This is a genomic window from Pseudomonas mandelii (assembly GCF_002251635.1).
GTDB classification, from domain to species: Bacteria; Pseudomonadota; Gammaproteobacteria; order Pseudomonadales; family Pseudomonadaceae; genus Aquipseudomonas; species Aquipseudomonas mandelii_B.
The window spans coordinates 1-57671 of the sequence record NZ_NMOJ01000047.1 but is presented as its reverse complement, the minus strand read 5'-3'; the positions used below and the strand labels follow the sequence as shown (position 1 = coordinate 57671).

30 protein-coding genes and 2 pseudogenes (1 of these 32 running past the window's edge) are annotated in these 57671 nt (G+C 61.9%); 17 read left to right on the top strand and 15 right to left on the bottom strand.

Annotated elements, in window-relative coordinates; translation table 11 throughout:
- On the bottom strand, positions 1-67 hold the 5' end (the start) of the coding sequence (locus B7L09_RS06820; protein ID WP_094468271.1) for a hypothetical protein. Its footprint begins 290 nt before the window's first position; 67 of the gene's 357 nt are visible here — the first part of the coding sequence; its start codon is at positions 65-67; its stop codon lies off the left edge, out of view.
- A gap of 345 nt (positions 68-412) precedes the next feature.
- Between B7L09_RS06820 and peaA the strand changes: the two genes are divergently transcribed.
- The 4 genes from peaA (at position 413) to peaD (ending at position 4974) form a co-directional block, all read left to right on the top strand.
- Positions 413-1993 (top strand): quinohemoprotein amine dehydrogenase subunit alpha, encoded by a 1581-nt coding sequence (gene peaA, locus B7L09_RS06815; protein ID WP_094468270.1) that lies wholly within the window; start codon positions 413-415, stop codon positions 1991-1993.
- An 82-nt stretch (positions 1994-2075) separates the two neighbouring features.
- Positions 2076-3506 carry a quinohemoprotein amine dehydrogenase maturation protein gene (gene peaB, locus B7L09_RS06810; protein WP_094468269.1) on the top strand — a complete coding sequence of 477 codons (1431 nt, stop codon included), beginning with the start codon at positions 2076-2078 and terminating at the stop codon, positions 3504-3506.
- 1 nt (position 3507) lies between these two features.
- On the top strand, positions 3508-3831 hold the full coding sequence (qhpC, locus tag B7L09_RS06805; protein ID WP_008027961.1) for a quinohemoprotein amine dehydrogenase subunit gamma: 324 nt from the start codon (positions 3508-3510) through the stop codon (positions 3829-3831).
- 24 nt (positions 3832-3855) lie between these two features.
- A complete protein-coding gene (gene peaD, locus B7L09_RS06800; RefSeq protein ID WP_094468268.1) occupies positions 3856-4974 on the top strand; it encodes a quinohemoprotein amine dehydrogenase subunit beta in 1119 nt (372 codons plus the stop codon).
- Between the two features lie 135 nt (positions 4975-5109).
- On the opposite strand, the gene B7L09_RS06795 is transcribed toward peaD, so the two are convergent.
- Positions 5110-5511 (bottom strand): lysozyme inhibitor LprI family protein, encoded by a 402-nt coding sequence (locus tag B7L09_RS06795; RefSeq protein WP_094468267.1) that lies wholly within the window; start codon positions 5509-5511, stop codon positions 5110-5112.
- Between the two features lie 273 nt (positions 5512-5784).
- Here B7L09_RS06795 and B7L09_RS06790 point away from each other — a divergent pair, with 273 nt between their 5' ends.
- Both B7L09_RS06790 and B7L09_RS06785 read left to right on the top strand, forming a co-directional pair.
- Complete coding sequence (locus B7L09_RS06790) at positions 5785-6273, top strand: SRPBCC family protein (RefSeq protein WP_094468266.1); 489 nt, start codon at positions 5785-5787, stop codon at positions 6271-6273.
- Positions 6274-6279: 6 nt separating this feature from the next.
- The gene (locus B7L09_RS06785; RefSeq protein ID WP_094468265.1) at positions 6280-7080 is read left to right on the top strand and encodes an aminoglycoside phosphotransferase family protein; all 801 of its coding nucleotides are present in this window, start codon (positions 6280-6282) and stop codon (positions 7078-7080) included.
- A 479-nt stretch (positions 7081-7559) separates the two neighbouring features.
- Here the strand turns inward: B7L09_RS06785 and inhA are convergent, their stop codons facing one another.
- On the bottom strand, positions 7560-8237 hold the full coding sequence (gene inhA / locus B7L09_RS06780) for an isonitrile hydratase (protein WP_094468264.1): 678 nt from the start codon (positions 8235-8237) through the stop codon (positions 7560-7562).
- Positions 8238-8327: 90 nt separating this feature from the next.
- Between inhA and B7L09_RS06775 the strand changes: the two genes are divergently transcribed.
- Positions 8328-9311: a GlxA family transcriptional regulator gene (locus B7L09_RS06775; RefSeq protein WP_094468263.1), complete on the top strand. Its 984-nt coding sequence runs from the start codon at positions 8328-8330 to the stop codon at positions 9309-9311.
- On the opposite strand, the gene B7L09_RS06770 is transcribed toward B7L09_RS06775, so the two are convergent.
- The 4 genes from B7L09_RS06770 to B7L09_RS06755 all read right to left on the bottom strand — a co-directional run bounded on the left by B7L09_RS06770 (position 9280) and on the right by B7L09_RS06755 (position 13584).
- Positions 9280-10182, bottom strand: coding sequence for an alpha/beta fold hydrolase (locus B7L09_RS06770; protein WP_094468262.1), 903 nt, complete (start codon positions 10180-10182; stop codon positions 9280-9282). The two genes, B7L09_RS06775 and B7L09_RS06770, sit on opposite strands and share 32 nt — an antisense overlap.
- Before the next feature lie 61 nt (positions 10183-10243).
- Positions 10244-10633, bottom strand: coding sequence for a hypothetical protein (locus tag B7L09_RS06765; RefSeq protein WP_094468261.1), 390 nt, complete (start codon positions 10631-10633; stop codon positions 10244-10246).
- 331 nt (positions 10634-10964) lie between these two features.
- Positions 10965-12791, bottom strand: a complete 1827-nt coding sequence (locus B7L09_RS06760; RefSeq protein WP_094468260.1) for a glycoside hydrolase family 15 protein — start codon at positions 12789-12791, stop codon at positions 10965-10967.
- Positions 12784-13584: a glucose 1-dehydrogenase gene (locus tag B7L09_RS06755; RefSeq protein ID WP_094468259.1), complete on the bottom strand. Its 801-nt coding sequence runs from the start codon at positions 13582-13584 to the stop codon at positions 12784-12786. Before B7L09_RS06755 ends, B7L09_RS06760 begins: the two co-directional genes overlap by 8 nt.
- A gap of 232 nt (positions 13585-13816) precedes the next feature.
- Here B7L09_RS06755 and B7L09_RS06750 point away from each other — a divergent pair, with 232 nt between their 5' ends.
- From B7L09_RS06750 to B7L09_RS06730, 7 genes and pseudogenes are all read left to right on the top strand, one after another.
- A complete protein-coding gene (locus B7L09_RS06750; RefSeq protein WP_094468258.1) occupies positions 13817-14989 on the top strand; it encodes an MFS transporter in 1173 nt (390 codons plus the stop codon).
- A 238-nt stretch (positions 14990-15227) separates the two neighbouring features.
- Positions 15228-15962: a thioesterase II family protein gene (locus tag B7L09_RS06745; RefSeq protein WP_094468257.1), complete on the top strand. Its 735-nt coding sequence runs from the start codon at positions 15228-15230 to the stop codon at positions 15960-15962.
- A 189-nt stretch (positions 15963-16151) separates the two neighbouring features.
- Positions 16152-25235: pseudogene (locus tag B7L09_RS06740) on the top strand (amino acid adenylation domain-containing protein); the annotation flags it as partial.
- 9 nt (positions 25236-25244) lie between these two features.
- A pseudogene (locus B7L09_RS32765) lies at positions 25245-26756 on the top strand (amino acid adenylation domain-containing protein); the annotation flags it as partial.
- Between the two features lie 33 nt (positions 26757-26789).
- Entirely contained in the window at positions 26790-27119 is a 330-nt protein-coding gene (locus tag B7L09_RS32760; RefSeq protein WP_438269298.1) for a phosphopantetheine-binding protein, read from the top strand.
- A complete protein-coding gene (locus B7L09_RS06735) occupies positions 27119-38884 on the top strand; it encodes a non-ribosomal peptide synthetase (protein WP_094468255.1) in 11766 nt (3921 codons plus the stop codon). Before B7L09_RS32760 ends, B7L09_RS06735 begins: the two co-directional genes overlap by 1 nt.
- A 127-nt stretch (positions 38885-39011) precedes the next feature.
- Positions 39012-39968 carry an alpha/beta hydrolase gene (locus tag B7L09_RS06730; RefSeq protein ID WP_094468254.1) on the top strand — a complete coding sequence of 319 codons (957 nt, stop codon included), beginning with the start codon at positions 39012-39014 and terminating at the stop codon, positions 39966-39968.
- Between the two features lie 245 nt (positions 39969-40213).
- Here the strand turns inward: B7L09_RS06730 and B7L09_RS06725 are convergent, their stop codons facing one another.
- From B7L09_RS06725 to pvdM, 5 genes are all read right to left on the bottom strand, one after another.
- Positions 40214-42679 carry a TonB-dependent siderophore receptor gene (locus B7L09_RS06725; protein WP_094468253.1) on the bottom strand — a complete coding sequence of 822 codons (2466 nt, stop codon included), beginning with the start codon at positions 42677-42679 and terminating at the stop codon, positions 40214-40216.
- Positions 42680-42930: 251 nt separating this feature from the next.
- Complete coding sequence (locus B7L09_RS06720) at positions 42931-44580, bottom strand: cyclic peptide export ABC transporter (protein WP_094468252.1); 1650 nt, start codon at positions 44578-44580, stop codon at positions 42931-42933.
- A gap of 232 nt (positions 44581-44812) precedes the next feature.
- Positions 44813-45691 carry a dihydropyoverdine dehydrogenase gene (gene pvdO / locus B7L09_RS06715; protein WP_094468251.1) on the bottom strand — a complete coding sequence of 293 codons (879 nt, stop codon included), beginning with the start codon at positions 45689-45691 and terminating at the stop codon, positions 44813-44815.
- A 145-nt stretch (positions 45692-45836) separates the two neighbouring features.
- Positions 45837-47117, bottom strand: coding sequence for a pyoverdine-tailoring periplasmic protein PvdN (gene pvdN / locus B7L09_RS06710; protein ID WP_094468250.1), 1281 nt, complete (start codon positions 47115-47117; stop codon positions 45837-45839).
- Positions 47118-47147: 30 nt separating this feature from the next.
- A complete protein-coding gene (gene pvdM, locus B7L09_RS06705) occupies positions 47148-48497 on the bottom strand; it encodes a pyoverdine-tailoring dipeptidase-like protein PvdM (protein ID WP_094468249.1) in 1350 nt (449 codons plus the stop codon).
- Positions 48498-48749: 252 nt separating this feature from the next.
- Here pvdM and pvdP point away from each other — a divergent pair, with 252 nt between their 5' ends.
- Positions 48750-50378, top strand: coding sequence for a pyoverdine maturation tyrosinase PvdP (pvdP, locus tag B7L09_RS06700; RefSeq protein WP_094468248.1), 1629 nt, complete (start codon positions 48750-48752; stop codon positions 50376-50378).
- Positions 50379-50483: 105 nt separating this feature from the next.
- On the opposite strand, the gene B7L09_RS06695 is transcribed toward pvdP, so the two are convergent.
- The 3 genes from B7L09_RS06695 to B7L09_RS06685 all read right to left on the bottom strand — a co-directional run bounded on the left by B7L09_RS06695 (position 50484) and on the right by B7L09_RS06685 (position 55032).
- Positions 50484-51878 carry an efflux transporter outer membrane subunit gene (locus B7L09_RS06695; protein ID WP_094468247.1) on the bottom strand — a complete coding sequence of 465 codons (1395 nt, stop codon included), beginning with the start codon at positions 51876-51878 and terminating at the stop codon, positions 50484-50486.
- A 7-nt stretch (positions 51879-51885) separates the two neighbouring features.
- The gene (locus tag B7L09_RS06690) at positions 51886-53859 is read right to left on the bottom strand and encodes a MacB family efflux pump subunit (protein ID WP_094468246.1); all 1974 of its coding nucleotides are present in this window, start codon (positions 53857-53859) and stop codon (positions 51886-51888) included.
- Positions 53860-55032 (bottom strand): efflux RND transporter periplasmic adaptor subunit, encoded by a 1173-nt coding sequence (locus tag B7L09_RS06685; protein ID WP_094468245.1) that lies wholly within the window; start codon positions 55030-55032, stop codon positions 53860-53862.
- A 321-nt stretch (positions 55033-55353) separates the two neighbouring features.
- Between B7L09_RS06685 and B7L09_RS06680 the strand changes: the two genes are divergently transcribed.
- Positions 55354-55836 carry a sigma-70 family RNA polymerase sigma factor gene (locus B7L09_RS06680; protein ID WP_094468244.1) on the top strand — a complete coding sequence of 161 codons (483 nt, stop codon included), beginning with the start codon at positions 55354-55356 and terminating at the stop codon, positions 55834-55836.
- Between the two features lie 122 nt (positions 55837-55958).
- The gene (locus B7L09_RS06675) at positions 55959-57296 is read left to right on the top strand and encodes a lysine N(6)-hydroxylase/L-ornithine N(5)-oxygenase family protein (RefSeq protein WP_094468243.1); all 1338 of its coding nucleotides are present in this window, start codon (positions 55959-55961) and stop codon (positions 57294-57296) included.
- The last annotated feature ends 375 nt before the right edge of the window (positions 57297-57671 follow it).

Genomic DNA, 57671 nt, shown 5'->3' with positions numbered 1-57671 from the left:
AAACGCCGTCTCTGTACTCTCCATCACCCTGCAGAAAGTCCCCCGCCAGGACAGTGATGCTTGCCATTTTGTCTTCCTCGGACTGGCAATCGGTGAACCACCATTTCGCGCCCGCCTGCAACGTCCGTCAATCGTCGGGCGATGAACTGTTCCGGCCGGGGCATCTATGCTTGTCTCAGGTTGCAACACCTGTCGCGATATTAGACGCAGGCGAACCCGCCCAGGCGCGATTCGCGGGCCTTGTCTTCGTGTAACTGCTTGATAAAAAAGGCTATCGGCAAGCTGGCACGCTCCGTGTATTGCTCATCGCAGACGTTTCTCTTGCCTCCGTCTGCGGTGCGCCGCCGACGGCAGAAACCATAAAAACGATAAGCCACAAAAATAAGAAAGCACCGTGCGAGGTTCGACGTTGATGAAGAGAAGACTCCGATCAGGCCTGAGCGCCAGTCTGCTGGCCGTGGCCGCTTGTGTGGCGCTGCATTCGCCCGACAGCCTGGCAGCCCGCGACGCCCAGACCATCCTCAAGGAAACCTGTCAGGGCTGTCACACCCCCGAAGCCGACAATGCCCTGAGCCGCATCAGCCACCAGCGCAAAACCCCGGAAGGCTGGCTGATGAGCATCGCCCGGATGCAGACCATGCATGGTTTGCAGATCAGCGATGACGACCGCCGCACCTTGGTCAAATACCTGGCCGACACCCAAGGCCTGGCCCCAAGCGAAACCGACGGCGTGCGTTATGCGCTGGAACGTCGACTCAATACCTTCGAGAAATTCGACGATCAGACCAGCCAGATGTGCGGCCGCTGCCACTCCGGTGCGCGAGTCGCCCTGCAACGGCGTCCGGCTCAGGAATGGGAACGCCTGGTCAACTTCCACCTCGGCCAATGGCCGTCTCTGGAATACCAGGCGCTGTCTCGTGACCGCGACTGGTTCGACCTGGCTCGAAAAGACATGGTGCCGCTGTTGACCAAGCGTTATCCGCTGGACAACCCGGCCTGGAAAAAATGGCTGAGTGCGGCTCCCAAAGCCGAAGCGCTGGTGGGTGACTGGAGCTTCAGCGGCCACTTGCCGGGCAAAGGTGAACTGGCCGGCGTGATGAGCGTTACGGCCGATGGCAGCGACTTGTTCAAGGTCAGCGTCAAAGGCCAATACGCCGATGGCAGCCCGTTCAACGGCGAAGGCAGCGCGATTCTCTACACCGGTTACGAATGGCGCGGCAACGTGAGCATCGACGGCGTGACCATGCGTCAGGTGTTCGCTGCCCAGGGCAATGTGATGCAGGGCCGGATGTTCGAGTCCGAGCACGATGAGCGCGGTCTGGACTTCGTTGCCGCCAAACAGGGCAGCAGTCGTTTGCTGGCGGTGCAGCCGGGGTATCTGAAGGCCGGTACCGAAACTGAAGTGACCCTGATCGGCAGCGGTCTGACCGGTAAACCGAGCTTTGGCAAAGGCGTGGACGTGGTTGAAGTCGTCGAGCAAAGCCCTGATCGCATCAAGGTCAAACTCAAGGCCGCCGCCAACGCCCAGCCGGGTCTGCGCAACGTCACCGTCGGTACGCTGAAAGGCCCGACCCTGTCGGTCTACAGCAAGATCAACGAAGTTAAAGTCGTGCCCGAGTTCTCGGTGGCGCGGATCGGCGAGGGCGGTGGTTCGACGCCGAAAGTCCAGGGCCGTTTCGATGCCGAAGCCTGGGGCAAGGGCGCTGATGGCAAGCCGTATCGCATCGGTGTGTTCCCGGCGCAGTGGTCGGTCGAAGCCTTCGACGATCGCGCCAAGGAAGACGAAGACGTCAAGTTTGCCGGCACCATGCAGGCCGACAGTGGCGTGTTCACACCCGGCGATGCCGGGCCGAACCCGCAACGCAAGATGTCCACGAACAATGCCGGCAACCTCAAGGTGATCGCCGCCGTCGACGACGCAGGGAAATCCCTGACCGGCGAGGGCCACATGATCGTCACCGTGCAACGCTGGAACAATCCACCCATTCCATGAGTTAGCTGATCTTTAACGGTTTCGGACATCTTTTTGGAATGACCGCAGGTCCCGTCAAACGGGGTTTGCACAGGAGGTTGCAATGGGCGCTATTTTAAATCTGGTCGAACGGAACCTGCACGAAGTGCACGTCGATGCCGACCGCATGCTGTTCCACATCCCCAGCAGTTCGCTGTTCGCCAGCGATGAGCTGACGGGCACCATCATCGATACCTTGCGCGGTCCCGGCTGTTCGTCGGAGGACCTGATTGAACGTCTGGCATCGCGTTTCAACGGCGAGGAAATCACTGAGACCCTGCGCGAGTTGATGTCCCTGGAACTGGTCAGCGACGGCTCGCCGCTGACCCCGGACATCGGCACCAAACGGGTCGAGCGCACGGCGATCAATACCGTGGTGCTCAACGTCAATACCGGCTGCAATCTGAGCTGCACCTACTGCTACAAGGAAGACCTCGACAAGCCGTCGGCCGGCAAGAAAATGGACGTCGAAACGGCCGTCGCGTCGGTGGAAATGCTGCTGCGCGAATCACCGGATGAAGAGCGTTTCACCGTGGTGTTTTTCGGTGGCGAGCCGCTGAGCAATCGCAAGCTGATCGAGTACATGGTCGATTATTGCGAGAAGCGCTTCCGCGAGGCGGGCAAGTTCGTCGAGTTCGTCATGACCACCAACGCGACGCTGCTCACCGAAGAGACCGTGGACTACCTCAATGCTCACCGCTTCGGGCTTTCGGTGAGTATCGACGGGCCAAAAACCGTGCACGACCGCAACCGCATCACCGTGGGCGGGCAGGGCACGTATGACGTGGTGCGGCGCAAGGCCGAGATGCTGCTGTCGCGCTACAACAGCCGTCCGGTCGGTGCCCGCGTGACCCTGACCACCGGCGTCACCGATGTGGAAACCATCTGGGATCACCTGTTCAACGAACTGGGTTTCGCCGAAGTCGGCTTTGCCCCGGTGACCTCCGGCGACATCAGCACCTTCAACTTGTCCAGCGACGAACTGATCGAAGTCTTTGCCAGCATGAAGAGGCTGGGTCGTCGTTATCTGGAAGCCGCGCTGGAGCACCGCAACATCGGTTTTTCCAATCTGCACCAGTTGATCACTGACATCCATGAAGGCCACAAAAAAGCCCTGCCTTGCGGCGCGGGCCTGAAGATGCTGGCGGTGGATCACAAGGGTGAACTGAACCTTTGCCACCGGTTTACCGGTTCATCACTGCCGACCTTCGGCAACGTTCACAGCGGTGTGAAACAGGTGGAGTTGAATGACTTCCTGTCCCAGCGCCTGGACCGCACCAACACCGGTTGCGAAGACTGCCAGATCCGCAATCTCTGCTCCGGCGGCTGCTACCACGAGAGCTACGCCCGTTACGGCGACCCGACCCACCCGACCTATCACTACTGCGAACTGATGCGTGACTGGGTCGACTTCGGCATCGAGGTCTACACCCGGATCATGGCCCACAACCCTGCGTTTATCAGCAGCTACATCACTCCGCGCAAGGCCCACTGATATGAAACATCTCAAGGCAATCAATAACAAAGCGTTGAAACTCGATGAGGCCGCGGCCGAAAACCGTATCGAAGAAGTGGTGGCGATGAGCTCCGTTGCAGGCTGCGCCTCGACCACTGACCCGGGTTGGGAAATCGATGCGTTTGGCGGGGTGTCGTCGTTGTGCCAGCCGATGGAAGCCGACCTGTATGGCTGCTCCGACCCTTGCTGGTGGCCGGCCCAGGTGCCCGACATGATGAGCACCTATCCGGACTGGAACAAGGATGCCCAGGCGTCCAATGACAACTGGCGCAACCTCGGCACTGTCTTCCCAAAAGACAAGTGATCGGACATGAAGAAGGATTCCAGCATGCATCGCATCAAAGCCTGCGGCCTGGCCGCGTTCGCCGTCCTGAGCGTCTGTTCAATCAACGTTCTGGCCGATGAAAACACTGCATTACAAGCCGGTCACGAGTACATGGTGACCACCAATTACCCGAACAACCTGCACGTGCTCGACCTGGCGACGGACACCTTGTTCAAGACCTGCAAGATGCCGGACGCCTTCGGTCCGGGCACCGTGCAATTGTCGCCGGACCGCAAGACCGCCTACGTGTTGAACAATCACTACGCGGATGTCTACGGCGTTGAACTCGACAGCTGTAAGCAGGTGTTCCACGCCAGCATCACCCAGAAACCGGGGGAGAAAGCCAAGTCGATGTTCGCCTTCACCCTCAGCCACGACGGCAAGGAGCTGTTTGCCATCGCCAATCCGACGTTGATGCTCAACGACCGCTATGAAGTGCAACAACCGCGGCTCGATGTGTACGCCACCGACGCAGGTATGGACGCCAAACCCCTGCGCAGCTTCCCGGCGCCACGGCAGTTGACCATCATGCAGAGCGGTGACGACGGTACGCTGTATGTGGCGGGGGCGGACGTCTACAAGGTCGATGTGAAGACCGGCAAGTTCGACGTACTGATCCCCAGTCGTCACTGGAAGCGCCCGAACTACAGCGCGCCAGACGTTCTTTACGTGTGGAACCAGCAGACCTATCGCCATGATTTCTCGCTGCTCTACACCGCGGCGAAATTCAAGGACAAGAAGCAGGATCCTGCCACCGCTGAGTACCTCTACGGGCTGTTCAGCATCGACCTGAAAACCGGCAAGACCGAAACCACCGACTTCGGCCCGCTGACGGAAATCTACTTCAGTGGCATGCGCTCGCCCAAGGATCCGAACCTGATGTTTGGCGTGCTCAACCGCTTGGCCAAGTACGACATCAAGGAGAAGAAAATGCTCCAGGCGGCGACGCTGGATCATTCTTACTACTGCATTTCCTTCAACAAGGACGGTAGCAAGATCTACTTGGCGGGGACGTTTAATGACGTGGCGATTTTTGATCCGGAGAGCATGAAACAGATTGGCAGCATCAAGTTGCCGGGTGGGGATATGGCGATCACGACGGCGCAGATATTTGTCCGGTAACTTGTGGCGTCTGAACTGACGCCTTCGCGGGCAAGCCTCGCTCCTACAGGTTCGAAGTGATCGCACTATTTGGTACGACGCGACCCTGTAGGAGCGAGGCTTGCCCGCGAAGAGGCCCTCAGCATCACCGAAGTACTACGCCCCAGGCACCGGGCAACCCATATCCCCTTCCTGACACTTCAAATAATTCTTGAAAGTCTCCACCCGCGCCTTGGTCAATTCAGTCACGCAGTTGCTGTAGATCAGCGGATACACACTCCCGCCTTCCACCCCGGCACTCGCGAACTTGCACTCGGCATCCCGAAACGCAATCCACGAACGCTGTGCCCCGAGCAGCAGCTTTTTGCTGTCCGGGTTGCTCTTCAAACGCTGGGTGATCTGCTGGTAAAGCGCATTCAACTCCTTGTCCGCCGCCTTGTTCTGCTGTGCCGCGCACTGATTCATCGTGGCCTGGTCAGTGGCGTTGTCGCAGTCCGCCGCGTGGGCAACGGTGGTGAGCAGCAAAGGCGTCAGGGCCAGGAGGAAGCGTGGTTTCATGAGGGAGGCTCGTCGAGACATGGAAAATTGAGATGCAGTGTAGCGAAGCGGTGTCAGCTTTCGACAGGTGCGCGTGANNTTCCTTGTCTGGTCAATGTCGTCGCTGCAAACGGTAGCAGTTCCAGAACGTTGGCTCTCGTTCTCAAACCAGAACTTGTGGTCAGAAATGCCGCCGAATATTTCAGACATGCTTGATAACAACTACCCATTGATACAACTTTAAGGTTGGTCTTGTGGTCTTACAGGCCTACTGTTCAGTACAGGAGGTGACTTATGAACCCAGCATCAGATCGCATCGAAAGGAAAATCCTGCTCAAAGTACCGCGCTCGCACGTGTGGCGCGTGCTGGCCAATGCCGAAGCCTTCGGGCAGTGGTTTGGCGTGGCGCTGGAGGGCAAGCGCTTTGTCGCCGGTGAATGGACGCAAGGGCAGATTACTTACCCGGGTTATGAGCACTTGCTGTGGAATGTGCTGGTGGAGCGGGTCGAGCCGGAGCGGGTGTTTTCGTTTCGCTGGCATCCGTATGCCGTGGAGCCTGAAGTCGATTACTCCCAGGAGCCCACCACGCTGGTCAAGTTCGAGCTCGAAGACATGGATGAAGGCACGTTGCTGAAGGTCACCGAGTCCGGTTTTGATCACATCCCGCAGACGCGCAGGCTCAAGGCTTTCCGCATGGACAGCCGTGGCTGGGATGAGCAGATGAGCAATATCGAAGAATTTCTGAAGACCGGCGCCAAGGCTCGGGAGCGTCAGGAAGAGTAAAGCTGCATGTTTGAAACCTGGTTGAAACACTGGGCCCTGGTGCCAGACGGTGAACCGATCTTCACGCCCGGCAGTCGTTTGCTGCCGGTACGGATGGGTGATTTGCCGGCCATGTTGAAGGTCGCTGTCGATGCCGAGGAAAAGTTCGGTAATCTGCTGATGACCTGGTGGGACGGCGAGGGTGCTGCGCGGGTTTACGCTCATCATGGCGATGCGTTGCTGCTGGAACGTGCCGAGGGCGAGCGATCACTGATGCACATGGCGCTCAACGGCCAGGATGACGAGGCCAGCCGGATCCTGTGTGCGGCGCTGGCTCGTTTACACGCAGCGCGTCCATCATCGCCGCCGCCGCTGATTCCCTTATCGTCATGGTTCTCTTCCTTGCGCATGGCCGCCGAACAGCAGGGCGGCACTTACGTGCTCAGTCTGAAAACTGCCGAAGCGTTGCTCGCCGAGCCGCAGGATGTGGTGGTTTTGCACGGCGATATGCATCACGACAATGTTCTGGATTTCGGCCCGCGAGGCTGGCTCGCTATCGATCCCAAGCGGGTGATCGGCGAACGCGGGTTCGATTACGCCAACCTGATCTGCAATCCCGAATTGCCGACGGCGACTGATCCGCAGCGCTTCAAAAAACAGATCGAGGTCGTGGCCCAGGCAGCGGGGCTGGAGCGTCAACGGCTGCTGCAATGGGTGTTGGCGTTTGCCGGGTTGTCGGCAGCATGGTTTCTCGAGGATAACGCTGACCTTGCGGCACGCGGTCAGCTGCAGGCCGCTGAACTTGCGGCTTTCATGCTGATTGGCTGAGGCGTCTAAGGGTTTTCGGAAGGGCGGGTATAGCGAATGTCTTACACGCGATGGTAGCTATGTCGTCTGTTGCACATTGGATCCGAAGCGTAATCTAGCCTTATCAACTGAAGCACAGGAAGTGCTCCAGGATCACGGATGATCGACCATTAGCAAGGATTCGCTTCCGACAGGGAGTCGAAATGGTCTTGGGAAAACCCGCTTCGGCGGGTTTTTTTTCGCCTGCTGAAAAGTGGGTCACAGTCCTTGTGGGAGTGAGCATTTTTGATCTTATGGTCAAAGGCTTACACCGGCTAGCGGGTATGTCGTCTTTTGTTGCTTCACCGATACGCCTATTCTGGATCCATCAACTGAAGCACAGGGAGTGCTCAGGATCAGGGATGATCGACCATTGGCCAGGATGGCTGCCGACAGGATGTCGAAAATGGTCTTGAGAAACCCGCCGAAGCGGGTTTTTTTTCGCCTGTCGAAAAGTACCGCTACAGCCTGGCCGCCGCCCGCTCAGTGATCTGCGCCCTTTGCTGCAGGGATGGCGCCGCACGCCGATGCGCTTCTGCCAATACGCTCGGCGGCGCTGTTTCGGGGCTGCCTGCCTGGAAAGGGGGGGCCGGGGCGTATTCCAGCTGCAATTGCACCAGCTCGGCCGTGTCCTTATCGAACAACTCGGCCGCCAGAGTCAGGGCAAAATCGATCCCTGCGGTAATCCCGCCGCCGGTCAACAGATTGCCGTCGCGCACGACGCGATCCTTCACCGGTATCGCCCCCAAAGGCGCCAACAATTCGTGATAAGCCCAGTGCGTGGTCGCGCGTTTGCCCTTCAGCAGACCAGCCGCGCCGAGCACCAGCGCGCCGGTGCACACCGACGTGACATAACGCGCATTCGCCGCTTGGGCCTTGATAAACGCCAATGTCTGCTCATCTTCCATCAACGGTCCGACACCGCTGCCCCCGGGAATGCAGATCACATCGAGTGGTGGGCAATCATCGAAGGTCGTGGTCGGCTTCAGCACCAGCCCGGTGCTCGAAGTAACCGGCACCAGGTCTTTCCAGATCAGATGCACCTTCACGTCCGGCAGCGAGGCCAGCACGTCGTAAGGGCCGGTGAGGTCCAGTTGTTGAACCTGTGGAAACAACAGAAAACCGATCTGCAACGTCATGGTGTTTTTCTCATGAAGTGGGTGGACGGCTTCACTCTAGGCTCGTAGGATCTGGCGTATACGCCAATCACCCCACGAATTACGCCAATCATGCCGAAGACCATTCATGTGCTCGCGTTCGCCAACGTGCAACTGCTCGACGTCACCGGGCCGTTGCAGGTGTTCGCCTCGGCCAACGACATCGCCCGTCAACAAGGCTTGCCGGCGCCCTACGCGCCGACGGTAATTGCCAGCGGTGGCGGAGTGGTGATGTCGTCGGCGGGGCTGGCGCTGTTGGCCGAGCCGTTGCCCGAGCAAGGCAGCGACACCTTGATCATCGCCGGCGGCTGGGGTGTTTACGCGGCGGCGGAAGATGAGTCGCTGGTGGCCTGGGTGCGTGAACATGCGACGGGGTGTCGGCGGGTGTCATCGGTGTGCACCGGGGCGTTTTTACTGGCGGCCAGTGGTTGGCTCGATGGTCGGCGGGTGGTGACTCACTGGACCCGTTGCGAACAATTGGCGCAGCAGCATCCCCTGTTGCGGGTCGAACCCAATCCGATCTTTATCAACGACGGCCCGGTCTGGACCTCGGCCGGTGTCACGGCTGGCATCGACCTTTCATTGGCGATGGTCGAGGAGGATCTCGGGCGCACGATGGCCCTGGAAGTCGCCCGGCAACTGGTGGTGTTCCTCAAGCGTCCGGGCGGTCAGTCGCAGTTCAGCGTGACCTTGTCCCTGCAAAAGGAAGACAGCCGGTTCGACGAACTTCACGCCTGGATCAGCGAAAATCTCACCATGGACCTTGGAATCCCGACACTCGCCTTGCAGGCCGGCATGAGCGAACGCAGCTTCGTTCGCCATTACCGCGCCGACACCGGCCAGACGCCGGCGCGGGCAATCGAACTGATCCGGGTCGAGACCGCGCGACGCTTGCTCAGTGATACCGGTCTGCCAATCAAACGGGTGGCGGTGCAGTGCGGGTTCGGCAGTGAAGAAACGCTTCGACGCAGTTTCCTGCGGGCCATGGGCGTAACGCCGCAAGCGTATCGCGAGCGGTTTTCTGTCAGCGCTGAAGCAGATCCAGTATTGCCTTGAGTGTCGCTTCGGGCGCTTCTTCGGGAATGTTGTGGCCAACGCCCGCCAGCACTCGTCGCTCATAAAACCCAGTGAAATGTTCGATGTCCTCATCGATCTCCTCGGCCGGTCCGACGCCATCGTCGGCACCACACAGGGAAATCGTCGGGACGCTGATCGGCGGCTGCTTGGTCAGCGCTTTTTCCATCCACTCCAGTGCCGGGTCCCCTGGCGTGTACATGAATCGGTGACGGTACGAGTGAATCACCACCTCGACGAAATCCGGGTTGTCGAAGGCCGGTGCGCTCAGCGGGTAGCGCTCAGGGCCTTTGGCCCAGGTCGGCGACCATAATTTCCAGAGCAATTCGCACAAGTCCCGGCGATTCTTCGTCAGGCCTTCGACCCCGCGCGGGGTGTGAAAGTAATACTGATACCAGAGGCGATGCTCGGTTTCCGGGGCCTGCGGCTGGGTGGAACCGGGGATATTCTGCAGGTTGTAGCCGTCACCGGTCACCAGACAGCGAACCCGCTCCGGCCAAAGCGCCGCCACGATGCACGCCGCCCGACCGCCCCAGTCGTAGCCGCAGAGCGTGGCCTTGGAGATGGCCAGCGCGTCCATCAGGTCCAACAGATCCTGGGCGAGCGCGGCTTGCTGGCCGGAGCGCAGGGTGTCGGGGCTGTTGAAACGGGTCGGGCCGTAGCCGCGCAGGTACGGAACGATAACGCGGTAGCCCCGAACGGCGAGGGCCGGGGCGATTTCGTCGTAGCCGCGTGGGGAGTAAGGGAAGCCGTGGAGGAGGATGATAGGGTCGCCGGTGGCAGGGCCGTGTTCTTCGTAGGCGACCATCAACACCGAGGTTTTGGTGTACTGGATCAACGCTTCATTGTTCATGGGACACTCCAGAAGTGTTTTTTTGAAACGAATGATGCAAATCGACCAGAGTGCCGCCGACTCAGACCTCGACTTCCGCCACCTGGTTGAAGTACTTCGACCGGTCCGGCGTAAACGTCACCACCATCCTGGTCCGCGAACACGTCAGAGGCCGCTCTTCACCCAGGTCAACATCCAGATCTTCCCCACGCAAACCCTGCCACTGGGCCAGGTATTTCAAGGATCCGTACTTTTCGAGTTTCTTCAGGCTGCGGCTGACGCCACCTTTCCAGCCCAGCACCGGCAACTCACCGACAAGGCAGCGTTGGGCGAGTTCGGGGAAACGGGCGGCGCGTTGGCGACCGATTTCCCAGCATTTGATCAGGCCCTTGTCGTGGGCTTCCCACAGTTCATCGCGGTTCAGGCCGGAACGGAGTGGGGAATCGATGGGGCGGTGGATACGCTGGCTCATTCTGCTTCCTTGAATTCGGGTTTTATCGGGCAGCTCCGCTGCACCCGTTGACTGTGGATGGTAGGGGGCGATGTAACGGCTGGCAACAAACGATTTCGGGCTGTTGGAATGGACGGTTTCGGGTGATTGAGCAGGTTTGTTTAATGGTTGTAGGTGCTTGCCCTGCATTCGCCACTGGTTTTGCGGGCAGGCAGTAAGTCCGGTGTATGGCTGACGGCCTCTTCGCGGGCAAGCCTCGCTCCCACAGGTTTCGTGTCCGTCCGCAAAAAGCATGTTCGACACAAGCCCCCTGTGGGAGCGTGGCTTGCCTGCGAAGGAGGCGACGTCGGTTTCAAGGCTGCCAGTAATTCTTCTCCCCACTCAATTTCCGATCCAGAAAACTCGCCGCACTGATCAGCGCCAGGTGCGTCAGCGCCTGCGGTGTGTTGCCCAGATGCCGCGCATGGCTGTCGAACTCTTCGGCGTACAACCCCAGCGGATTGGCGTACCTGAGCAACTGTTCAAACTCCAGGTGCGCCTTTTCCACCTGGCCCGCCCGGGCCAGGCATTCGACGTACCAGAACGAACACGCGGCGAACGCGCCTTCGGTGCCTTGCAAGCCGTCAATCTGGCTGTCGTCGTTGCGGTAGCGATAAACCATGCCGTCGCGCACCAGGCTTTTCTGGATCGCCTCCAGTGTCGACAGCCAGCGTGGGTCAGTGGCCGCGACGAAGCGCACCAGCGGCATCAGCAACATCGAGCCATCGAGGGCGGTGCTGCCGATATGTTGCACGAAGTGCCCGCGTTCTTCGTTCCAGAAGTTGTCCCAGATGTCGGCGTAAATCGCCTGGCGGGTCTGGTCCCAGCGGGCGAACGGCGCGGGCAGGGAGCGTTTGGAGGCCAGGCGAATGGCCCGGTCCAAGGCCACCCAGCACATCAGGCGTGAGTGCAGGAAGTGATGCTGCTCGCCGCGCATTTCCCAGATGCCGACGTCCTTCTGATTCCAGATTTCGCAAACCTGGTCNGCGACTTCCACCGTGTGTTTCCAGCCTTCGTGGGAGATGGCTTCACCGTATTTGTTAACCAGGTACACCGCGTCCATCAGCTCGCCGTAGATATCCAGCTGGATCTGGTCGAAAGCCTCATTGCCGACGCGCACNGGCGTCGCGCCGCCGTGGCCGGACAGATGCGAGAGCTCGGTTTCCGGCAGTTCCTGGCGACCGTCGATGGCATAGAGGATGTTGAGTTTCTTCGGTTTGCCCTGACAATCGCTGACCCGCCCGCGCAGCCAGCGCATGTAATCGTTGGCTTCCTGAACGAAGCCCAGACGCATGAACGCGTAGACGGTGAACGAGGCGTCGCGGATCCACGTGTAGCGGTAGTCCCAGTTGCGTTCGCCGCCGGGTGTTTCCGGCAGGCCGAAGGTGGCGGCGGCGATGATCGCCCCGTGTTTGCGCGAGGTCAGCAGCTTCAGGGCCAGGGCGGAACGGTTGACCATTTCCCGCCAGCGACCTCGGTAGTTGGACTGGCCCGTCCAGTCACGCCAGAACTTCAGCGTGCGCTCCAGGCACAACCCGGCGGCGCCTTCCTTGAAACGCGGGTCGTCGATGCCGCCGAGCAGGAATTCCGCGTTCTGGTCCTGTTTGAGGGTGAATTCGGCGACGGCCGCGTTGCCGTCGATACGCAAGGTCTGATCCGATGACAGGCGCAGTGAGGGCTGATCGTCGGCCTCGAAAGCCACGTCTTTTTCATCCATACGCGCGCGGGTCCTGGCGCGAGCGTAGTCATGCCGCACGGCGCAACGCATGTGAAAGGTCGCCTGGCCGCTGACCACCCGAACCCGGCGCATCAGCACCGGCAGATCATCTTCGCTGTCACCGATGGGCAGCAGGTCGGTGACTTCAACCACGGCGCGGTCGCTCAGCCACCGGGTTTGCAGCACGTTGGTGTCGGGCAGGTAGATTTGCTCGCGGCGGGCGTTGGGCAGGTCGGGAGTGAGCTGGAAAGCCCCGGCCTCAGGTGTGTCCAGCAGCGAGCAAAAGATCGACGGGCTGTCAAATTCCGGCCAGCAGAAAAAGTCGATACTGCCGGTGTCATTGACCAGCGCCGCGCTGCGCATGTCGCCGATGATGCCGTGAGCATCGATCGCACTTTGTCGCTCGGGATGATGATCAGCCATTGCCGCGAAACTCCGGATAGAGGCTCATGCCGCCGTCGATGAACAGGGTCGTCCCGACGATGTAGTCGGAGGCATCGGAAGCGAGGAAGACCACCGCATTGGCGATGTCCTCGACTTCGCCGACCCGGCCATAAGGAATGAGTTTGAGTAGATCCTGCAGGTGGTCGCCCGAGGTGGCATCGCGATTGATCGCCGTGTGAATTGCCCCCGGTGCGATGCCATTGATGCGGATGCGCTGGTGGCTGACTTCCTGGGCGAGGGTTTGCATCAGCATGTCCACGCCGCCCTTGGACGCGGCGTAATTGACGTGACCGGCCCAGGGAATCCGTTGGTGCACCGAGCTCATGTGGATGATTTTGCCGGCGGCCCGGGACACGCCTTTGCGGATGCCTTGCTTGTTGAAAATCCGCAGGGCGGCGCGGGCGCAAAGGAATTGGCCGGTGAGGTTGACGCCGATCACCTGGTTCCAGTCGGCGAGGGTCATGTCCACGGCTGACGCGTCTTTTTGCATACCCGAATTGGCCACCAGAATGTCCAGCGAACCGAACGCTTCGAGGGTTTGCGCGAACAGCCGTTCGACGTCTGCTTCGTTGGAGACATCGGCACCGAGGGCCAGGGCGCGACCGCCATCAGCGTTGATCTGCCGGGCCAGTGCTTCGGCGGGTTCAGCCTGGGAATGGTAGTTGATCACCACAGCAGCCCCAGCGGCAGCCAAAGCCTTGGCAGCGCCTGCGCCGATGCCGGAACTGGCACCGGTGACGAGGGCGACTTGTTGGTCGAGGGAAATCTGCATCAGCGTGAGCGCCTTGGGTTGAGGGCTTAACTAGCTGACTGACGGGGGCTGGCGAGAGTTCAGGGCAGACCATGAAAAGATCTTAATCTTCGTGCATTCAGCGCAAGCGTTTGATGATCAGGTTGGTCAGTCCATGAAGGCGGTCGGTTCTGCCTGCCAGGGTTTTCAATGCGTCATGTGCTTGCTCACCCAGTTGGTGCAACTTGCTCGCCCTGACTGAGAGTTAAGCAGGATGGCAAATCCCTATGCCGAGTTGTTCCAGGTCCCAGGTAGCAGGGCTTTTGTCTTGGCGGGCATGCTTGCGCGCATGCCGATATCGATGACGGGCATCGGCCTGATTACCATGCTTTCGCAAGTACACGGTGGCTATGGCCTGGCGGGCGCGGTGGCGGCGGTGTTCGCCTTGGCAACGGCGTTTTGCGCGCCGCAGGTGTCGCGGCTGGTCGACCGGCACAGCCAGGGCAAGGTGCTACCAATCGCCGCAATGATGGGGGGTGGGGCGTTGTTGCTGTTATTGCTGTGCACGCGCTTGCAGGCGCCGAGCTGGACCTTGTTCCTGTTCGCCGCCTTTGCCGGTTGTATGCCGAACATGTCGGCCATGGTGCGGGCACGTTGGACCGAGTTGTTGCGCGGTCAGCCCAGGTTGCAAACCGCGTTTGCCCTGGAGTCTGTGCTGGATGAGGTGTGTTTCATCATCGGCCCGCCGATCTCCGTAGGCCTGTGTGTCGTGCTCTTTCCCGAGGCAGGACCTTTGGTAGCGGCAGTGTTGCTGGCCGTGGGTGTCACGGCCTTCGTGCTGCAACGCGCGACAGAACCACCCGTGCATGAGCACACGGGGCATCACGGCGGTTGGCTGATCGCATCACCTTCGGTGCTGATCCTGATGATCCTGTTGCTGGCCATGGGCGTGATCGTCGGCGTCGTGGATGTGGTCAGCGTGGCCTTTGCCCAATATCAGGGCCAACCGGCGGCGGCAAGCATCGTGCTTTCGGTGTATGCCATCGGTTCGTGCCTGGCGGGTTTGGCATTTGGCATCCTTAAGCTCAAGGCGCCGTTGCCCCGCCAGTTTCTGTTCTGCGGCGTGGCAACGGCGTTTACCACTTTACCGTTACTGCTGGTGACCAATATCACCGGGTTGGCGGTGGCGATCTTTATTTCAGGTTTGTTCTTCGCCCCGACCTTGATCGTGTCAATGGCCCTGGTGGAGCAAGTCGTGCCGCCCAGCCGCCTGACCGAAGGCATGACCTGGCTGATCACCGGCCTGAGCATCGGCGTGGCCATTGGCGCTGCCAGCTCCGGTTGGCTGATCGATGCATTCGGGGCCCGTAGTGGATTCTGGCTGGCGATTGCTGCTGGCGCCGTGGTCCTGGGCTCTGCGGTTCAAAGCTATCGCCACCTGAGATAAGCGAAACACAGAACCTGTGGCGAGGGAGCTCGCTCCCGCTGGGTCGTGAAGCGGCCCCAAAACCATTCTCTAGTCAAGACTTTTGCCCTCTGCAAATTTCCGTTAGACCGTTTTTCTTGTCTTGTTAAAGCGCCCGCAGGTGTGCCGAACTAAGTGTTCTGTACAAGGTTTGCCCCCTGACTAATTCCCGCCGTACCTCATCCGTTCTCTTGATAGACAACTTTTCGAGGTAAGCCCGGTGACCCAGCTGACATTGCTGTGCCTGCCCTATTCAGGCGCGAGCGCCATGGTCTACAGCCGCTGGCGGCGCAAACTGCCGGAATGGCTCAAGCTGCAGCCGGTGGAACTGCCGGGGCGTGGCGCGCGGTATGGCGAGCCGTTGCACACCGACATGCGACGCTTGGCGCTGCAGCTCGCCCAGGAACAAAAAGCCACGCTTAAGGCGCCATACGCATTGTTCGGTCATAGTCTGGGCGCGTTGCTGGCCTGTGAAATGGCCCATGCGTTTCGCTCGCTGGGCTGCCCGGAACCAGTGGCGCTGTTCGCCTCGGGCACGGCTGCACCCACCCTGCGGGCCGACTACGATCGCGGTTTCGCCGAGCCCAGGACCGATGCCGAGTTGATCGATCAACTGCGCACCCTCAATGGCACCAGCGAAGAAGTGTTGGCCAATGAAGAGCTGATGAGCCTGACGCTGCCGGTCCTGCGTGCGGACTTCCTGCTGTGCGGGCGCTTCGAGCCGCAGCAGCGTCCCTTGCTCAAATGCCCGGTGCACGTGCTCGGCGGCAAAGATGATCGGGCCACCACCGAGCAGTTGATCGGCTGGAGCAAGGAAACCCACGGCAGTTTTTCCGTGGACATGCTGGCCGGCGGGCACTTCTTTATCCATGAGCACGAGGCCAAGGTGCTGCGGGTGATCAAGGATCAGCTCGACGTGCATCATCGCCGGCATGGCTTGATGGCCGTCAGCTAACAGATCTCAAGCTTCACCCAATACCTGTGGGGGCAAGCCCGCTCCCACAGTGATCGTCGGCGTGCTCACAGACTTCGCTTCACCCTCCTTCCTGATACTTGTTCTCATTCGCTAATTTTTCCGGCCTGCATTCGTTTTATAGGGACGACGTGCCTTTGTGCTTCCCGCCATTGCTCCGGACTCCAAGAAATGAATGCTGAAGACTCCTTGAAACTTGCTCGCCGGTTTATCGGGTTGCCCCTGGAAAAACGCCAGGTTTTCCTACAGGCCTTGCAAAAGGAAGGCGTGGANTTTTCCCGGTTCCCCATTCCTGCCGGCGTCGAAGCCGAGGATCGCCAGGCGCTGTCGTATGCCCAGCAACGCATGTGGTTTCTCTGGCAGCTGGACCCGCAAAGCGGCGCCTACAACCTGCCCGGCGCGGTGCGTCTGACCGGGCGTTTGAGCCTGCCGGCGCTGGAGCAAGCCTTTGCCAGCCTGGTGGCGCGTCACGAAACCCTGCGCACGGTGTTCCAGCGCCAGGCCGACGACACGTTGCTGCAAGTGCCGGCCAGCGCGCCGTTGGTCATCGATCATGTAGATTTCAGCGCGTTATCGGCCACGGAGCGCGAAGTGGCCGTCGCCCAAGTGGCGGAGCAGCAATCGGTGTTGCCATTTGATCTGTCGGTCGGCCCGCTGCTGCGCGTCANGTTGCTCAAGCTCGNCGCGCAGGAGCACGTGCTGCTGCTGACCCTGCACCACATCGTCTCCGACGGCTGGTCGATGAATGTGCTGATCGACGAATTCATCCGCTGCTACAACGCCTTTGAGGCGGGTGCGCAACCGCCACTCGCGCCATTGCCGATCCAGTACAGCGACTACGCCTTGTGGCAACGCCGCTGGCTGGAGGCGGGCGAGCAGGCGCGTCAACTCGACTACTGGCAGGCGCAACTGGGTGACGAGCATCCGGTGCTGGAACTGCCCACCGATCACCCGCGCCCGGCGATGCCGAGCTATCGCGGCACCCGTTACGAATTCGCGGTCGACGCACAACTGGCCGAGCAATTGCGGGCCACGGCGCAGAAACACAACATCACTCTGTTCATGCTGTTGCTCGGCGCCTTCAACGTGCTGTTGCATCGCTACACCGGNCAGGNNGANATCCGTGTCGGCGTGCCGATTGCCAACCGCAACCGCGCCGAGATCGAAGGCCTGATCGGCTTCTTCGTCAACACCCAGGTGTTGCGCACCCGACTCGACGGCCAGACCCGTGTCGACGAGTTGCTGCGCGCCATCAAGGAAACCGCCCTCGGTGCCCAGGCCCATCAAGACCTGCCATTCGAGCGCTTGGTGGAAGCNCTGAAACTGGAACGCAGCCTTAGCCACACGCCGCTGTTCCAAGTGATGTACAACCATCAGCCGGTGGTCGCGGACATCGCCTCGGTCAGCACCGCCTCCGGCCTGGAGCTGGCANTGATCGAGTGGGAAGGGCGCACCACGCAGTTCGACCTGACCCTCGATACGTATGAAAAGGGCGGCAAACTGCACGCGGCGCTGACCTACGCCAATGACCTGTTCGACGCCGCGACCATCGCGCGCATGGCGCAGCACTGGACGCATTTGCTGCAAGGCATGGTCAGCGATTCGCGGCAGCGCATCAGTGATTTGCCGCTGCTGGAAAGCGCCGAATACCAGCGCATCGTGCATGACTGGAATCGCGCTGACGAAAGCTTCCCGCAAGACCTGTGCATTCATCAGCTGATCAGCCAACAAGTCGCGGCCAGCCCGGACGCATTGGCGGTGACCTTCGCCACTAAGCAACTGACTTACGCCGAACTCGACGCTCAGGCCAATCGCCTGGCCCACAAGTTGATCGAGCTGGGCGTCGGCCCGGAAGTCCGGGTCGGCGTGGCCATGCAGCGTTCCGACAACGTGCTGGTCGCGCTGCTCGCGGTGCTCAAGGCCGGTGGCGCCTATGTGCCGCTGGACCCGGATTACCCGGCCGAACGCGTTGCCTACATGCTCGAAGACAGCCGCGCCCTGGTGCTGCTGACCGAGCAAACGGTCGCCGCGACGTTGACGGTGGCAGCCGAAACGCAAGTGCTGCTCATGGACGATATGACGTGGACTGCTTACCCGGCCAGCGCGCCGGTCACCCGCGTCACGCCAGACAACCTGGCCTACGTGATCTACACCTCCGGTTCCACCGGCAAACCCAAAGGCGTGGCCATTGCCCATCGCAACGTGCTGGCGCTGATCGACTGGTCGAAATCGGTCTACAGCCGCGAAGACATTCAAGGCGTGTTGGCCTCGACGTCGGTGTGCTTCGACCTGTCGGTGTGGGAACTGTTTGTGACCTTGGCCAACGGTGGCTCGGTGATCATCGCCCGCAACGCCCTGGAATTACCGCAACTGCCGGCCCGGGATCAGGTGCGCCTGATCAACACTGTGCCGTCCGCAATCAATGCCTTGCAGCGCGACGGACAGATCCCGCCGAGCGTGCGCATCATCAACCTCGCCGGCGAGCCGCTGAAGCAGAGCCTGGTGGAGGGGCTGTATCAGCAGCCATCCGTCGAGCACGTCTACGATCTGTACGGGCCGTCGGAGGACACCACCTATTCGACCTGGACCCGCCGTGAAGCGGGCGGTCGCGCGAACATCGGCCGTCCCCTCAAGCACACCGCCAGCTATTTGCTGGACGCCGACCTGCAACCGGTGCCCCAAGGCGTGTCCGCCGAGCTGTACCTGGCGGGCGCCGGCATCACCCGTGGTTACCTGGCGCGACCGGGCATGACCGCCGAGAAGTATGTGCCAAACCCGTTCGCCAGCAACGGCGAACGCCTGTACCGCACCGGCGACCTGACCCGTTATCAGGCCGACGGCTCGCTGCAATACGTCGGGCGTATCGACCATCAGGTCAAGGTCCGTGGTTTCCGCATCGAGCTGGGTGAAATCGAAGCGCGGCTGTTGCAGCAAGCGGCGGTGCGCGAGCTGGCGGTGTTGGCGCAGGACGGCACCAACGGTCAGCAACTGGTCGCCTACATCGTGCCGGCCGATCCGGCGATACTGGACGACGCGGATGCGCAAGCAACCCTGCGTGAATCCCTGAAAGCGGCGCTGCGTCAGCACCTGCCGGACTACATGGTCCCGGCGTTCCTGCTGTTCCTCGCGCAGCTGCCGCTGACCCCCAACGGCAAACTCGACCGCAAGGCCTTGCCGGCGATTGACGGCTCGCAGCAACAGCGCGAGCACGTCGCACCGCGCACAGCGATGGAAAAAGCCCTCGCCGCGATCTGGCAGGATGTGTTGGCCATCGACAACGTCGGCCTTGAAGACAACTTCTTCGAACTGGGCGGCGACTCCATCGTCTCGATGCAAGTGGTCAGCCGGGCGCGCCAGGCCGGGATCGTGTTGAGCCCCAAGGACCTGTTCCAGCACCAGACCGTCCGCAGCCTGGCCCAGGCTGCCCGCAGCGGCGAGCAGACGCTGATCGACCAAGGTCCGGCGAGTGGCGCGGTGGCGTTGGCGCCGGTGCAACAGGGGTTCTTCGAACAAGTAATCCCCGAGCGTCAGCACTGGAACCAGTCGCTGCTGCTGGTGCCGCGCGAGGCGTTGAACGTCGAAGCGCTGGACCGCGCACTTGGACAGTTGCTGACCCATCACGACAGCTTGCGCCTACGTTACGAGCAGACTGCCGACGGTTGGCAGCAAGCCTACGCGGCACCGACCACCGAGTCGGTGTTGTGGCAGCGTCAGGCGCAATCGGTCGAAGCGCTCAACGCGGTGTGCGATGAAGCCCAACGCAGCCTCGATCTGCAAAATGGCCCGTTGATCCGGGCGCTGCTGGTGGCAATGGCGGACGGTTCTCAGCGTTTGCTGCTGGTCATCCATCACCTCGCCGTGGATGGTGTTTCCTGGCGCGTGCTGCTGGAAGATCTGCAGCAGTTCTACAGCGGCAGCACCGTGAAGAGGGCGAAAACCAGCACTTATCAACGCTGGGTTGCCCGTCTGCAAGATCATTTGCCAGTGTTTGAAAACAGCCTCGGTCACTGGCAGGCCAAGCTGCGCGACGCACCGACCGATTTGCCGTGTGACCGCCCGAACGGCGCGCTGCAAAACCGCTTCGAACAAAAACTTGAGATCAAACTCGACGTCGAGCAAACCCGCAAACTGCTGCAACACGCCCCAGCGACATATCGCACCCAGGTCAACGACCTGCTGCTGACCGCGCTGGCACGGGCGGTTTGCCGCTGGAGCGGGCAAGGCAGCACGCTGATCCAGCTCGAAGGCCATGGCCGCGAAGACTTGTTCGACGGCATCGATTTGACCCGCACCGTCGGCTGGTTCACCAGCCTGTTCCCGGTCAACCTGATGCCGTCGAGTGACCTCGGCGCGTCGATCAAGACCATCAAGGAACAATTGCGCGCGGTGCCGGACAAAGGCCTCGGTTACGGCGCGCTGCGTTACCTCGGCACGCCGGCGATGCGCGCCGAACTGGCCGCGTTGCCGCAACCGCGCATCACCTTTAACTACTTGGGGCAGTTCGACCGTCAGTTCGATGACGCCGCGATGTTCGTGCCGTCCACCGAAGGCAACGGCGTGGCCCAGGACCCCTCGGCGCCACTGGGCAACTGGCTGACGGTGGAAGGCCAAGTCTACGGCGGTGAACTGGCGCTGAGCTGGGGCTTCAGCCGCGAGATGTTCGACACGGCGACCATCCAGCGTCTGGCGGACGATTACGCGCTGGAACTCAACGCGCTGATCGATCATTGCTGCGCCCTCGAGATCGCCCAGGCCACGCCGTCGGACTTCCCGCTGGCGCGCATCAGCCAGACGCAACTCGACGAATTGTCGGTCGCGACCCTTGAGGACCTTTATCCCCTGTCGCCAATGCAGCAGGGCATGCTATTCCACACCCTGTACGAACCCGAGGTCGGCGCCTACATCAGTCAGTTGCGTCTGGACATTCAAGGCCTCGACCCACAGCGTTTTGCCCAAGCATGGCAAACCGCGCTGGAACGTCACGACATCCTGCGCAGCAGCTTCCACTGGCAAGGCCTCGACATCGCGCATCAGGCGATTGTTCGCCAGGTCGCGCTGCCGCTTGAAGTGCTGGACGCCACCGACACCGATGCGCTGGCCGACGCCGAACGTGCCCAAGGTTTTGAATTGGGCAGCGCACCGCTGTTTCGCTTGAAGCTGGTACGCATGGGTGCCAATGACTGGCACCTGATCTATACCAGTCACCATATTTTGATGGACGGCTGGAGCAACGCGCAGTTGCTCGCCGAAGTGATCCAGCATTACGCCGCTGGCCAGTCGTTGCCGGCGCCGACCGGGCAATACCGCGATTACCTGGGCTGGTTGCAGCAGCAGTCCGCCGTTGCTGGCGAGCAGTTCTGGAAAGCCGCACTGGCACCGCTGGAAGCACCGACGTTGCTGGCCGAAGCGCTGCGTCCACCGGTTGACGCCGAAGGCAGCGAGGAACTTCGTGTCGCCCTCGACAGTCGCGCAACCCAGCGTCTGGCCGAGTTCGCCCGCCAACAGAAAGTCACCCTCAACACCTTGCTCCAAGCAGCGTGGAGTCTGTTGTTGCATCGCTACACCGGTCAGGATTGCGTGGTGTTCGGGGCGACGGTCGCCGGGCGTTCGGCGCCGCTGCCGGGGATCGAAGAGCAACTCGGGCTGTTCATCAACACGCTGCCGCTGGTGTGCGCGATGAAGCCGGATTGCACCGTCAGTCAATGGCTGGGCGAGCTGCAAGGGCTGAACCTGGCCATGCGCGAGTTCGAGCACGTGCCGCTTTACGACATTCAGGGCTGGGCGGGGCAGCAGGGTTCGGCGCTGTTCGACAGCCTGCTGGTGTTTGAAAACTTCCCGGTGGCCGAAGCGTTNAAACAGGGCGCACCGGCCGGGTTGTCGTTCGGCAACCTGCACAACCACGAACGCACCCACTATCCGTTGACCCTGGGCATCGAACTGGGCGAAGGCCTGAGCCTGGATTTCAGCTACGACGCGGCGCGGTTCAGTGCTGCTCAGGTCGCTGAGTTGTCGGCCAATTTGCAGCACCTGCTGACGCAACTGGTGGCGCAACCGGACGCGGCACTTGGCGCGCTGGAACTGCTCGACGTCGATGGCAAAAATGCGCTGCTCGCGATCAGCCAACCGCCGGCAATCGAGTTGTCCACAGCACTTTTGGCCCACGAGCAGATCGCCGCGCAGGCCGCCGCGACCCCGGACGCGCTAGCGTTGCAGGTTGACGGCCAGTGCCTGAGCTACGCGCAATTGAACACCCAGGCCAACCGTCTGGCCCATCGTCTGATGGCCAACGGTGCCGGTCCGGGCAAGCGTGTCGGCCTGGCGCTGCACCGTGGCCCGCAGCTGATTGTCAGCCTGCTGGCGGTGCTCAAAAGTGGCGCCGCCTACGTGCCGCTCGATCCGAAATACCCGAACGAACGTCTGGCCTACATGATCGGCGACAGCCGTCTCGACGTGCTGCTGTGCGAATCCGGTCAGCTGGAAGATGTGACGGGTGTGCTCCGTCTGAGCCTCGACGACAGTGCTGGCTACTCCGAGACCAATCCGCAAAACCACGCGGTTGCTGAAGACCTGGCCTACATCATCTATACCTCCGGCTCCACCGGCCAACCCAAAGGCGTGGCCATCGCCCATGCCGCGCTGCGCGAGTTCTGTCAGAGCGCCGCTGACTATTCGCTGCTGTCGGCGGCGGACCGCGTGTTGCAGTTCGCGACCTTCAGTTTCGACGGTTTCGTCGAACAGTGCTTCCCGGCGCTGTGCGTCGGCGCGGCGTTGATCATGCGCGGNGATGAGGTGTGGGATGCCGGTCGTCTCGCTGCTGAAATCGTTCAGCACGGCGTGACCGTGGCGGACTTGCCGGCCGCTTACTGGTATTTGCTGGCCCGCGAATGCGCGAGCGGCGTGGTTAGCAATCTCGGTGCTTTGCGCCAGGTTCACGTCGGCGGTGAAGCGATGTCGGTCGAAGGCCTGCGCTTGTGGCATCAGGCCGGTTTGAGCCACGTCCGTTTGCTCAACACTTATGGCCCGACCGAGGCGACCGTGGTGTCCAGCGTGCATGAATGCCGTCTCGACGATGCCAGCGATGCGTTTGGCATTCCGATTGGTCGCGCCATCGCCGGTCGTGCGCTGTATGTGCTGGATGCGGCGGGTCAGTTGCTGCCGTCCGGCGGTGTCGGCGAACTGTGCATCGGCGCCCCGGCCTGCCTCGCGCAAAGCTATTTTGACCGCCCGGCATTGACTGCTGAACGCTTCCTGCCGGACCCGTTTTCCAGTGAACCGGGCGCGCGTTTGTACCGCAGCGGCGATCTGGCGCGTTACAACGNCGAAGGACAGCTGGAATACGTCGGCCGCATCGACCATCAAGTGAAGATTCGCGGTTTCCGCATCGAAATGGGCGAGATCGAAGCCTGCCTGCAAGCCCGTGAAGACGTGCGCGACGCGGCGGTCATCGCCCAGGACAGCACGCAACTGGTGGCCTACATCGTGGCCAGCGATTCGCTGTCGTCCGAAGTTGATTATCTGGAAAGCCTAAAAGCCGCTCTGCGCCAGTCGCTGCCGGAATACATGGTGCCGAATCACCTGATCCTGCTGCCGAAACTGCCGCTCAACAACAACGGCAAACTGGATCGCCGAGCCTTGCCGCGTGCCGAGGCCAGCGATGGCCAACGTGATTTCGTCGCCCCGGCCCAAGGTCTGGAAACGCAACTGGGGCTGATCTGGCAGGACGTGTTGCAGGTCGGGCAAGTTGGCCGCGACGACAACTTCTTCGAGCTGGGCGGGCACTCGTTGCTGGTGCTGCAAGTGATCTCGCGGGTGCGCCAACAGTTGCAGCTCGAACTGTCGGTGAGCAGCCTGTTCTCTTCCGCGAATCTGGCGGAGTTTGCCGAGCGAGCAGCGCAAGCGAATGCCGGCGGCCAACCGCTGCTGCAACGTACGCCCGTCGATCAGCCACAGATTCTGTCGTACGCCCAACAGCGCCAATGGATTCTCTGGCAGCTGGACCCACAAAGTCCGGCCTACAACATTCCTGCCGCGCTGCGACTCAAAGGCCCGCTGAACCGTGACGCCTTGCGCGAAGCCTTCACCCAATTGCAGGCCCGTCACCAAACTTTGCGCACAACCTTCGAACAGGATGGCCAGCAGGCGCGTCCGGTATTGCACGACAACCTGGCGCTGCAACTGGAACAGCGTACGCTCGATCAATTGTCGGTCGACACCGCCGTCGCCGAAGAAATCGCCCGCCCGTTCGATCTGCGCAACGGTCCGCTGTGGCGCGTGTTGCTGCTGCAAGTGAACACCGACGAACACGTGCTGGTGCTGACCGTGCATCACATCGCTGCCGATGGCTGGTCGATGCAGGTCATGGTCGATGAGTTCAGCGCGTTGTATCAGGCGGCCGTAGAAGGTCGCGCTGACGATCTGAATAGCTTGCCGGTTAACTACAGCGACTACGCCCGCTGGCAGCGCGACTGGCTGGAAGCGGGCGAGGGTGCGCGCCAACTGACGTGGTGGCGCGAGCAACTGGCGGGCAGTCAGGCGCCGCTGGAATTGCCAAGCGAACTGACCCGTCCGGCCCGTCGCACAGAGCGCGGTGCCAGCCTGAGGCTCAATGTGGATCGCGACTTGCTCGCCGGCTTGCGTCAACGCGCCCAGGAACAGCAAGTGACGTTGTTCATGCTGTTGCTGGCGAGTTTCCAGACCTTGCTGCATCGCCAGAGCGGACAGTCGAGCATCAGCGTCGGCGTGCCGAGCGCCGGTCGTTCGCGCCTCGAAACCGAAGGCCTGATCGGCTTCTTCATCAACACCCAGGTGCTGCGTGCCGAGATCGACGGGCAGCAGCCGTTCAGCACCTTGCTGCAACAGGTCAAACAGGTTGCATTGGGCGCGCAGGTTAATCAGGACTTGCCGTTCGAGCAGTTGGTCGATGCCTTGCAACCAGACCGCAGCCTCAATCACAGCCCGTTGTTCCAGGTGCTCTACAACCACCAGCAGCAATTGGGTGCGAGCGTCGAGCGCACGGTTGCAGATTTGAACGTCGAGCGTCTGCACTGGCAGCAACACACCACGCAATTCGACCTGGTGCTCGACACTCAGGAACAGGGCGAAACACTCGATGCCAGCCTGACCTACGCCACCGATCTGTACGACGAAGCGTCGATGCAGCGCCTCGTCGAGCAGTGGCTGAACCTGCTGCGTGCGGTGGTCAGCGATCCGCAGCAACGCGTCGCCGAACTGCCACTCATTGACCGGTCGCAGCAAGAGGCCTTGGTGCAGCACTGGAACCCTGCGTTCCAGGCACAACCGACATCGCCGACCCTGCACCAGTTGTTCGAAGCGCAAGCTGCACAACGGCCGGACGCCATCGCACTGACTTACGAAGGCGAGCAACTGACCTACGCCGCGCTCAACGCCCAGGCCAACCGACTGGCGCGCAAACTGCGCGAGCAGGGCGTCGGCCCCGAAGTGCGGGTCGGCATCGCCACCGAACGAGCGATGCCACTGGTGATCGGTTTGCTGGCGATTCTCAAGGCCGGTGGCGCCTATGTGCCGCTCGACCCGCACTACCCGGCCGAGCGCCTGAGCTACATGATCGAAGACAGCGGCATCACGCTGCTGCTGACCCAGCAACACTTGATCGACGGTTTGCCGGCCCGGGACGGCCTGCAGGTGCTGAGCCTGGAATCGTTGCAACTGGACGCCTTCAGCGCCGACAACCTGCCAGCGCTGGCGACCCCGGACAACCTCGCCTACGTGATCTACACCTCCGGTTCCACCGGTCGGCCGAAGGGCGCATTGCTCAGCCACGGCAACGTTGGACGTCTGCTCACGGCCACCGCTGGCGAATTCAACTTCGGTCCGGACGATGTCTGGACGCTGTTCCATTCCTATGCCTTCGACTTTTCGGTGTGGGAGCTGTTCGGTTCGCTGTGCACCGGCGGGCGTCTGCTGATTGTGCCGTATTACATCAGCCGCGAGCCGCAAGAGTTCCACCGCTTGCTCTGTGATGAAGGCGTGACGGTGTTGAACCAGACCCCGACGGCGTTCCGCCAGTTGTTGCCGATTGCCTGCGCCAGCCCACGAAGCATGGCGTTGCGTCAGGTGATTTTCGGCGGCGAAGCCCTCGAAGTCGCGAGCCTGCGTCCATGGTTCGAACGCTTCGGCGATCAGCAGCCAACCCTGGTCAACATGTACGGCATCACCGAAACCACGGTGCACGTGACCTACCGCGCCATCCGCCTGGCCGACCTCGACGGCAAGGCCCAAAGCCCGATCGGCCTGCCGATCCGCGACCTGCGCTGGTACTTGCTCGACAGTCAGCTGCAACCGGTGCCGGTGGGTGTGGCGGGCGAGTTGTACATCGCCGGCGCCGGCCTGGCCCGCGGTTATCACGGTCGTTTCGGCCTGACCGCCGAGCGCTTTGTGCCGAGCCCGTTCGAGGCTTCGCAGCGTCTTTATCGCAGCGGCGACCTGGCGCGTCAGCGGGCCGACGGCAGCATCGATTACCTCGGCCGTATCGACCAGCAAGTAAAAATTCGCGGTTTCCGCATCGAATTGGGTGAAATCGAAGCCGCGCTGCTGGCCCAGCCGGGCGTGCGTCAAGCGGTGTTGAGCGTGCATACCGGCGAAGGCGGCCCGCAGCTGTGCGCCTACGTCGTGGCCGAGCAAACCCCGCATGACCCAATAGCCTGGCGCGACAACCTGCGCGCCGCGCTCAAGGTCGATCTGCCGGATTACATGGTGCCGAGCCACTGGTTGCTGCTCGATGCCTTGCCACTGACCGGCAACGGCAAACTCGACTGCAAGGCGCTGCCGGTGCCGGATGCCGAGGATTGGCAGCGGCCGTTCGAAACCCCTGTGGGTGATCTCGAACAGCAACTGGCCGCGATCTGGGCCGACGTGCTGGGCGTGGCGCAAATCGGCCGACGCGACAACTTCTTTGAATTGGGCGGGCATTCGCTGCTCGCTGCCCAGGCCAGTGCCCGTGTGGAACTGGAACTGGGTATCGAGCTGCCGCTGCGCGCGCTGTTCGAATCCGCCGACCTTCAGGCTTATGCCGCCATGGCCGGGCAACACGCCCCGGCTGACAACGATGCACGTCTTGATGCGCTTGAGTCGCTTCTCGACGAGATGGAGATCAACTGATGGAACACACCACTGCCCAGCGTATCGCCAGCCGCTTCGCCGGCCTGCCTGCCGACAAGCGCCGCGAGTTTCTGCAACGCATGCAAGAGCAGGGCGTGAGCTTTGGCCAGCTGCCGATTCCGCCGGCTGCCGAGCCTCAAGCAACGTTTGAACTGTCATACGCGCAGCAGCGCCAATGGTTTCTCTGGCAACTTGATCCACACAGTTCGGCGTACAACATTCCGGCCGCGCTACGTTTGCACGGGCCGCTGAACGTTGCTGCGTTGCAGCAGAGTTTCGATGGGCTGCTGGAGCGGCATCAGAGCTTGCGCAGCCGGTTCGTCGAGGATGACGGGCAAGTGGTGCAGACGCTGGCCGAGTTCACCTCGCTGCCCATCGAGCAGATCGACCTGCGCGGCGAACCTGAGGATCAGCGCTTCGATCAGGCGATGAACAGCGTCGAACAGGACATCGCCCGGCCGTTCGATCTGCAGCACGGTCCGCTGTTGCGGGTCAGCCTGTTGCAACTCGACGCCAAAGACCACGTGCTGTTGCTGACCCTGCATCACATCGTCACTGATGGCTGGTCGATGGGCGTGCTGGTGGAAGAGTTTTCCCGGCTCTACGCCGCGCATTGCCAAGGCCGGCATGCCGTGCTGGAAGCACTGCCGATCCAGTATTCCGACTACGCGATGTGGCAACGCCGCTGGATGGAGGCGGGCGAGCTGGACCGTCAACTCAACTGGTGGCGCGACCGCCTGGGCAGCGAACAACCGCTGCTGGAGTTGCCCACCGACCGTCCGCGCCCGGCGCAACCGAGCCAACGCGGTGCGCGTCTGGATTTCGCCCTCGATGCCACGTTGGCCAGCGGTCTGATGAGCCTGGCCAAACAGCGCGGTGTCACACCATTCATGCTGTTGCTGGCAAGCTTCCAGGCCTTGCTGCATCGCTACAGCGGCCAGTCCGANGTGCGCGTCGGGGTGCCGATNGCCAACCGCAATCGCNNTGAAACCGAGGGCCTGATCGGCTTCTTCGTCAACACCCAGGTGATGCGTGCCGAGCTCGATGGACGTCTGCCGTTCAGCCAATTGCTCGACCAGACCCGTACCGCGTCGCTGGATGCCCAGGATTATCAGGACTTGCCGTTCGAGCGACTGGTGCAGGCGCTGCAAGGTGAACGCAGCCTCAGTCACAGCCCGCTGTTCCAGGTGGTGTTCAACCACCAGCAAGCCAAACCGGCGGCGGTCAGCGGCTTGCTCGCCGGCCTGCGCGTCGAGGCATTGAACGCCACGGCGCACACCACCCAGTTCGATCTGCAACTGGACACCCAGGAGGAGGGCGACAAGCTATTCGCCAGCCTGACTTACGCCACCGATCTGTTCGACGCTGAACGCATCGAACACCTCGCGCGGCACTGGCGCAACCTGTTGGCCGGTGTACTCGCCAATCCGCAATGCCCACTCGCCGAGTTGCCGTTGCTGGACGCCGACGAGCGTCTGCGCATCCTCGACGAGCTCAACGACACCGCTCAGGCCTATCCGGGCGAAGTCTGCGTGCAGCGCCATTTCGAAGAACGCGTGATTGAAAACCCAGAGGCGACGGCGCTGGTGTTCCAGGGCCAGTCCCTGAGTTACGCCGAGCTGAACCGGCGCGCCAACCGTTTAGCCCACCACTTGCGTGCCCAGGGTGTCGGCCCGGAAGTGCTGGTGGGGATTGCCTGCGACCGTTCGTTTGAAATGGTCGTCGGCCTGCTGGCCATTCTCAAGGCCGGTGGCGCGTATGTGCCGCTGGACCCGGAATACCCGGTTGATCGCTTGAGCTACATGATCGAAGACAGCGGCATTTCTTTGTTGCTGACCCAGGAACATCTGCTGGCGCAACTGCCGACCCCGGACAACGTGCGCACTTTGTGCCTGCTCGCAGACGCCGATTGGCTGAGCGACTTACCGGGCACTGATCTGCCCAACCTTGCGGTCGCGGAAAACCTCGCTTATGTGATTTACACCTCCGGCTCTACCGGCAAACCCAAGGGTGCCGGTAACCGCCATGTGGCGCTGCATAACCGTCTGGAGTGGATGCAGCAAGCCTACAACTTGCAGCCGACCGACCGCGTGCTGCAGAAAACCCCGTTCAGTTTCGACGTGTCGGTGTGGGAGTTTTTCTGGCCGCTGATGAAGGGCTCCACCCTGGTGATCGCCGCGCCGGGCGAACACCGTGACCCGCAACGCCTGGCCGCGTTGATCGTCGAGCAGGCGATCACCACGCTGCACTTCGTGCCGTCGATGCTCTCGGCGTTCATCGGTGCCGACGAGGCGCTGGCCTGCACCTCGTTGCAGCGGATCATTTGCAGCGGTGAAGCGCTGCCGATGGAGCTGCAACGCCAGACTTTGCGCAGCCTGCCGCAAGCGAATTTGTACAACCTGTATGGCCCGACCGAAGCGGCCATCGACGTGACCCACTGGACCTGCGTCGAAGAAGGGCGTGACAGCGTGCCGATCGGCCGTCCGATCGCCAACCTGCGCACCTGCATCCTCGACAGCGAACTGCAACCGTTGCCGCTGGGTGCGGTGGGCGAGTTGTACCTGGGCGGAGTCGGCCTGGCGCGTGGTTATCACCGACGTGGTGCGCTGACCGCCGAGCGTTTCGTCGTTGATCCGTTCGGCAGNGGCGAGCGCCTGTACCGCACCGGTGACCTGGCGCGCTATCGCGCCGATGGNGTNATCGAGTACGNCGGGCGNATCGACCACCAGGTGAAGATNCGCGGTTTGCGTATCGAGCTGGGCGAAATCGAAGCACGCCTGCAAGAACATGCCGAGGTGCAGGAAGCCGTGGTCCTGGCCCTCGATGGCCCGAGCGGCAAGCAGTTGGTCGCGTACATCGTGCCGCAGGATCGGGCCTTGGTCAGCGCTGATGCCGAGCAGCAAGGCGCGTGGCGTGAAACCCTGAAAAGCCATCTGCTGGCGAGCCTGCCGGATTACATGGTGCCGGCGCAGACCGTGCTGATCGAGCAAATGCCCCTGAGTCCCAATGGCAAACTCGACCGCAAACGCCTGCCAGCGCCGATCGCGCAAGTCAGCCAACGGGCCTTCGAAGCGCCACGCACTGAACATGAACAGGTGCTGGCGCAGATCTGGCAGGACGTGTTGGGCGTGGAGCAGGTCGGGCGTCAGGACAATTTCTTTGAACTGGGCGGCGACTCGATCATTTCGATCCAGGTGGTCAGCCGTGCCCGTCGTGCCGGTTTGAGCCTGCAACCGCGCGACCTGTTCCAGCAGCAGACCTTGCAAGCCCTGGCCGCTGTGGTCAAACAACAGGCTGCACCGCTGGCACAACAAGGACCGGTGGACGGTGTGCAAACACTCACGCCGATCCAGCGCTGGTTCTTCGACGAGCCGATCCCGCAACGCGCGCACTGGAACCAGGCGGTGCTGCTTGTGCCGCGCGAAACCCTCGAATTGCCACGCCTGCAAGCGGCGCTGCAACGCCTGCTCAAGCAGCACGATGCGCTGCGTTTGCGCTTCAGTCAGGTCGACGGCCAATGGTCGGGGCGTTATGTCGGGGCCGACAGCTGTGATGTGATCGACATGCTCTGGACCGCTCGCGTGGCCAGCGATGCTTCGCTGGAGTCGGTGTGCGACGAGGCGCAGCGCAGCCTCAGTCTGCAAGACGGACCGTTGCTGCGCGTCGCGTTGATTGCTCAGGCCGATGGCTCGCAGCGGTTGCTGTTGGTGATCCACCACTTGGCGGTGGACGGGGTGTCGTGGCGGGTGTTGCTGGAAGATTTGCAAGCCGCTTACCAAGGGCAAGAGCTGCCACCGAAGACCAGCGCCTTCCAGGCCTGGGCCGACAAACTTGACGCCTATGCACGTTCCGAAGCCGCTGCCAGCGAACTGGACTGGTGGCAGGCGCAGCTGAGCATCGCCAATGATTCGCTGCCCGCCGCCAATGCCCAAGCCAGTCAGGCCGGGCATCTGCGTCAGGGCGTGAGTATCGGCCTGGATCGCGAGCAAACCCGCCAATTGCTGCAACAGGCGCCAGCGATTTACCGCACGCAGGTCAACGATTTGCTCCTGACCGCACTGGCCCGCACCCTCAGCCGCTGGACCGGCGACACCTCGGCGCTGATTCAGCTCGAAGGTCACGGCCGCGAAGAGCTGTTCGACGACATCGACCTGACCCGCACCGTCGGCTGGTTCTCCAGCCTGTTCCCGGTGCGCTTGACGCCGACCGCCGACCTGGCCGGCTCGATCAAGGCGATCAAGCAGCAACTGCGCGAAATCCCCGGCAAAGGCATGGGCTACGGCCTGCTGCGCTACATGGGCAATGCCTCGACCCAAGCGGCGTTGGCGGCGTTGCCGCAAGCGCGGGTCACCTTCAACTACCTCGGGCAGTTCGATCAGAGCTTCGCCGAGGATGCACTGTTCACTCCGGCTCGCGAATCCAGCGGCGCCGCGCAATCGGCGGACGCACCGTTGCCGAACTGGCTGTCGGTGGACGGTCAGGTGTATGGCGGCGAATTGAAACTCGACTGGACCTTCAGCCGCGAATGCTTTGACCAACGTGAAATCGAAGCGCTGGCCGCGGATTATCAACGCGAGTTGCTGGCGTTGATCGCCCATTGTCTGAGTGACGGCGCGGGTGGCGTGACCCCGGCGGACTTCCCGCTGGCGCGCCTGACCCAGGCGCAACTCGATGGCCTGCCGGTGCCGCCGGCGCAGATTGAAGACCTGTATCCTCTGTCGCCGATGCAAGCCGGTCTGTTGTTCCACAGCTTGTACGAGTCGGAGTCCGGCGCCTACGTCAATCAGCTCAGTGTCGAAGCCCGTGGCCTCGACGCCGAGCGTCTTGGCCGCGCATGGCAAGCGGTGCTCGACACCCATCCGATCCTGCGCAGCAGTTTCCATTTCCCGGAGGGCTTCGAGGCGCCGGTGCAATTGGTCCATCGTCATCTGCAACTGCCGATGACCTGCCTCGACTGGCGTGGCCGCAGCGATCAGACCGGCGCATTGATTGAGCTGATCGACAACGAGCGCCTGCAACTCGATTCGACGCGGGCGCCATTGATGCGCCTGACCCTGGTGCGGCTGGACGATGAGCGTCAGCAACTGATCTACACCCACCATCACTTGTTGCTCGATGGCTGGAGTAATTCGCTGCTGCTGAGCGAAGTCTTGCAGCGTTATGCCGGGCAAGAAGTGCAGGCGCCGATTGGGCGTTTTGCCGACTATATTGGCTGGTTGCAGCGTCAGGATGCGCAAGCCGACGAGCTGTTCTGGCGCGAGCAACTAGCGACCCTCGACAACCCGACGTTGCTGGCGCAGAGCCTGGCCCATGGCGACGGTAAACATCTGTCGACGATGGAGTTTGCAGACCATCGCCAGACCTTCGACGTCGCTACCAGCCAACGTTTCAGCGAGTTTGCCCGTCAGCAAAAAGTCACCCTCAACACCTTGGTGCAAGGTGCCTGGGCGCTGCTGTTGCAACGCTATACCGGTCAACGCAGCGTCGCCTTCGGCGCGACCGTGGCGGGGCGGCCGGTGGATTTGCCGGGTGCCGAAAGCCAGCTCGGCCTGTTCATCAACACCTTGCCGGTGATCAGCAGCCCGGACGCGGTGGAAAGCGTCGGCCAGTGGTTGACCCGTTTGCAGGCGCAGAACCTCGAATTGCGCGAGCATGAATTCACCGCCCTCGGCGACATTCAGCGCTGGGCCGGGCGTGCCGGTGAACCGCTGTTCGACAGCTTGCTGGTGTTCGAAAACTTCCCGGTCGCCGAAGCGCTGCAACAAGGCGCGCCGGCCGGATTGAGCTTCTCGATTCCGCAGAACCATGAGCGCACCAACTTTCCGCTGACCCTGGCGGCCACCGCCGAACGTCAGTTGAGCCTGAACTGGAGCTTCCAGTGCGCGCATTTCAACAGCGAAGCGATTGTTCGCATGAGCGAGCATCTGGCCACGCTGCTGGCGGCGATGGTCGCCGCGCCAAACGCTGCGTTGAGTGAACTGGACCTGCTGACCGCGCCGGAGCGCGCACAACAGTTGGAGGAGTGGAGCCCGGCTTTCACGGCTGCGGAAAACCCGCTGTGCGTGCATCAGTTGATCGAGGCTCAGGCCGTCATCCGCCCGGAGGCCACCGCGCTGATCTTCAACGATCTGGAATTGAGCTTCGATCAGCTCAACCGTCGTGCCAACCAGTTGGCCCATCGTCTTCGCGCACTGGGCATTGGCCCGGAAGTGCGGGTTGGCCTGGCGATGCAGCGTTCGCCGGAAATGATCGTCGGCTTGCTGGCAATCCTCAAGGCCGGCGGCGCTTATGTGCCGCTGGACCCGGCTTACCCGACGGAGCGCCTGCGTTACCTGATGGAAGACAGCGGCATTTCGCTGATGATCAGCCAGTCGTGGCTGCGGGAAAAACTGCCGTTGCCCGAAGGCCTGCCGGTACTGGAAATCGACCGCGAGCCGATGGAGCAAATGTCGGAAGCCAACCCGGTCAACCTGACCTGCGGCGAAAACCTCGCCTACCTGATTTACACCTCGGGCTCCACCGGGCGGCCAAAAGGCGTCAGCGTGGCCCACGGTCCGCTGGCCATGCATTGCCTGTCGATCGGCGAGTTGTACGGCATGACCCCGGACGATCGCGAGCTGCAATTCGCTTCGATCAGCTTCGACGGCGCCCACGAGCGCTGGCTGACACCGCTGGTGTTCGGTTCGGCAGTGATGCCGCGCGACGACGAGTTGTGGAGCGTGGAGCGCACCTGCGCCGAGATCGAAAAACACGGCATCACCATCGCCTGTTTTACCCCGACCTATCTGTCGCAGATCGCCGACTTCATGGGCGAAGCGGGGCGTGATTTGCCGATCCGTTCCTACACCCCGTGCGGTGAAGGCATGGCCAAGCACGCGTTCGATGAGGTCCAGCAAGTGCTGCAACCCAAGCGCCTGATCAACGGCTACGGCCCGACCGAAACGGTGATCACGCCGCTGATCTGGCTGGCGTATCCGGATACCGAATTCGACTCGGCGTTCATGCCGATTGGCCGGCCGGTCGGCAACCGCAGCGCCTATATTCTGGACGGCGGCTTGCAGCCGTTGCCGGTGGGCGTCGCGGGCGAGTTGTACCTGGGTGGCGAGGGCGTCGCCCGTGGTTACCATCAACGTCCGGACCTGACCGCTGAACGCTTCGTGCCTGATCCGTTTGTGCCAGGCGCGCGTTTGTACCGCAGTGGCGACCTCGCACGGTTCCGCGCTGATGGCGTCGTTGAATACCTCGGCCGTATCGACCAGCAAGTGAAGATTCGCGGCTTCCGTATCGAACTCGGCGAAATCGAAGCCTGCCTGCTGGAACACGAAGGCGTGCGTGAGGCCTTTGTGATCGACCGCGAAGGCCCGGTGAGCCGCCAGTTGGTCGGTTACGTGGTGCCGCGTGATCCGCTCGCCGATGAGCAGGATTTGCGTGAAGCGCTGACGGCTCACCTGCGCAGCCGTCTGCCGGCGCACATGCTGCCGGCGCACTTGATGTGCCTGGCCGCGTTGCCGCTGACGCCGAACGGCAAGCTTGATCGCCAAGGCCTGCCAGCGCCCGAAGCCACGCGGCAGAACCACGATCAAGTCGCCGCCGCGTCGCCGGCCGAAGCGTTGCTGGTGGAGATCTGGCAGGAACTGCTGGGGCTGGAGTCGGTGGGCGTCACCGAGAACTTCTTCGAGCTGGGCGGTGATTCGATCATTTCGCTGCAAGCGGTAAGCCGTGCCGGGCAGCGCGGGCTGGTGTTCAGTCCCAAGCAACTGTTCGAGCAGCAGACCATCCGTGCGCTCGCCGCCGTGGCCAGCCGCCGTGAAGCAACGCTGATCGAAGCGCACAGAGTCGAAGCGTTCTCGCTGGTGCCGCACATCGACATTGCCGCCCGGGTCGGTCTGCAAGACCTGTATCCACTGTCGCCGATGCAGCAAGGCATGCTGTTCCATTGCCTCGATTCACCGGAGCTCAACCCCTACGTCAACCAGTTGAGCGTGGCGGTCGACGGCTTGCAGGTGCCGCGTTTCCGCGCAGCCTGGCAGACGCTGGTCGAGCGTCATGAAGTGCTGCGCGCCGCATTCCGCTGGCGCGATGGCTTGGCCGATCCGCTGCAAGCGGTGTTCGCCGACGTCGAGCTGCCAATCGAAGAACTTGACTGGCGCGACCGCGCCGGCACCGAGCAGGCGCTGGGCGAACTGGCCGCAGCGGAACAGGCCAAGGGCTTCGACCTGAGCTGCCCGCCGTTGATGCGTTTCATCCTGGTGCGTCTGGGCGATGACCGTTACCAGATGATTTGGATCTACCATCACCTGTTGCTGGACGGCTGGAGTGCTTCGCGCCTGTTGGGCGACATGCTGCGCCTGTACCACAACGACAGCCTGCCGACCCCGACCGGTCGCTACGCCGACTACATCGCCTGGCTGCAACGCCAGGACGGTACGCAAGCCGAAGGCTTCTGGCGTGAGCGCCTGGCGCTGCTTGAAGAACCGACCATTCTGGCCAAGGCTTCCGGTGCGACAGGTTCCGGTCACGGCGTGATGTACAGCAACCTCGACGCCGAGGCGACGCGCAAACTGCACACCTTCGCCAAGCGTCAACGCGTGACACTGAACACGCTGGTACAAGGCGCATGGCTGCTGTTGCTGCAACGCCACAGCGGTCAGCGCAGTGTCGCGTTCGGCGCTACGGTGGCGGGGCGCCCGACCGGGCTGGCCGGTGCGCAGGACATGCTGGGCCTGTTCATCAACACCTTGCCGGTGATCCAGACCCTGGACCCGCAACAGCCGTTGGGCGAGTGGCTGCGCGACTTGCAGGATTACAACCTGATGGTGCGCGACTACGAGCACACGCCGTTGTCGGACATTCAGCGCTGGGCCGGGCAGGGTGGCCAGGGGTTGTTCGACAGCATCATCGTCTTTGAAAACCATCCGGTGGACCGTGCCTTGAAAGGGGGCGAGGAAGGTGAGTTGCGCTTTGCCGAAGTCGGCAGCGGCGGGGTGACCAACTTCCCGATGGACTTGATGGTCAGCGCCAACGAAGAAGGCCTGGAAGTCGAATACCTGTTCTTGCGTGATCGCTTCAGTGAGGTGGAAGTCGAGCGGATACGTGCGCAGTTGGAAGGGTTGTTGCGTGCGTTGCCTGAGGACGCTTCGTGCCTGCTCGGCAATATTGGCTTGCCGCAAGCGCGTTTGAGTCTGCCGCAGGCGTCTGACAACAGCGCTGATTTACTTCACGCGTTCAATCAACACGTCAAAGCGCAGCCGCAGAAAATCGCCTTGATCTGTGAAGATCGCGAAGTCAGTTACGCCGAGCTTGAGGTGCAGGCCAATGGGCTGGCGCAGCAGTTGATCGCTCGCGGTATTTGCCCTGAGAGTCTGGTGGCGGTAGCGTTGCCGCGTTCCGAGCGCACCATCGTCGCGTTCCTTGCGGTGCTCAAGGCCGGGGCGGCTTATCTGCCGTTGGACCTGGCGTACCCGGCCGAACGACTGGCCTACATGTTGAGCGATTCGGCGGCCAGCCTGTTGCTCTGCGACAGCAATCTGGGTGATCGACTGACCCTGGCCGACAGCCCGCCCCGCCTGCTGCTCGACCAGTTGAGCGTTGCCGACAACGTTGCGTGCCCGGTTGCCAATCCGCTGCCGGGACACCTCGCGTACCTGATTTACACCTCCGGTTCCACCGGCCAACCCAAAGGCGTGGCGGTGGCGCGCGGACCGATTGCCCGGCATTGCCGCGGCATCATCGAACTCTACGAACTGGCACCGCGCAGCCGTGAGTTGCACTTCATGTCGTTCGCCTTCGACGGTGCGCAGGAGCGCTGGCTGAGTGTGATGCTGGCCGGTGGCAGCCTGGTGATCCGCGAGGACAGTTTGTGGACCCCGGAGCAAACCCTCGAAGTGATGCAGCGTCACGGTGTCACCGTGGCCTGCTTCCCGCCGGCGTACCTGCAACAGATGGCCGAAGTGGCCGAGCGCCTGGGTAATCCGCCGGCCGTCGAGGTGTATTGCTTTGGCGGCGACGCGGTGCCGGAGGCCAGCTTCGAACAGGTCAAGCGCGCCTTGCGTCCACAGCGTCTGGTCAACGGTTATGGCCCGACCGAAACCGTGGTCACGCCGCTGCTGTGGCGTGCCGAAGTCAGCGAAACCTGCGACGCGGCCTATGCACCCATCGGTCGCGGTGTGGCCGGGCGGGGTTTGTATGTGCTGGACGCCGACCTCAATCCGTTGCCGGTCGGTGTCAGTGGTGAGCTGTATTTGGGCGGCGAATGCCTGGCGCGCGGTTACCACCAGCGTCCCGGCATGAGCGCCGAGCGTTTCATCCCCGATCCGTTCGAGGCCGGTGGTCGCATGTACCGCACCGGCGACCTGGTGCGCCAGCGCGAGTGCGGGTTGATCGACTACCTGGGGCGGCTTGACCAGCAAGTGAAGATCCGTGGTTTCCGCATTGAATTGGGCGAAATCGAAGCGCGTCTGCGTGAGTGCGTCGGCGTGCAGGATGCCGCCGTGGTGGTGCACGACACGCCGACCGGCAAGCAATTGGTCGGTTATGTGGTGGGGGCCGGTGCTGTCGGGCTGGATCGGCTCTTGAAGTCTGAACTGCAAGCGCAACTGCCGGACTACATGGTGCCGGCGCGGATCATGGTGCTGGAGCGCTTCCCGCTGTCGGCCAACGGCAAGCTGGATCGTCGCGCACTGCCGACGCCTGAATGGGCGCTGGGCGGCTATCGCGCCCCGCGCAACGATCTGGAAACCGCGCTGACCGCAATCTGGCAAGAAGTGCTCGGCGTGCCGCAAGTGGGCATCGACGACAACTTCTTTGAACTGGGCGGCGACTCGTTGCAGGTGCTCAAAGTCATCTCGCGGGTGCGCAGTCAGCCGCAACTGGGCTTCGAGTTGAAGCTGCGGGATCTGATGCAGAAACCGTGCATCGCCGAACTCAGCGGTTATCAGGCGGCCGAACCGGTTGCAGCGGCGCCGGACCCGCTGCTGGCGCTGAATGCGCGGATCCCCAATGTGCCGGCGCTGTTCTGCCTGCACGCTGGTTTCGGCACGGTGTTCGACTACGAACCGCTGGCCCGCCGACTGGAAGGACGGCGCACTGTGTACGGCGTGCAATGCCGCATGTTGCTTGACCCACACTGGCAGGACGAATCGCTGCTGGCCATGGCGAAAGCCTATGCGCAACGGATTCGCAGCCAGCAGGCCAAAGGGCCGTATTACTTGCTGGGCTGGTCGTTGGGCGGCGCGTTGACGCAATTGGTAGCCCACGAATTGGAAAGCCAAGGTGAAACCGTGGCGTTTGCCGGGTTGGTCGACAGCTATGTAGCCGGCACCGCAGAAGCGGGGGACTGGCGCGAGGACCTCGGTGATTTCCTGAAGTTTGTGCTCGGTTTGCCCGCCGATGAGGCTCAGGTGCTGATCGCGCTGAAAGCCGCTGGCTTGAGTGAACGCGAGGGCTCCACTGCCGTGATTGAAGCCGCCTTGCACGGTTCCAATGAACAAGCCGCATTGGGCGCGGGGGAGCTCACGCAGATCTTCGCCACCGGCTCGCGCCTCAAGCAACTGGCGCTGGCGCATCGGCAACTGCCGGCGATTAAGGCCTCGGCCCATCGTTGGTGGGTGGCCGAGCGTGACGACGAACGCCGGGTGTTCGAGAGCCAAGTCGGCAGTCATGGCGTTGATCGCCTGTTGGCCGGCGGGCACTACGAGCTGTTGCGTGGTGATGAATTGCTTGATGAGCTGGAAGATTTGTTGGAGCGACGCATGGTCACTGCATAAAAACAATTGTGGCGAGGGAGCAAGCTCCCTCGCNCGAGGGAGCAAGCTCCCTCGCCACAGGGTTCGCGTTGATCAGAATATTTTGTATTGCTCGATTATTGACCTATTTGTGTAGAAGGATTCGCTCATGGCCGTGTTGCCAGAACTTGAAGCATTTCTCGAACTCGCCGAGTTCGGCCGGATGACCGGTAAAAGTCGCGCGATGCATGAACAGACTCCGCAACAGGCGCGGATCGATTTTGAAGCGTCGTCAGGGTTTCTCGATGTGCCGCTGGACAGCGTGACCTGCGAGGACTTCACCATTGCCGCGCGGGATGGCCACAGTCTGTCGGCAAGGGTGTATCGCGATGGGCGAGCGGCCGACGGCTTGCAGCCGGTGGTGTTGTATTTCCATGGCGGCGGCTATGTGGTCGGCAGCCTGGATTCCCATGATGCGCTGTGCCGGCGACTGGCCTCGCAAGGCGGGTTTGCGTTGTTGACCGTGGATTACCGACTGGCGCCGGAATGGCGTTTCCCGACGCCGGTGCAGGACGCCTGCGATGCCGGCAACTGGCTGGTGCGCGAAGGCGCAGCGCGGGGGCTGGACGCGAATCGGGTGGCGCTGGTCGGTGACAGCGTGGGCGCAACATTGGCCACGGTGTTGTCAATCATGGCAGTGCGTGAGCCTGAAGAACTGGCGTTGAAACCCAAGGCCCAGGTGTTGCTGTACCCGGTGACGGATGCAACCACCCAGCGTGCCTCGCACCGGGATTTCGCCGAGGGCTATTTGCTGGAGACGCCAACGCTGGACTGGTTCTACGCGCATTACGGGCGCACGCCGGATGACCTGGCGGATTGGCGTTGCTCGCCGTTGCTGGCGGCGGATCTGTCGGGTGTGGCACCGGCGCTGGTGTACCTGGCCGGGTATGATCCGCTGCGTGACGAAGGGCTGGCATATGCCGAGCTGTTGCGTACGGCGGGGAATGAGGTGACGTTGTTGGAGCAGCCGGGGATGACCCATGACTTCATGCGCATGGCGGGGTTGCTGGGCGAAGTGGAAGGGATTCACTCGGAAGTGGCGGAGTGGGTGCGTTCGCGGATTTGATTTGAAATGAAAAAAGCCGCCATGCCTGGATCAGGGGTGGCGGTTTTTTTGTGCCCGGTTCAGGGCATTTGTTTTCCCGGCAATTGCCATCGCGGGCAAGCCCGCTCCCACAGGGATTTGTGAACGCCGCAAAAACTGTGGGAGCGGGCTTGCCCGCGAAGGCGGACTCACATTCACCACAAATCCCTGGTTCAAAAAAATGCCCGCATCTCACGACACGGGCATTTTTCATTTCAGCTCACGACTCAGAAATCATACTTCGCGGTGACCTGCACGTTACGCGGCTCGCCGTAGTACGTGGTGTCGAAGTTGCCCAGGCCCGTCAGGTAGTTCTTGTCGAAGACGTTGTTGGCATTGACGGTGAAGCTCAGGTGGTCGTCGAACTGGTAGCGGGTCATCAGGTCCACGAGGGTGTAGCCACCTTGCTTGATCTGGGTGTAGTCGCCCACGCTGGCGCTGTAGATCTTGCCGTAGAACGCGCTCTGCCAGCTCACGCCGCCACCGACGGTGAACTTGTTCATCACGCCCGGCAGACGGTAGGTGGTGAAGGTACGAACGACGTGTTCAGGACGGGTGGTGGACAGCGGGTAGCCGAAGATCCGTTGCTCGTCCTGGTCACGGGTCCGGGCGTAGGTGTAGCCGGCGGACAGGTTCCAGCCCTCGGCCAATTCACCGGCCAGTTCCAGCTCCACACCTTGGGTGGTCGCGCCGTCGATGGCTTTGTAGATGCCTTCGTTGGTGACCGGGTTGGTGCCGATCGATTGGGCGACGTTGTCCTGCTCGATACGGAAGAAGGCCAGGCTGGCATTCAGCTTGCCTTCGAAGTAGGCCGCTTTCAGGCCGGTCTCGTAAGCGCTGCCTTCAACCGGCTCCAGCGTCGAACCGTTGGCGTCCTTGTAGATTTGCGGCTGGTAGATATTGGTGTAGCTGGCGTACGCGGAGTACGTGTCGTTGAGGTCGTAAACCACACCGGCGTAAGGGGTGACGACGCCGTGTTCCTTGTAGCTGGCGTGGGTGTCGGTCTGGTTGGCGCCCGGGTTGTAGTTGTAGTCTTCGTTGTATTTGAAGGTGCTCAGGCGGGTGCCGAGGATGAACGACAGGTCGTCGGTCGGACGCAGGCGCGTGGCCAGGTACACGCCGTTCTGGCTCTGGGTGCGTTCGTATTTGCCGTTTTTCGGGAAATCCTGTTTCGGCAGTTCGCCGTTCCAGTCATAGATGCTGCCTGGCACTTGGGAGAACGCACTGGTGTCGTAAGTCGCACCGGTCTGACGCGAGTGGGACGCCATGACACCGGCGACCAGTTCGTGCTCGCGGCCGCCCAGGCTGAACGGGCCGGAGACGTTCACGTCAGCGGTGTTCTGCACGCGATGGCCTTCCCAGCGACCCCAGTAAAGGAACATGCCTTCACCGGTGGCGCGGTCCGGGTTGCCGCCGCTGGCCGAGGCCAGTTGGGTGTCGTGATCGGTGGTTTTCTGGTCCAGGCTGACTTTGAGTTTCCAGTCATTGGCCAGCGCTTGCTCCAGCGACGCGAAGTAGGTGGTGCTGTCGAAGTCACGACGGCTCCAGTCGGCAGCCGGGTTGAAGTGACGCGGGAACTCGGTACGACCGCCATCGGCGAAGTACGTCGGGTTGCCGGTCCACGACGAACCGCGCGGGGTCGCGCTGGACTTGTCGATGCCGAAGGTCAGCAGGGTGTCGTCGGTCAGGTCGGCTTCGAGGACGCCGTAAAACAGGTCTTTCTTCTGGCTGTAGTGATCCAGGTAGGAGTTGGCGTCCTGGTACGTAGTCACGAAGCGACCGCGGACGTTGCCGGAATCGGTCAGCGAACCGGAAATGTCACCTTCAGCACGGTACTTGTCCCAGCGGCCAGCGGTGGCGCTGACCGAGGCCTTGAATTCCTTGGTCGGCTTCTTGCGGATCAGGTTGACCGTGGCGGACGGGTCGCCGGTGCCGGTCATCAGGCCGGTAGCGCCTTTGATGATTTCGATATGGTCGAGGCTGGCCGAGTCGTCACTGTTGTTCGGGTTTTCACCGTACACACCGTCGTAGATGGTGTTGACGCCATCGTATTGGAAGTTGGTGATGGCCTGGCCACGGGCGGAAAATTCGGTACGGTCACTGTCGTACTTCTGCGACGTGATGCCGGGGGTGTTGCGCAGTGCGTCGCCGACGCTCTGTACACCGCGATCGTCCATTTGCTGGCGGGTCACCACGGTCACCGATTGCGGTGTTTCGCGGAGGGTCAGCGGCAGCTTGGTCGCGGTGGTGGTGGCGCCGGTGGTGTAGGAGCCGGTGTCTTCAGTGGTCAGGCCCAGGGCCTGGCCGGAAATCGTGGTCGCGCCCAGTTGCAGGCCCGAACCGCCGCCGGAGACCAGCGTGACGCTGTTGCCATTGATCTGGAACGAAATGCCGGTGCCTTTGAGCAGAGCGCTCAGGGCTTCGGACGGCTCCAGCGAACCGGACACCGCACGGGACTTGATGCCGGCCACTTGGTCAGGGCTGTAGAGAATCTGCAGGTTGGTCTGCATGCCCAGCTCGGTCAACGCGTTGGAAAGCGGCTGGACGGCAATATTCACTTTTACAGGTGCAGCGTTGGCCATCGAGCTCCCCAGCAAGGTGGCGGTCAGCAGTACGCTGGTGAACAGGGTGCGATGCAAAGTCGGGCGCTGTACGGCCAGCGCGAGAGGTGTGCGGCGTGGTTGAGGTCGCATTACTTACCTGAGCTCCTGAAAAGTGTTGTGCAGAGTTTTTGTTAATAAGAATGATTATTAGACGCAGCACAAACCAAAAACCGGAAAGAAAGCCGTCAAATAAATTTCTGGGGGAGCATAAAGTTCGCGAAACCTGTGGGAGCGGGCTTGCCCGCGATGGCGGTGGGTCAATCACCATCAATGTGAAAGTGATGGACTCATCGCGGGCAAGCCCGCTCCCACAGGTCCGCGAAAAGCAATGAAAACCCCAATCAGGCCGGTGCCAGCTCGGTGACAACCCGGCCGCTTTCCATGCGCACCAACTGGTCGGCTACATCGAAGTAGCGGTCATCGTGGCTGATCACGATGATGGTTTTGCCCAGGCGCTTAAGGTCCGGCAGCAGCTCGGTGTAGAAGATCCGGCGAAAGGCCGGGTCCTGGTCGGCGGCCCATTCGTCGAACACCAGCACCGGGCGTTCTTCGAGCCATGCGTTGACCAAGGCCAGGCGCTTGCGTTGGCCGGTAGACAGGTCGGTGGTGCTGAACACGCCATCCTTCACGCTGACCTTGTGCGCGATCTCCAGGCGTTCCAGGTATTTGTTCGCGTCCTCGGGGATGTGCGTGTCGCCCTGCACCACGTCATCGAACAGGTAATAGTCAGCGAAGATCGTGGTGAACAATTGGCGGTAGTCATCACGGTTCTTCGCATCGATGGCCTCGTCGTTGACCCGGATCTCACCCTGTTGCGGCGTGTACAAGCCCAGCAGCAACTTGATCAGCGTGGTCTTGCCGCAACCGTTCTCGCCGACAATAAAGGTGATGTCGCCTTGCTTGATCGTCAGGTTGACCGGCCCGAGCTGGAAGGGCGCTGCACCTTCGGCAGCGGGGAAGGCGAAACGCACATCGGCCAGTTTCAGTTCGTGCACGGCTTGCTTGACGTTGCCCTGATCGCTGAGCAGCAAGTGCGGCTCAGGGGTGGAAAACTGCTCGGACAACTCGGCGATCCGGCGAAAGGCGATCTGCGCGCGGCTGACAATCGGCAACGTGCTGATCAAATGCTCCAGCGGGCCTTTCATATACAGCAGCACCAGCACGAAGCCGCTCATCACGGTCTTTTCGGCGCTTGGCCAGAAGGATTGCAGCGCCAGCACCAGGCCGATGACCACGAAGAACAGCATCGAGCCGAAGGTCTTGGCGATCACGAAGGTGTTGACCGAGCGCACCTGGGTCTTGCAGATGAAATCGGCTGTCGCCTTGATCCCCGACACGAACATGCGCTGGCGACGCGGGCGGTGGATTCGCAGTTCCTTGGCGCCATCGGCAATCGCGTTGTAGTGCTTCTGCAATTCGTCTTCAGCGTCACGGGCGGCCATGAAACCCTGCACACCCTTGCTCTGGGCGTAGGCTTGGATCGCCGTGCCGATCAGGATCGCGGCGACCATGATCAGGAACATCGGCCACGACAGAATCGCCAGGTAACCCATGCAACCCAGGGTCACGGTGAGGGAAATCGCCANCGGCGTGAAGGCGAAGGAAAAGTCGCTGATGGTATCGACATCATGGGTCAGCACCGGAATCAAGCGGTGGCTGCGATAGCGTTCAATCTGTTCGATGGGTGCCGACAGGACCTTTTCACCGAGCTGTTTACGCAGCCTGGCGATGATGTGCTGGCCGACGTAGTTGGTGCCGATGTCCGAGCAGATCGAGCTCAGCAGCGCCAGCAGGCACAGGCCGGCAAACAAGGCGACCACGCCCTGGGTCAGGCCGGTGTCCGAATGCAGGGCGTTGTTGATGGTCGCCAGCAGCACCGTGACGCTCAAGCCGCCGACCATGCCCAGGAAAATGGACGCGGCGACGATGAGTCGAAACGGTTTCAACAGGGCGAACAACTCGCCGATGGCGCCACGGGGAGGCTGGGTCATGGAAGACAGTTCCTTGGGTATAAAGGCAGATACCCAGTAGAACGTCTGATCGAGGGGTTAATTTACAAGGTCGCCGACTGGTGGTGCTCGCGACTCAAACACAAGACCCTGTGGGAGCGAGCTTGCTCGCGATAGCGGACTTGCTCGCGATAGCGGACTACCAGTCGACATCTCTATCGAATGGAAGGCAGTCATCGCGAGCAAGCTCGCTCCCACAGGGTTGGGGTTATGGTTAGAGCTCACGCACGATACGGAAGCCTATCCAGTCGCCACGCTCTTGCGGGTGCTGGCTGTTGCGGTTGCCGGAGCGGGAGAACACTGGCGCTTCACCCCAGTCGTTGCCACGAATGCGCACGGCTTCGCAGTTGGGTTCTACCCACGCGCTGCCATCGGTGGGCGCGCCGACGTAGTTCGGGTGTTCGCAGTCTTCGACCCATTCGTAGACATTGCCGTGCATGTCGTACAGGCCGAACGCGTTCGGTGCATAGCTGCCCACCGGTGAGCTGTAGCTGTAACCGTCCGCCGGCCCGTAGGTGTTGGCGTGTTGGCTGATGCTGTATTCCTTGCCTTCATCGAACGGGAAGGGGAACGGGCCTTTGGTGCCGCCGCGTGCGGCGTATTCGCGTTGGGCTTCGCTGACCATGTGGTATGTCTGCCCGGTTTTTTTCGACAGCCAGGCGACGTAGTTCTTTACGTCNTCGANGTTCATGCACACCGCCGGTTGGCGCGGGCCNTGCGGGTAGCGCGGTTTACTGGCGATGCATTCGCGGCCGGGGCGCGTATCGCCATCGGCGATCTTGACCCCGCTCTGGCGGATATAGCTGTCCCATTCACCGGCGGTGATGTGGAAGCGGCTCATGGCGAAGGGTTTGGCGAAGGTCACGTCGTGCATCGGGCCTTCGTCGGGCTCGCGGCCGACTTCATCGTCCGGCGTGCCCATGGTGAAAGTACCGGCAGGCAGCACGACCATTTCCGGGCAATCGCGGCAGTCCTTGAACACTTTTCCCGGTTGCGGGGCGGTGGCCGCCTGGGCGGTGGTTGGCAGCAGACCTGCCATCAGGGCCGTCAGGGCCAGGGCCTTGAGTGGCAGGGTTAGTGGATTACTGTTCATGAGGTGTCTCGTTCAAAGAAAAAACTGGAATCATGCAAGATCCAATGTGGGAGCGAGCTTGCTCGCGATAGCGGTGAATCAGTCACCATCGATGTTGAATGTTTTGGCCCCAACGCGAGCAAGCTCGCTCCCACAGGGTTTTGCGTCAGGCGATCTTGCTCAGCAAGGCCATGAAGCGGTCGATGTGGTTCTCGGTGTTGAGCAGGCCGGGTGCGATGCGGATCACCGGGCCGACGTCGCGGTCCACCGAGTCGCAGACCACACGGTTTTCCATCAACTGCACGGCGATTTTTTCGCAGTCGCGGTCCTTGACCCGGAAGAAGGTGAACCCGGCTGACAGGTCCGGGCTCTTGGGCGTGACCAATTCAATCTGCGGGTGTTCCAGCAGCCGGTTTTTCGCATAGGTGTTAAGGGCGTGGATGCGCGCCTGCACCTCGGCCTTGCCCAGTTCCAGGTGCAGCTTGAACGCCTCGTCCAGGGCCCAGCGATGTTCGAAGCTGTGATAACCGCCGGGGGTCATGACGGTCGAGAACGTGGTGGCTTCGGAGAAGGTCGGAATCGTCGGCGTCACATCCTTGAGCTCGGCCGAACGGGCGCAGATGATCCCGGTACCGCGCGGGCCGAACATCCATTTGTGGGTGCCGGCGATGAAAAAGTCGCAGTGCATGTCGGGGAAGTCGAGGTCTTCCACGCCAAAGCCGTGCACGCCATCGACCACGTAGAGAATGCGGTCCTTTTCCTCGCGGTTGCGATTCTGTTCGTTCACCAGTTTGCCGATTTCACCGATCGGCAGTTTCACGCCGCTGCCGGACTGCACCCAGGTCATGCCCAGCACGCGGGTTTCGGGGCGAATGCCTTTGGCGATCGAATCCAGCACCTCATCCGCCGACACGGTGTGGCTGTTCTCGAACAACTTGAGCTTGCGCACCTTGACCCCGTCCTTTTGCTGGCGGTAACCCAGGGCGTAATTGGTGGCGTAATGTTCGTGCTCGCTGGTGAGAATTTCCTGGTCCGGGCGCACATGGATGCCGCCGTAGATCAGCGACAGGCCTTCCGTGGTGCTGCTGGTCAGCGCGATCTGTTCAGGCTTGGCCTTGAGGTAGCGACCGGCCCAGACGCGCACCGCTTGCTCGCGTTTTTCCGTTTCGCCCAGGTCCCAGTCCATCGCCAGGCCCGGGTTGCGGTCGAGGTTGGCGCGGTGGCGTTCAATCGCCTCACGCACCGGCCGTGGGTGGGACGTCACCAGAAAATTGGCGAAGTGCAGGTAGTCCGGATCCTGGTCGAACAACGAACGCAATTGCGCCCATTTGTCCTTGGACAGCGGCGGTGGATTGGCAGCCAGCGCCGGTAGATTCACGGCGGCACTCAGGGGCAGGCCAGCCGCGAGAATACCGGCCTGCTTGAGGAATGAACGGCGGTTAGTCATGAGCTGGGTTCGCTTTTGCAAAAGTGGGCATCAGTTTTTTGCCACCGGTCTGGACGACTTCTGCACCTGGTCCCAGACCCGCAGGAAATTCCCGCCCCAAAGCTTGGCGATATCGGCCTCGCTGTAGCCGCGACTGATCAGCTCGGCCGTCACGTTGCGGGCTTCGCTGACATCCTTCCAGCCCTCCAGACCGCCGCCGTCGTTGAAGTCGGAACTGATGCCGACGTGGTCGATACCGATTTTTTTCACCGCGTAATCAATCGCGTCGCCGTAGTCCTTGAGGGTGGCTTTCGGTTCTTCGTCGACGATGGCGTAGAGCTGGCTGGCGTATTCGCCGAAACGTTGTTCGGACCAGACGGTGATCACCGGGTCGCCCGGCATCAGCGCCATTTCCAGGCCTTGCAGCGGTTGCAGGTCGAAGCGTGTGCGCAGGGCGTTAAGTTTGTCCTGGGTCGGTTGGCTCAGCGGGCGTAAATAGGCCGGGAAGCCCACCACTTGCACCACGCCGCCACTGTTCTTGATCAGTTGCAGCTCCTTGTCGCTGAGGTTGCGCGGGATATCCACCGACGCCCGTGGCGCCGAGTGGGACGCCACCATCGGTGTGCGGCTCAACTGCGCCACTTGCTCCACGGCTTTGGTCGACATTTGCGACACGTCGATGATCACGCCCAAGTCATTCAGACGATGCACCGCTTGCTTGCCGATCTCCGACAGGCCACCGAGGGCGTCGCGCGAATCATTGAAGAACGGCAGCGGTCGGGACGAATCCGCCCAGGCGTTGTTGCCCACGTAACTGAAACCGAACATGCGCATGCCACGCGCCGTCCACAGGTCCAGCTGGTTCAGGTCGTTGCCCAGCGGGTAGGCGTTGAGCATGCTGATAAAGATCGCAAACTTGCCTTCGCCGTGCAGGCGACGGAAATCGTCTGGGGTGTAGGCGATGGCGACCTGGTTGGGGAAGTCGCGAACCATCGTGCTGATGATTTTGTAGCGGGTTTCCTGCTCGAACCGGGCTTCGTCGACGAAACCGGCGGTGGGGCGATGCGGGGCGTTGGCGCCGTTCCAGATTTCCGGCCAGCCGAAAATCGTCAGGGCGGCGCCCGACAAACGCCCGCGNGCTGTCTTGACCAGGTCGAATTGGCCGGTGCCGTCCTTGTCCGCTTCATTGCCGGCGGTGCCGAAGTCCAACGGTACGGTGACGTGGCTGTCGAACGAGAGGATGCGCTCTTGCAGCTCATCGGCCTGTTTCATCACCTTGGCCGGGTAACCGGGATTGTCCTTGAACCAATAATCCCAGGCCGCAAAGCCTGCCCCGGCACTGATCGCCAGGGCCAGCGGCAGGCCAATGTAGAGAGCCTTTTTCGAACGTGGTTTTGTCATTGCCATCTCAGTCAGGTTCGCCGCCCCGGTGCGGGCGCAGGGGCCTTTGCTATCTGGGAAGAACGAGTGGCCCGGTTGGAAATTTAGTGGGGCTGATGACCCCATCGCGAGCAGGCTCGCTCCCACAGGGGATCTACGGTGTTCACCCAATCCTTGTGGGAGCCAGCCTGCTGGCGATGCTTTTAAATTTTTGCAGCTAACAAACGTTCTAGCTTGGATAAAGCCTGCTTCATGGCTGACACAGGTAGGGCAATGACGATTTCTCGACGATGGTTCATGGCAGGCCTGGCGCTGACCGGTGCCGCCGTGCCTGCGGCTTTTTATGGGCATCGCGAATGGACGAAACCGGATCCGACGATCACACCCGGCGAAGCTTCATTCGATGTGGCGGATGTCGCCGGCCAGCATTTGGCGAACACCTTGCGTGGCGTCTGGCAGATTCGTTTCGAAGGGCGTGACGCCGGTATCGAAGGCCTGCCACGGGACGGGCTGGAGGTGTTTCTCGACGTCGGCCACAAAGGGCGCGGCCTGATCGGGTTCCTCGACACCGCCCAGCGCTTGCGCTCCAGCGATGAGCCGCGCTACCGGGTGCTGGGCGATCTGGCAGAAGCCAAGCCGGCTGAGTTGAGCTGGCGGCTGGTCAGTGCCGACGCCGCCCACGGCACGCCGGATTACGAATTCAGCATGTCGCTGGACGAAGTCTGGGCCGGTTTCGGCAATGTCGGCAGCGGTACCCTCAGTGGCCGGGTGCTGAACCTCGATCGTCCGCTGATGATGACCGCCCAGGACAATCGCTTCATCGCCGTCAAACGGGTTTTCCCCGAGGCCCGCGAGCGCGCCGGTCTCAATGCGCCGCTGCTGGCGTGGCTGGTGTCTGCCGAACATCGGTTGTTTCACCAGCTCTGGCATGCCTCGCGGGACAAGTGGCACACGCTGTCCGAAGACAAGCGCAACGCCCTGCGTGGCATTGGCTGGCAACCCGGACCGCGGGACAAGGAGCGTGATGCCCGTGGCGCCCGCAAAGATCGCAATGGCTCGGGCGTGGACTTTTTCTTCATGCACCGGCACATGCTGGGCACGGCGCGGTCGATGCAGGACTTGCCGTCGTGGCAGCATTTCCCACTGCCGCAGCCAGAACTGGCCCGGGATCGCATCGGCTTCGCCCATTACTGCGACAACCACGACGGCACCGCGCTGCCGCCGACCTGGCAGGCCGACGACGATGCCGAATACTCGCAATGGGTCAGCGACATCAAGACCGCCGAGACGTATCACAGCAACTTCCAGGTCTGGGAGTCGCGCTACCGCGATCCGCGTTATCTGTCGAAGCTCACCCTGGGGCAGTTCGGTTCAGAGGTNGAACTGGGCCTGCACGACTGGCTGCACATGCGCTGGGCCTCGGTGCCCCGTGACCCGTCCAACGGCGCACCGGTGCCGTTCGCCCGCGACCCTGCGGACTTTGCCGCGCGTTGGTATGCGCCGGAGAACGACTTCCTCGGCGACCCGTTTTCATCCCATGTAAACCCGGTGTTCTGGCACTTTCACGGCTGGATCGATGACCGTATCGAGGACTGGTTCCGCGCCCATGAGCGGTTTAATCCAGGCGAGGTCAGCCGGCTTGAGGTCAACGGTGTGGCCTGGTTTGCGCCGGGGCGCTGGGTGGAAGTGGGTGACCCGTGGCTGGGCCCGGACACCCATGGCTGCAGTACCACGCCGGGGTTGCAGACGGGCAAGTCGGTCGAGATGGACCCGGAAACCATGAAACTGGCGCTGCGCATCACCTTTGGTGAAGACGATAAGAAGCTGGCGGACCTGTTCCGCAAAGTGCCGCAGCGGCCTTGGTATGCGCGGCATTTGAAGGCCAAGCCGATTACCACTTAAGCAGGTGATACCGCGTTATCGTTCAATCGCGGGCAAGCCCGCTCNCACATAAATCCCTGTGGGAGCCGGGCTTGCCCGCGATAGCGGACTTCCAGGCGACTCAAATCACAGAACCTGCCACCCGCCACCTAACGCCTTGTACAGCGCAATACTCGCCTGCAACCGCGACAACCGCAGCTGCACATTCAGATCCTGCGCGGCATACAGCGTGCGCTGGGTCTCCAGCACCGTCAGCAAATCCTCGGCCCCGGCCTGATAACGGCTTTGCGCAATATCGAAGGCGGTCTGCGCCTGGTTCAGTTCCTCGCTTTGCCACTGACGCTGTGCATCCAGTCCGCGAATGCTGTTGAGGGCTTTTTCCACGTCGGCGAAGCCGTTGATGATCGCCCCGCGATAGGTTTCCAGCAGTTCTTCCTGGCGGGCCGTGGCTTTATCGCGCTCGGCACCCAAGCGACCATTGTTGAACACCGGCGCAAGCAATCCGGCGGTGAGGTTGTAGAACGGACTGCGCAGAATGTCTGCCGCCCGGTTCGCCCCCGATCCCAATTCTGCGCTCAAGGTCACCTTCGGCAACATCGCCGCGCGGGCGACGGTGACGTTGGCCTGCGCGGCGGCCAGTTGTGCTTCGGCGCGGGCGATGTCCGGGCGGCGGGTGAGCAGTTCGCTGGGGGCGCCGGCCGCGATGGTCGGCCATGACAGCTGATCAAAGCGTTCCTGACCCAGCGCCAGCTCCTGAACCGGCCGGCCGAGCAGGGCGGCCAGACCGATCAACGCGTCCTGAGCCTGTTGCTGCACCAGCGGCAATTGCCGTTGCTGCGCCGCCACCAGGCTCTTCTGCTGCGCCAGTTCCAGGGCCGTTGCCGAACCCGAATCAAAACGCGTCTGCACCAGTTTCAACACGTTCTGCGCGTTCGCCAGGTTCAGCTCGGCGATGCGGCTTTGCTCCCGCAGCGACAAGGCCTGCGCGTAGGTATTGGCGACGCCGCTGAGCAGCGTCAATTCCACGGTCGCCTGATCGAACTCGCTGGCTTGCAGCGCGAATTGCGCGCTGTCACGGGAGGCCCGTTGACCACCCCAGAAATCGATTTCGTAACTGGCGCTGAGGCTGGCGTTGAAGTAATCGACGGCCTTGTTATCGCTGTCGGCATCAAGCTGGCTGTAACCGTTGCCGCGCAGCAGTTTTTGCCGATTGGCGTTCAGGGCACCCTTGACTTCGGGTAGCTGCGAACCTGCGGCAACCACCGTTTCGGCTTGCGCCTGGCGCACTCGTGCGATGGCGGCGGCCAGGTCGTAACTGCCGACCCGCGCTTGTTTAATCAGCTGATCCAGCTGCGGGCTGCCAAATTGCGTCCACCAGTGCAGGTTGCTGCGGGTGGCGTTTTGCGTGTGCGGCGATTGCCAGGAAGAGGGCGGCTGGATGCCGCTGTCCGGACGCTGGGCGGGCGTGCCGCAGGCGCCGAGCAGCAGGCAAAGGGTCAGTAAACTCAGTTGCGGCTTCATGGAGAGATCATTCACTGGTAAGGGCCGTGACCGGGTCGAGTCGGGCAGCTTTGCGAGCCGGCATGAAGCCGAAGACAACACCGGTGACCAGGGCGCAGCCAAAGGCACCGAGCACCGCTATCAAGGAGAACGCGACGGCGACTTCGCTGAGGATCAGCACGCCGCCGACGATCAGCGCCAGGGCGATCCCGGCGAGCCCGCCGACCACCGAAAGCATCACCGCTTCGGTCAGAAACTGGCGCAGGATGTCGCGCTGACGGGCGCCGGTGGCCATGCGGATACCGATTTCGCGGNTACGCTCGCGCACGGTCATCAGCATGATATTCATCACGCCGATNCCGCCNACCAGCAACGAAATCGCNGCNATCGAGCCCAGCATCAATGACAAGGTGTTTTGCGTGCGCGCTTCGGCCTGGATCATCGCGGCGTTGTTGGTCAGTTCGAAATCCTTCTTGCCGTTGTGCAGGCGCAGCATCAATTGCTCGATGGCGATTTCGGTCTCCTTGACCTTGCGTGCGTCGGCGGCGGCGATGGCCACGTACTCGGGGTTGTGGGTGCCGAACAGCCGCACACTGGCGGCGGAGTACGGAATGGCGATGCGGTCGTCGCTGTCGGAGTCGCCAGAGCTGGCGCCTTTTTCTGCGAGCACGCCGACCACCTGGAACGGCACGTTCTCGATCAGGATGTACTGGCCGATCGGGTTGGCCACGTCCTTGAGCAACTTGGTCCGCACCTTGTGGCCGATCACTGCGACCGCCGCGGCGTTGCGTTCATCGTCCTGGGTGAAATAGCTGCCTTGNACCACCGGCCAGTTGAAGATCGCCGGGAAATTGGTGTCGTTGCCGCCGACGTAGCTCAAGTGGTCGAGGTTACCGAAACGCACCCCGGCCTCCTGGCCATTGACCGGCATGATTCGCGTCACCTGCGGCAGGCTGCCCACCGCCGCGACATCGTCCAGGGTGACGATGCCCAAGGGTGTTCGCGGGTTCGGTGATGAGCCGCTGAGGTAAATAATATTCGAGCCAAAGGCGCCCATCTGTGCCATTACCTGGCGTTTGCTGCCTTCACCCACCGCCAGCATCACCACCACCGACGCCACGCCGATGATGATCCCGAGCAGCGTCAGCGCCGTGCGAAAGCGGTTGATCCACATCACCCGCCACGCCGCTTGTACGGCGTCGATCAGTTCGCCTTTCCACGCGCCGGTCGCTTCCGCGCCTTCGATCAGGCGCTTGCGCAGATCCACCGCTTGCAGCGCGCCGGGGTTGGCCGACGTTTGCGCTTCAGGGTTGTCATGGGCGCTGTCGCTGATGATCAGCCCATCGCGGATTTCGATGATGCGTTTGGCCCGGGCCGCGACTTCGCGGTCGTGGGTAATCAGGATGACCACATGGCCCTGGCTCGCCAGTTCGTCCAGCAGGGCCATTACTTCGGCGCCGCTGTGGCTGTCGAGNGCGCCGGTGGGTTCGTCGGCGAGGATGATNTGGCCGCCGTTCATCAANGCNCGGGCGATCGACACCCGTTGTTGCTGGCCGCCGGANAGTTGATGCGGNCGGTTGCCGGTGTGCGAAGCCAGGCCGAGGCGGTCGAGCAGGGCGGCGGCGCGGGCATGGCGTTCGGCGGCCGGTAAGCCTGCATAGATCGCCGGCATCTCGACGTTTTCCTGGGCCGAGCCCGAAGGGATCAAGTGGTAACCCTGGAACACAAAGCCAAAAGCCTCGCGACGCAGCCAGGCCAGCTCGTCGCTGTCGAGGGCGGCGACGTTTTGCCCGGCGAAACGGTATTCGCCCGAGGTCGGGCGGTCGAGGCAACCGAGGATGTTCATCAGCGTCGACTTGCCTGAGCCGGAAGCGCCGACGATGGCGACGAATTCCCCGGCATGGATCGACAGGTCGATCCCGCGCAATACATCGACCTGCGGGCAATCGCCGCCGCCGTAGGCTTTGCGGATGTCCTGCAGGTCGATCAGGGGCGTCTGCATTCAGCCGCCACTCCCGTCGGCCGGGCCGATCAGCAGGTGATCGCCTTCCTGCAAGCCGTCGAGGATCTGCACCCGCAGACGATCACTGATGCCAGTGCGCACGTCGCGCTGCTGGATGCTGCCGTTTTCGGCGACGACCTGGGCGATTTGCATGTTGGCTTCAGTGCCGGCCTGCAGCGCCGCGACCGGTGCGGTCAGGGTGTTTTTCGCCTGATCGGAAACGAAGAACACTTGGGTGGTCATCTCCGCCATCAACGCGTTGTCGGCGTTATCGACGTCCAGCAACACCGTATACAGCACCACGCGCGCGCTGCCGCTTTTGCTCGAACTGGCCGGGCTGCCGCCACCCTGGCTGGTCTGGTCCAACGGCTTGGGCGGCACCGGCAGAATCTGCCGCACGGTGCTGGTCCATCGCCGGCTGCCGCCGCTGAGGGTGGTGAAATAGGCGGTCATGCCGGGTTTGACGTGGCCAATGTCGGCTTCGGAGACCTCGGCCCACACGGTCATCGGCGATAGCCTGGCGATGCGCAGGATCAGTGGCGTCTGTTGTTGAGCGTTGAGCGTCTGGCCAACCCGCGCGTCCACCGCGACGACTGTGCCGGCCATCGGTGCGAAGATGCGCGTGTAGCCCAACTCGGCTTCGTCGCTGCGCAGGCTGGCCTGGGCCTGGCGGATCTGCGCCTGGAACATCCCGACGCGCGCCTGGGTGGCGTCCAGCTCGGCCCTGGCAGTTTGCACGTCTTCTTCGCGGGTGGCGNCGCCGGCCTTGAGGTTTTGCTGGCGCTGGAACTTCTGCCGGGCCAGTTCGTGCTGGGCTCGCTGTTCCTGGAGCTGCGCCTTGAGGTTCTCGATGGAGAAGCGTCCGGCGTCAAGCTTGGCCTGCTGGGTGGACGGATCGATCTCCACCAGCAGCTGACCTTCCTTGACCACGTCGCCGACTTCCACATGAATCTTCTGGATCTGCCCGGACGCCTGGGCGCCCACATCGACNTAACGCCGGGGCTGCAGGGTACCCAGCGCCGTGACACTGCTTTCAATGTCGCCACGGCTGACTTGCACGGTGGCGAATTTATCCCGGCCCGGCGGGATCACTTGCCAGGCGGCGATGGCGATAACGGGGATCAGACAAAGTGCTACAAGCAGGGCGCGTCGGGTCTGTCGGGGACGTTTCATGCAGGGTTCCGGCCAATGGGTATCGGCCCGTCGTTCAACCTGCGCATGAAAGACGGCGGCAGGCGAACGCTGTCGGGGAGCCGACAGACACGGGGAGCTGTCCTGTAAACGAGGAAAGTGATGGGGAATTTAGGCTAAATCCCCTCGCCACACAGGTGTAGCACATGACTATTTATCGGGTAAGTCAAAGCAACACTTTAAATCTATATGAGAATTACTATAAATTACGCGGCTCGAACTGCCACCATCTTGCCACTGCCCATTTGTGCGGTCGCAGAAGTGGCTCAAGGATAGAAACCGCACCTCGTGCGGCCGGGAGTCATGTTGGAAAACTACTATCGCGAGCTGGTGTGTTTCCTCAACGCCAAGCTGGGCAACCGTCAGGTGGCCGAGGATGTGGTGCATGACGCTTACGTCCGGGTTCTGGAGCGCGCCAGTGACACGCCGATCGAACAACCGCGCGCCTTTTTGTACCGCACCGCGTTGAACCTGGTGATTGACGGGCATCGNCGCAATGCCTTGCGCCAGGTCGAATCGCTGGACGTGCTCGACAACGAAGAGCGCTACTTCACCCCATCCCCGCACAACTGCCTCGATCATGGCCAGCGCCTGGAGATGCTCCAGCGTGCCCTGGCGGAATTGCCGCGGTTGTGCCGCGAAAGTTTTCTGCTGCGCAAGATCGAGGGCCTGTCGCACCCCGAAATTGCCGAGCACCTCGGTATCTCGCGCGCGCTGGTGGAGAAGCACATCGTCAATGCCATGAAGCATTGCCGCGTGCGGATGCGTCAGTGGGACGCCCATTGATCCCTTCTCTCTAAATTTTTTTTCATTGTCCTCGTTCCTACTCAACAGACGACCTGCTGTCCTGCATCAGGTCACTTAGGCTTATTCCCCTTGTTGAGGGGTTCATCCAGAGGACACTGGAAATGACACAGGCAATTGCATCGCCCATCGTTCACGACCTGATCGGCGTCGGTTTCGGCCCTTCGAACCTGGCGCTGGCCATCGCTCTGCAAGAGCGCGGGCCGAGCCAGGGCGAGCTGGATGTTCTGTTTCTCGACAAGCAGGCGGACTATCGCTGGCACGGCAATACCCTGGTGACCCAGAGCGAACTGCAGATTTCGTTCCTCAAGGACCTGGTGACCTTGCGCAACCCCACCAGCCCTTACTCCTTCGTCAACTACCTCAAGGCCCACGACCGCCTGGTGGACTTCATCAACCTGGGCACCTTTTACCCGTGCCGCATGGAGTACAACGACTACCTGCGCTGGGTTGCCGGGCAGTTCCAGCCTCAGGCACGCTACGGCGAAGAAGTGCTGACCATCGAGCCGGTGCTGCACAACCAGCAGGTCGAGGCGCTGCGGGTGATCTCTCGTGACACTCAAGGGCAACAACACGTGCGCACCACCCGTTCGGTGGTGGTCAGCGCCGGTGGCACGCCTCGTGTGCCGCCGGCGTTCAAGGCGCTCAAGGAGGACGGCCGGGTGTTCCACCATTCCCAGTACCTGGCGCAGATGGCCAAGCAGTCTTGCGTGAACAATCAGCCGATGAGCATCGCGATCATCGGCGGCGGCCAGAGCGCGGCGGAAGCCTTCATCGATTTGAACGACAGCTTCCCGTCGGTGCAGGTCGACATGATCCTGCGTGGCTCGGCGCTGAAGCCGGCCGATGACAGCCCGTTCGTCAACGAAGTGTTTTCGCCGGCGTTTACCGATCTGGTGTTCCAGCAGGCGAGCAGCGAGCGTGAGCGTCTGGTCAACGAGTACCACAACACCAACTATTCGGTGGTGGACATCGACCTGATCGAACGCATCTACGGCATCTTCTATCGCCAGAAAGTCTCAGGCATCGCGCGCCACACTTTCCGTACCCTGACCACCATCGAAAAAGCCACCGCCACCGAGCGCGGTATCGAACTGGCGGTGCGTAACAACGCGACCGGCGAAGTCACGGTTCGTCTGTACGATGCCGTGGTATTGGCCACCGGCTACGAGCGCCAGATGCACCGCAAACTGCTGGCGCCGCTGGAGCAATACCTGGGTGATTTCGAGGTGGATCGCAACTACAAACTGATCACCGACGAGCGCTGCAAGGCCGGCATCTATATGCAGGGCTTCTGCCAGGCGAGCCACGGTTTGAGCGACACGCTGTTGTCGATCCTGCCGATTCGCGCGGATGAGATTGCCGGTTCCTTGTATGACCATGGCAAGCACCGTGGGCATAGCCGGTCGATGGTGGATTTGTTGTTGGCCACTGCGAGCTAAAATGTGTGGTGGCTGTGAGGCCGTCATCGCGGGCAAGCCCGCTCCCACAGTTTGATCTATTGGCACAAAATCCGTGTTCNAGCGGGGTTGCCCGCGATGGGGTCCTGAAAGTCACCACAAATATTGAAAGCTGAACCCTTCCTGAAGAACCCCGCAATTCCCCCACCACCCGCCGTTCCTTCGTTTACTCTCCAGAAATCGGGGCGTAAGCTTCGCGCGTTTTCATCAATAGCGGAGACCCTAAGTGGGTACTTGTTCGAGTGACAGTAGTCGGCCGGTTTCGGTAACCGGCACATACTTGGCAAGGTAACGCGCATTCTGNTGCCGTTGTCTCGCCGTAAAGCGAGCAGCGGAAATCCCGATCGCGGCCAGCCC

What these genes read in the sequence shown, in the direction of transcription:
- B7L09_RS06795 (WP_094468267.1), bottom strand. Translation starts at nt 5,511, where the DNA reads ATGAAACCACGCTTCCTCCTGGCCCTGACGCCTTTGCTGCTCACCACC.
- B7L09_RS06755 (WP_094468259.1), bottom strand. Translation starts at nt 13,584, where the DNA reads ATGCAGATTTCCCTCGACCAACAAGTCGCCCTCGTCACCGGTGCCAGT.
- B7L09_RS06725 (WP_094468253.1), bottom strand. Translation starts at nt 42,679, where the DNA reads ATGCGACCTCAACCACGCCGCACACCTCTCGCGCTGGCCGTACAGCGC.
- B7L09_RS06765 (WP_094468261.1), bottom strand. Translation starts at nt 10,633, where the DNA reads ATGAGCCAGCGTATCCACCGCCCCATCGATTCCCCACTCCGTTCCGGC.
- B7L09_RS06695 (WP_094468247.1), bottom strand. Translation starts at nt 51,878, where the DNA reads ATGAAGCCGCAACTGAGTTTACTGACCCTTTGCCTGCTGCTCGGCGCC.
- peaB (WP_094468269.1), top strand. Translation starts at nt 2,076, where the DNA reads ATGGGCGCTATTTTAAATCTGGTCGAACGGAACCTGCACGAAGTGCAC.
- B7L09_RS06775 (WP_094468263.1), top strand. Translation starts at nt 8,328, where the DNA reads ATGCCGAAGACCATTCATGTGCTCGCGTTCGCCAACGTGCAACTGCTC.
- B7L09_RS06770 (WP_094468262.1), bottom strand. Translation starts at nt 10,182, where the DNA reads ATGAACAATGAAGCGTTGATCCAGTACACCAAAACCTCGGTGTTGATG.
- B7L09_RS06785 (WP_094468265.1), top strand. Translation starts at nt 6,280, where the DNA reads ATGTTTGAAACCTGGTTGAAACACTGGGCCCTGGTGCCAGACGGTGAA.
- inhA (WP_094468264.1), bottom strand. Translation starts at nt 8,237, where the DNA reads ATGACGTTGCAGATCGGTTTTCTGTTGTTTCCACAGGTTCAACAACTG.
- peaD (WP_094468268.1), top strand. Translation starts at nt 3,856, where the DNA reads ATGCATCGCATCAAAGCCTGCGGCCTGGCCGCGTTCGCCGTCCTGAGC.
- B7L09_RS06675 (WP_094468243.1), top strand. Translation starts at nt 55,959, where the DNA reads ATGACACAGGCAATTGCATCGCCCATCGTTCACGACCTGATCGGCGTC.
- qhpC (WP_008027961.1), top strand. Translation starts at nt 3,508, where the DNA reads ATGAAACATCTCAAGGCAATCAATAACAAAGCGTTGAAACTCGATGAG.
- pvdN (WP_094468250.1), bottom strand. Translation starts at nt 47,117, where the DNA reads ATGACTAACCGCCGTTCATTCCTCAAGCAGGCCGGTATTCTCGCGGCT.
- B7L09_RS06750 (WP_094468258.1), top strand. Translation starts at nt 13,817, where the DNA reads ATGGCAAATCCCTATGCCGAGTTGTTCCAGGTCCCAGGTAGCAGGGCT.
- B7L09_RS06790 (WP_094468266.1), top strand. Translation starts at nt 5,785, where the DNA reads ATGAACCCAGCATCAGATCGCATCGAAAGGAAAATCCTGCTCAAAGTA.
- peaA (WP_094468270.1), top strand. Translation starts at nt 413, where the DNA reads ATGAAGAGAAGACTCCGATCAGGCCTGAGCGCCAGTCTGCTGGCCGTG.
- B7L09_RS06730 (WP_094468254.1), top strand. Translation starts at nt 39,012, where the DNA reads ATGGCCGTGTTGCCAGAACTTGAAGCATTTCTCGAACTCGCCGAGTTC.